At 73.9% G+C, this 57671-nt stretch carries 46 protein-coding genes (1 of these 46 cut by a window edge); 16 read left to right on the forward strand and 30 right to left on the reverse strand.

All coding sequences use genetic code 11. The features are described from left to right. Window positions 1-3184, reverse strand: partial view of a bifunctional proline dehydrogenase/L-glutamate gamma-semialdehyde dehydrogenase gene (locus QRT05_RS10655; protein WP_289447212.1) — the 5' portion only. The gene continues 98 nt to the left of window position 1, outside the view; the window shows 3184 of its 3282 coding nt (coding positions 1-3184); its start codon is at window positions 3182-3184; its stop codon lies beyond the left edge, outside the window. A gap of 229 nt (window positions 3185-3413) precedes the next feature. Between QRT05_RS10655 and QRT05_RS10660 the strand changes: the two genes are divergently transcribed. Continuing rightward, a complete protein-coding gene (locus tag QRT05_RS10660) occupies window positions 3414-4700 on the forward strand; it encodes a Glu/Leu/Phe/Val family dehydrogenase (RefSeq protein ID WP_289447213.1) in 1287 nt (428 codons plus the stop codon). 60 nt (window positions 4701-4760) lie between these two features. Here QRT05_RS10660 and QRT05_RS10665 read toward each other — a convergent pair whose 3' ends face one another. From QRT05_RS10665 to QRT05_RS10700, 8 genes are all read right to left on the reverse strand, one after another. After that, window positions 4761-5204, reverse strand: coding sequence for an META domain-containing protein (locus QRT05_RS10665; RefSeq protein WP_289447406.1), 444 nt, complete (start codon window positions 5202-5204; stop codon window positions 4761-4763). 85 nt (window positions 5205-5289) lie between these two features. After that, entirely contained in the window at window positions 5290-5991 is a 702-nt protein-coding gene (gene hemQ / locus QRT05_RS10670; RefSeq protein ID WP_289447214.1) for a hydrogen peroxide-dependent heme synthase, read from the reverse strand. A gap of 34 nt (window positions 5992-6025) precedes the next feature. Beyond that, window positions 6026-7105: a ferrochelatase gene (locus QRT05_RS10675; protein ID WP_289447407.1), complete on the reverse strand. Its 1080-nt coding sequence runs from the start codon at window positions 7103-7105 to the stop codon at window positions 6026-6028. 192 nt (window positions 7106-7297) lie between these two features. Continuing rightward, window positions 7298-8251, reverse strand: coding sequence for a carbohydrate ABC transporter permease (locus QRT05_RS10680; protein WP_289447408.1), 954 nt, complete (start codon window positions 8249-8251; stop codon window positions 7298-7300). 44 nt (window positions 8252-8295) lie between these two features. Next, window positions 8296-9267 (reverse strand): carbohydrate ABC transporter permease, encoded by a 972-nt coding sequence (locus QRT05_RS10685; protein WP_289447215.1) that lies wholly within the window; start codon window positions 9265-9267, stop codon window positions 8296-8298. A 103-nt stretch (window positions 9268-9370) separates the two neighbouring features. Beyond that, window positions 9371-10792 (reverse strand): ABC transporter substrate-binding protein, encoded by a 1422-nt coding sequence (locus QRT05_RS10690; protein WP_289447216.1) that lies wholly within the window; start codon window positions 10790-10792, stop codon window positions 9371-9373. A 165-nt stretch (window positions 10793-10957) separates the two neighbouring features. Beyond that, window positions 10958-12598 carry a glycoside hydrolase family 13 protein gene (locus tag QRT05_RS10695; protein WP_289447217.1) on the reverse strand — a complete coding sequence of 547 codons (1641 nt, stop codon included), beginning with the start codon at window positions 12596-12598 and terminating at the stop codon, window positions 10958-10960. A gap of 503 nt (window positions 12599-13101) precedes the next feature. Further along, entirely contained in the window at window positions 13102-14127 is a 1026-nt protein-coding gene (locus tag QRT05_RS10700) for a LacI family DNA-binding transcriptional regulator (RefSeq protein ID WP_289447218.1), read from the reverse strand. 262 nt (window positions 14128-14389) lie between these two features. Between QRT05_RS10700 and QRT05_RS10705 the strand changes: the two genes are divergently transcribed. Beyond that, window positions 14390-15199 (forward strand): serine/threonine-protein kinase, encoded by an 810-nt coding sequence (locus QRT05_RS10705; protein ID WP_289447409.1) that lies wholly within the window; start codon window positions 14390-14392, stop codon window positions 15197-15199. 36 nt (window positions 15200-15235) lie between these two features. Here the strand turns inward: QRT05_RS10705 and QRT05_RS10710 are convergent, their stop codons facing one another. Both QRT05_RS10710 and QRT05_RS10715 read right to left on the reverse strand, forming a co-directional pair. Then, complete coding sequence (locus QRT05_RS10710) at window positions 15236-15760, reverse strand: flavodoxin domain-containing protein (protein WP_289447219.1); 525 nt, start codon at window positions 15758-15760, stop codon at window positions 15236-15238. A gap of 82 nt (window positions 15761-15842) precedes the next feature. Continuing rightward, a complete protein-coding gene (locus QRT05_RS10715; protein WP_289447220.1) occupies window positions 15843-16328 on the reverse strand; it encodes a MarR family winged helix-turn-helix transcriptional regulator in 486 nt (161 codons plus the stop codon). Window positions 16329-16409: 81 nt separating this feature from the next. Between QRT05_RS10715 and QRT05_RS10720 the strand changes: the two genes are divergently transcribed. From QRT05_RS10720 to QRT05_RS10730, 3 genes are all read left to right on the forward strand, one after another. Further along, the gene (locus QRT05_RS10720) at window positions 16410-16985 is read left to right on the forward strand and encodes an NYN domain-containing protein (RefSeq protein ID WP_289447221.1); all 576 of its coding nucleotides are present in this window, start codon (window positions 16410-16412) and stop codon (window positions 16983-16985) included. A gap of 252 nt (window positions 16986-17237) precedes the next feature. Further along, the gene (locus QRT05_RS10725; protein WP_289447222.1) at window positions 17238-17939 is read left to right on the forward strand and encodes a hypothetical protein; all 702 of its coding nucleotides are present in this window, start codon (window positions 17238-17240) and stop codon (window positions 17937-17939) included. A gap of 1 nt (window position 17940) precedes the next feature. Next, window positions 17941-20949, forward strand: coding sequence for a hypothetical protein (locus QRT05_RS10730; protein WP_289447223.1), 3009 nt, complete (start codon window positions 17941-17943; stop codon window positions 20947-20949). A 94-nt stretch (window positions 20950-21043) separates the two neighbouring features. Here the strand turns inward: QRT05_RS10730 and QRT05_RS10735 are convergent, their stop codons facing one another. From QRT05_RS10735 to nirB, 6 genes are all read right to left on the reverse strand, one after another. Beyond that, window positions 21044-21790, reverse strand: coding sequence for an alpha/beta hydrolase (locus QRT05_RS10735; protein ID WP_289447224.1), 747 nt, complete (start codon window positions 21788-21790; stop codon window positions 21044-21046). A 69-nt stretch (window positions 21791-21859) separates the two neighbouring features. Further along, on the reverse strand, window positions 21860-22531 hold the full coding sequence (locus tag QRT05_RS10740; RefSeq protein WP_289447225.1) for a sirohydrochlorin chelatase: 672 nt from the start codon (window positions 22529-22531) through the stop codon (window positions 21860-21862). Continuing rightward, window positions 22528-23646 carry a uroporphyrinogen-III synthase gene (locus QRT05_RS10745; RefSeq protein ID WP_289447226.1) on the reverse strand — a complete coding sequence of 373 codons (1119 nt, stop codon included), beginning with the start codon at window positions 23644-23646 and terminating at the stop codon, window positions 22528-22530. The genes QRT05_RS10740 and QRT05_RS10745 overlap by 4 nt, the downstream gene beginning before the upstream one ends. Next, the gene (gene cobA, locus QRT05_RS10750; protein ID WP_289447227.1) at window positions 23643-24914 is read right to left on the reverse strand and encodes a uroporphyrinogen-III C-methyltransferase; all 1272 of its coding nucleotides are present in this window, start codon (window positions 24912-24914) and stop codon (window positions 23643-23645) included. Before cobA ends, QRT05_RS10745 begins: the two co-directional genes overlap by 4 nt. Then, window positions 24911-25297 (reverse strand): nitrite reductase small subunit NirD, encoded by a 387-nt coding sequence (gene nirD, locus QRT05_RS10755; protein WP_289447228.1) that lies wholly within the window; start codon window positions 25295-25297, stop codon window positions 24911-24913. Before nirD ends, cobA begins: the two co-directional genes overlap by 4 nt. After that, window positions 25294-27882: a nitrite reductase large subunit NirB gene (gene nirB / locus QRT05_RS10760; RefSeq protein WP_289447229.1), complete on the reverse strand. Its 2589-nt coding sequence runs from the start codon at window positions 27880-27882 to the stop codon at window positions 25294-25296. Before nirB ends, nirD begins: the two co-directional genes overlap by 4 nt. Before the next feature lie 151 nt (window positions 27883-28033). Here nirB and QRT05_RS10765 point away from each other — a divergent pair, with 151 nt between their 5' ends. The 5 genes from QRT05_RS10765 to QRT05_RS10785 all read left to right on the forward strand — a co-directional run bounded on the left by QRT05_RS10765 (window position 28034) and on the right by QRT05_RS10785 (window position 33024). Next, entirely contained in the window at window positions 28034-28567 is a 534-nt protein-coding gene (locus QRT05_RS10765; RefSeq protein WP_289447230.1) for a DUF1697 domain-containing protein, read from the forward strand. A gap of 39 nt (window positions 28568-28606) precedes the next feature. Continuing rightward, entirely contained in the window at window positions 28607-29563 is a 957-nt protein-coding gene (locus QRT05_RS10770; RefSeq protein WP_289447231.1) for an ABC transporter ATP-binding protein, read from the forward strand. Beyond that, entirely contained in the window at window positions 29560-30765 is a 1206-nt protein-coding gene (locus QRT05_RS10775) for an ABC transporter permease (protein ID WP_289447232.1), read from the forward strand. The genes QRT05_RS10770 and QRT05_RS10775 overlap by 4 nt, the downstream gene beginning before the upstream one ends. 34 nt (window positions 30766-30799) lie before the next feature. Further along, a complete protein-coding gene (locus QRT05_RS10780) occupies window positions 30800-31246 on the forward strand; it encodes an HIT family protein (RefSeq protein WP_289447233.1) in 447 nt (148 codons plus the stop codon). Window positions 31247-31314: 68 nt separating this feature from the next. Beyond that, a complete protein-coding gene (locus QRT05_RS10785) occupies window positions 31315-33024 on the forward strand; it encodes a molybdopterin-dependent oxidoreductase (protein WP_289447234.1) in 1710 nt (569 codons plus the stop codon). 32 nt (window positions 33025-33056) lie between these two features. On the opposite strand, the gene QRT05_RS10790 is transcribed toward QRT05_RS10785, so the two are convergent. The 7 genes from QRT05_RS10790 to QRT05_RS10820 all read right to left on the reverse strand — a co-directional run bounded on the left by QRT05_RS10790 (window position 33057) and on the right by QRT05_RS10820 (window position 42890). Next, entirely contained in the window at window positions 33057-37343 is a 4287-nt protein-coding gene (locus tag QRT05_RS10790; RefSeq protein WP_289447235.1) for a bifunctional nitrate reductase/sulfite reductase flavoprotein subunit alpha, read from the reverse strand. A gap of 17 nt (window positions 37344-37360) precedes the next feature. After that, window positions 37361-38740, reverse strand: a complete 1380-nt coding sequence (locus QRT05_RS10795) for an MFS transporter (protein WP_289447236.1) — start codon at window positions 38738-38740, stop codon at window positions 37361-37363. A gap of 138 nt (window positions 38741-38878) precedes the next feature. Beyond that, a complete protein-coding gene (locus QRT05_RS10800) occupies window positions 38879-39943 on the reverse strand; it encodes a sulfate/molybdate ABC transporter ATP-binding protein (protein ID WP_289447237.1) in 1065 nt (354 codons plus the stop codon). Then, window positions 39940-40779, reverse strand: a complete 840-nt coding sequence (locus tag QRT05_RS10805) for an ABC transporter permease (RefSeq protein ID WP_407650331.1) — start codon at window positions 40777-40779, stop codon at window positions 39940-39942. Before QRT05_RS10805 ends, QRT05_RS10800 begins: the two co-directional genes overlap by 4 nt. Then, on the reverse strand, window positions 40776-41597 hold the full coding sequence (gene modA / locus QRT05_RS10810; RefSeq protein ID WP_289447238.1) for a molybdate ABC transporter substrate-binding protein: 822 nt from the start codon (window positions 41595-41597) through the stop codon (window positions 40776-40778). Before modA ends, QRT05_RS10805 begins: the two co-directional genes overlap by 4 nt. Further along, window positions 41594-41998: a TOBE domain-containing protein gene (locus QRT05_RS10815; RefSeq protein ID WP_289447239.1), complete on the reverse strand. Its 405-nt coding sequence runs from the start codon at window positions 41996-41998 to the stop codon at window positions 41594-41596. The genes modA and QRT05_RS10815 overlap by 4 nt, the downstream gene beginning before the upstream one ends. 76 nt (window positions 41999-42074) lie before the next feature. Beyond that, window positions 42075-42890 carry a hypothetical protein gene (locus tag QRT05_RS10820; protein ID WP_289447240.1) on the reverse strand — a complete coding sequence of 272 codons (816 nt, stop codon included), beginning with the start codon at window positions 42888-42890 and terminating at the stop codon, window positions 42075-42077. A gap of 155 nt (window positions 42891-43045) precedes the next feature. Here QRT05_RS10820 and QRT05_RS10825 point away from each other — a divergent pair, with 155 nt between their 5' ends. From QRT05_RS10825 to nhaA, 3 genes are all read left to right on the forward strand, one after another. Further along, entirely contained in the window at window positions 43046-43456 is a 411-nt protein-coding gene (locus QRT05_RS10825) for an HNH endonuclease signature motif containing protein (protein WP_289447241.1), read from the forward strand. Window positions 43457-43665: 209 nt separating this feature from the next. Then, entirely contained in the window at window positions 43666-44487 is an 822-nt protein-coding gene (gene ppk2 / locus QRT05_RS10830; protein WP_289447242.1) for a polyphosphate kinase 2, read from the forward strand. A gap of 60 nt (window positions 44488-44547) precedes the next feature. Continuing rightward, on the forward strand, window positions 44548-45924 hold the full coding sequence (gene nhaA / locus QRT05_RS10835) for a Na+/H+ antiporter NhaA (RefSeq protein WP_289447243.1): 1377 nt from the start codon (window positions 44548-44550) through the stop codon (window positions 45922-45924). Window positions 45925-46043: 119 nt separating this feature from the next. Here nhaA and QRT05_RS10840 read toward each other — a convergent pair whose 3' ends face one another. From QRT05_RS10840 to QRT05_RS10855, 4 genes are all read right to left on the reverse strand, one after another. Then, window positions 46044-46868: an SDR family NAD(P)-dependent oxidoreductase gene (locus tag QRT05_RS10840; protein ID WP_289447244.1), complete on the reverse strand. Its 825-nt coding sequence runs from the start codon at window positions 46866-46868 to the stop codon at window positions 46044-46046. Between the two features lie 17 nt (window positions 46869-46885). Continuing rightward, window positions 46886-47434 carry a DsbA family protein gene (locus QRT05_RS10845; protein ID WP_289447245.1) on the reverse strand — a complete coding sequence of 183 codons (549 nt, stop codon included), beginning with the start codon at window positions 47432-47434 and terminating at the stop codon, window positions 46886-46888. Window positions 47435-47705: 271 nt separating this feature from the next. Beyond that, on the reverse strand, window positions 47706-48230 hold the full coding sequence (locus tag QRT05_RS10850) for a methylated-DNA--[protein]-cysteine S-methyltransferase (RefSeq protein WP_289447246.1): 525 nt from the start codon (window positions 48228-48230) through the stop codon (window positions 47706-47708). 244 nt (window positions 48231-48474) lie between these two features. Next, a complete protein-coding gene (locus QRT05_RS10855; RefSeq protein WP_289447247.1) occupies window positions 48475-50505 on the reverse strand; it encodes a mechanosensitive ion channel domain-containing protein in 2031 nt (676 codons plus the stop codon). A gap of 47 nt (window positions 50506-50552) precedes the next feature. Here QRT05_RS10855 and QRT05_RS10860 point away from each other — a divergent pair, with 47 nt between their 5' ends. Together QRT05_RS10860 and QRT05_RS10865 are read left to right on the forward strand one after the other, a co-directional pair. Then, on the forward strand, window positions 50553-51389 hold the full coding sequence (locus tag QRT05_RS10860; RefSeq protein ID WP_289447248.1) for a DNA-3-methyladenine glycosylase family protein: 837 nt from the start codon (window positions 50553-50555) through the stop codon (window positions 51387-51389). Between the two features lie 231 nt (window positions 51390-51620). Further along, a complete protein-coding gene (locus tag QRT05_RS10865; RefSeq protein WP_289447249.1) occupies window positions 51621-52643 on the forward strand; it encodes a DUF4349 domain-containing protein in 1023 nt (340 codons plus the stop codon). A gap of 34 nt (window positions 52644-52677) precedes the next feature. Here QRT05_RS10865 and QRT05_RS10870 read toward each other — a convergent pair whose 3' ends face one another. Together QRT05_RS10870 and QRT05_RS10875 are read right to left on the reverse strand one after the other, a co-directional pair. After that, window positions 52678-54759, reverse strand: a complete 2082-nt coding sequence (locus tag QRT05_RS10870; RefSeq protein ID WP_289447250.1) for an acyltransferase family protein — start codon at window positions 54757-54759, stop codon at window positions 52678-52680. 142 nt (window positions 54760-54901) lie between these two features. Beyond that, on the reverse strand, window positions 54902-56770 hold the full coding sequence (locus QRT05_RS10875; protein WP_289447251.1) for a cytochrome c biogenesis protein DipZ: 1869 nt from the start codon (window positions 56768-56770) through the stop codon (window positions 54902-54904). 160 nt (window positions 56771-56930) lie between these two features. Between QRT05_RS10875 and QRT05_RS10880 the strand changes: the two genes are divergently transcribed. Beyond that, window positions 56931-57602, forward strand: a complete 672-nt coding sequence (locus QRT05_RS10880; protein WP_289447252.1) for a fasciclin domain-containing protein — start codon at window positions 56931-56933, stop codon at window positions 57600-57602. The last annotated feature ends 69 nt before the right edge of the window (window positions 57603-57671 follow it).

The raw sequence follows: 57671 nt of genomic DNA on the forward strand, positions 1-57671 counted from the left end.
GACCGTCCAGCACGGTCACCTCGGCCACGCGCGTCGCCGCGGCGGAACGCAGGGCCGGCTCCGCGCCGCCGACCACCCGGATGCGGCCCGAGACGGCGCCGCTCGCGACCCGCGCCGCGAAGGCCGCGTCGTCCTCGTCGGGGGCCGTGCTCTCGACGACCGGCACGCCCGCCGTCACGGCCGCGTGCCGGACGCGCTCGACGTCCCGCTCCCGAGCGCCCGCGCGCACCCGCAGCACCAGGGACGGCAGCGGGCGGTAGCGCAGCACGTTCGACTCGACGCGCAGGCCGCTCGGGTCGTGCTCGACGCCGAACGTCTCGGCCCAGGCGCGCTCGTCGTCGGCGCTCGCCCAGGCGAGCCACGCGTCGTCGTCGCCCGGCACGTCCGGCCCGTCACGCCACGCACCCAGCTGCGCCACGTAGTGCGGTCCGCCCGCCTTCGCACCCGGACCCACCACCGAGGCCTTCCACCCGCCGAACGGCTGACGCTGCACGACGGCACCGGTGATGTGCCGGTTTACGTAGGCGTTGCCCACCTCGACGTGCTCCAGCCAGTGCTCGATCTCCCGCTCGTCGAGCGAGTGCAGGCCGCCGGTCAGCCCGAAGGCCACCGCGTTCTGCCACTCGATGGCCTCGTCGAGCGTGCGCGCCCGCATCACGCCCAGCACCGGGCCGAAGCACTCCGTGGTGTGGAACCACGAGCCCGGCTGCACGCCGTGCCGGACGCCGGGGGTCCAGCAGCGCCCCTCGTCGTCCAGGCGTCGGGGAGCCACGAGCCACTCCTCGCCCTCGTCGAGCGTCGTCAGCGCGCGCCGGAGCTTGCCCGCGGCCGGCTCGACCAGGGGGCCCATCCCGGTGGCCAGGTCGGCGGCGGGACCCACCCGCAACGACGCCACGGCGTCGGCGAGCTGGCGGCGCAGCCGGTCGTCCGTGCACGCCGAGCCGACCAGGATCAGCAGCGATGCGGCGGAGCACTTCTGCCCCGCGTGGCCGAAGGCTGAGCGCACGACGTCGGCGACCGCGAGGTCGACATCGGCCGACGGCGTCACCACGAGCGCGTTCTTGCCGGAGGTCTCCGCCATGACCTGCAGGTCGGGCCGCCACCCGGCGAACAGCTCGGCGGTCTCGATCGAGCCGGTCAGCAGCACGCGCGTCACGTCCTCGTGCGTCACGAGGCGTCGTCCGACCTCGTCCTCGGGGCTGAGCACGACCGTGAGCACCCCCGGGGGCAGGGCGCTCGCGACGGCCGCCATGGCCACCTGCGCGCACCGGGGTGTGGCCGGGGCGGGCTTGATGAGCACCGGGCTCCCGGCTGCGAGGGCGGCCAGCACCGAACCCACCGGGATGGCGACGGGGAAGTTCCACGGCGGCGTCACCACCGTGACCCCCTGCGGCTCGAACACCGCGCCGGGCATGCCGTCGAGCTCGTCCGCCCGGTCGGCGTAATAGCGCGCGAAGTCGACCGCCTCGCTGACCTCGGGGTCGGCCTCGGCCACGGTCTTCGCCGCCTCCTCGACCATCACCGCGACGAGGTCCCCTCGTGCGGCCTCGAGCGCGGCTCCGGCGTGGCGGAGTGCGGCAGCCCGCTCGCGTGCGGGCGTGGCGGACCAGGAGCGCGACGCCGCGACCGCCCGGGCGACGACGCGGTCCACGTCCTCGACGCTCTCGACGCGGAGCGCACCCTCCGGCGGGGCGACGTGCCGCACGACGAGCCCACGAGCCCAGGCGCGCGCGTCCGCGACCGACGGGTCGGTGTCGGCCACGTTGGTGAAGGTGGCCCCCTCGTGCCGACGCTGGTCGTCGCGCCGGGGCACCGCCGACACGGCGTGACGGTGCCGGACGGCGTCCACGAACGCGGCCTCTTGCGTGCCCATCGCGCCGTCGCTCCCGTCGGGTCCGTCCTCGGGCGCGAACAGCGCGTGCAGGAAGTTCTCGCCCGCGGCGTTCTCCTCGAGCCGGCGCACCAGGTAGGCGACCGCGACATCGAAGTCGTCGTGCGCCACCACGGGCGTGTAGAGCAGCACCTCGCCGACGTCGTCGCGCACAGCACGCGCCTGGGCGGGGGCCATCCCCTGCAGCATCTCGACATCCATCGCGTCGCCGACGCCGCGTGCCCCGGCGAGCACGTGCGCGGCCGCGACGTGGAACAGGTTGTGGCTGGCGACCCCCACGCGGAGCACCTCCGTGCGGTCGCGGTCCAGCGCGCGGTCGACGAGGCGCAGGTAGGCGGCGTCGACCTCGGCCTTGGTGCCGTAGGGCGCCTGGGGCCAGCCGTGCAGCTCGGCGTCGACCCGCTCCATCGCCAGGTTCGCGCCCTTGACCAGGCGCACCTTGAGCGCCGCGCCACCTGCGGTCCGCCGCTCGTGCGCGAGGTCGGCGAGCTCGTCGTACGCCGCGAGCGCGTCGGGCAGGTAGGCCTGCAGGACCACGCCCATGGGGGCGTGGAGCAGCTCCCGCTCGGCCGCGAGCCGGCGGAACACCTGCAGCGTCAGGCTGAGGTCGCGGTACTCCTCCATGTCGAGGTTGAGGAACGTGCCGTGCTCCGCGGCGACCCGGTACAGCGGGACCAGGCGATCCGCCACGCGTGCCGCGCTCGCCTCGGTGTCCCACGTGGAGAGCTGGCTGGCGACCGCCGAGACCTTCACCGACACGTAGTCGACATCCGGCCGCTGGACCAGCTCGGTCAGCCGTGCCAGCCGGGCGGCCGCCTCCTGCTCCCCCAGCACGGCCTCGCCGAGCAGGTTGAGGTTGAGCCGGAAGCCCTGCGCGCGCATCCGCGCCAGGTGCGGCCCCAGACCCGGACCCGCGTCCGCGACGAGGTGACCCACCAGCTGCCGCAGCCTGGCACGGGCGGCCGGCACCACGACGCCGGGCGCGACGGGCGCGACCCGCGTCCCGACTGTGAGCAGCGCGCGGTCCACGGGCCCGAGGAACGAGGCGGAACCGGCCGCGCGGCCCAGGGCAGCCAGCTCTCGCGCGGCGACGTGCAGGTCACGCGGCCGGGCCACGCGGTCGACGAAGCGCACTGCGAGCTCCAGCCCGGCGGGATCCGCGACGAGGGCGCCCAGGCGGGCCGCGGTCCGCCGCTCGCGTGCGGGTCCGGCTGCCGTCCCCTCGCTCGTCGCGTCCAGCCACCAGTGGGCGAGCGCGAGCGCGCGGGGTACGAGGTCGTCGAGCTCGGTCATGGTCCTCCTCGGCACGACGAGGGGGTCGCCCGCGCCGTCACGGTGAAAGGGCGCGCTGGGTGCGCACGTCCCGGGCCCAGTCTGGCCCGCCGGCCCTGGCGCGGCGAGTCGCGTCGGCCAGGGCACGGCGAGCGCTCGTCGGTGGCAAGGTGGGGTCGCGGCACGGAGCACCGCGGTCGGCGACGAGGCCGGCCATCCGGGCCGGCACGCTCGCATCGGAAGGACACCCATGCCTGACGAAGTCCGCACGACGCCCGCCACCACCCCCGGCGCGGCTGGCTCTGCCCTCGACACCGCACACGCCCAGCTGGCGTCGGCGGTCCAGATCCTCGGCTATGACGACGGCCTGCACCGCATGCTCGCCACGCCACGCCGCGAGATGAACGTCGCCATCCCCCTGCGCCGCGACGACGGCTCGACCGAGCTGTTCATGGGCTACCGGGTGCAGCACAACATCTCCCGCGGTCCCGGCAAGGGCGGGCTGCGGTACTCCGCGTCGGTCGACGTCGACGAGGTCCGCGCGCTGGCCATGTGGATGACCTGGAAGTGCGCCGTGGTCGACGTGCCCTACGGCGGGGCCAAGGGTGGCGTGACGATCGACCCCTCGCGGTACAGCTCGACCGAGCTCGAGCGGGTCACCCGGCGCTACACGAGCGAGATCATGCCGATCATCGGCCCGGAGCGGGACATCATGGCCCCGGACATCGGCACCAACGAGCAGACCATGGCCTGGGTCATGGACACGTACTCCGTGAACATGGGCTACACGATCGCCGCGGTCACCACCGGCAAGCCCCTGGCCGTGGGCGGCTCGCTGGGGCGGGCCACCGCCACCTCGCAGGGCGTGGTCCACGCCGCCGCGGCCGCCCTCGCGGACGCGGGCGTGCGCCTCGACGAGGTCTCCACCGCCATCCAGGGCTTCGGCAAGGTGGGTTCGCACGCGGCGCGCCTGCTGCACGAGGCCGGCACGCGCGTGGTCGCGGTCAGCGACGAGCACGGCGGTGTGCAGGCGTCCGACGGTCTCGACGTGCCCGCCCTGCTGGCGCACGTGGCGGCGGGCGGCGCGGTCGCCGAGTTCGACGGCGGCACGCCCGTGAGCAACGCCGAGCTGCTGGCGCTCGACGTGGACGTCCTGATCCCCGCCGCCGTCGAGGGCGTCCTGGACGCCGACGCCGCGGGCCGGGTGAAGGCGCGGTGGGTCGTCGAGGCCGCCAACGGACCCACCACGACCGAGGGCGATCGCGTGCTCGCCGAGCGCGGCATCGTGGTGGTGCCCGACATCCTGGCCAACGCCGGTGGCGTCATCGTGTCCTACTTCGAGTGGGTGCAGGCCAACCAGGCGTACTGGTGGACGGAGCAGGAGATCGCCGAGCGCCTCGAGCTGCGGATGGCGGCGTCGTACGCCGCCGTGTCGGCGGTCTCGCGCCGCGAGGGGATCACCCTGCGTGACGCCGCGCTGGTCATCGGCGTGCGCCGCGTCGCCGAGGCCCATCAGATCCGCGGCCTGTACCCCTAGGCCGGCCGCTCGTCGACGTCGCCCGCGCCCGCCCGGAGCGGCGTGGGCGACGTCGGCCGCTCAGCTCCGGGCGGCGGTGCGGGGCAGCGCGATCGACGCGCCGTCGTCCGCGACCAGGTCGACGTGCGTCGGGCGACCCACGCCCGCCGCGGCGGGCTCGAGCGCCGGGTCTGCCTCGAGCGCCGGGTCGGGCTCGAGCGCCGGGTCGGCCGAGCGCGCCGCAGCGCCGTCCGCGGCGCGCAGGGTGAGTGGCCGGGCCAGCAGACGGTGCAGCGCCTGCCCGGCCTCCATCGCCTCGGGCGGGCCCGCCATCAGGGTCGAGACCATCGGCCCGAACGTGAGGGCGTCGCCGTCGACCGCCCACGTGCCGCGGATGCGGTTGACGCCGCCCAGCCCGAACACCTGGCCGTCGCCGTCGAACGTCAGCCACGGGCAGTGCCGCTCGTCGGCCGGCGTCGGGCGCCCGTCGAGCGCAGTCACGATCCAGGTCCCGACGAGTCGCATCACGACCTCGATCCTGGCACCTCGCCGCGCCGCGCGGGAGGGGCCGCCGCCGCGCGGGAGGGGCCGCCGCGCAGGAGGGGAGCCGTCAGCCGCGGGGCTGGCGATCCGCCCACGTGGTGAGCTCCACGCGCGGCCCGGTGTAGAACGGCACCTCCTCGCGGACGTGCAGGCGCGCGTCCGTGGCGCGAAGGTCGCGCATGAGGTCGACGATGCGGTGCAGCTCGGGCGCCTCGAACGCGAGGATCCACTCGTAGTCGCCGAGCGCGAACGCGGAGACCGTGTTGGCGCGGACGTCGGCGTAGTCGCGCGCGGCCTGCCCGTGCTCGACGAGCATGCGTCGGCGGTCGTCGGCCGGGAGCACGTACCAGTCGTACGAGCGGACGAACGGGTAGACGCAGATGTAGTCGCCCGGCTCCTCGCCCGCCAGGAACGCCGGGACGTGCGCCCGGTTGAACTCCGCCGCCCGGTGCAGGCCCACCACCGACCACACGGGCAGCAGATAGCGCCCCAGGGCGCTGGCCCGGAGGCGCTGGTAGGCGCCCTGCACCTCTTCGATCGTCTCCGCGTGCCACCACACCATGAGGTCGGCGTCCGCGCGCAGGCCCGCGACGTCGTACCAGCCGCGCACCACGAGGCCCTCGCGCTCGACGGCGCGCAGGGCCTCCGCGACGAGCTGGCCGCGCTCGTCGTCGTCCTCGGGGAGCACGTCCTCGAGGGAGAAGACCGTCCACATGGTGTAGCGCACGGTCGCGTTCAGGGCGTCGGCGTCGACGGGCGGGTGGGTCACGCGAGGGTCCTCTCGAGAACGGGAAGCAGGAGCGTCAGGACAGCGGGTCGGTGGAGCACGCCGCGGGCACGCCGGACTCGACGCCGTCCTGGCGGCGGCAGCAGCCGGGCGCGCACACGCTGCGGAACGCGGGCAGCGAGCCGACGGTCGCCTGCTGCACGTCCTCGCCACGCGCGAGGGCGGCCCGCTCCAGCACCAGGTCGACGAGCCCGGACACGAACGCGTCCCGGACCCCCACCGTGTCCGCCCGCACCGCGGCGAGGCCGAGCCGCTCGGCGGTCTCCATCGCCTCGGTGTCGAGGTCGAACGCGACCTCCATGTGGTCGGAGATGAACCCGATCGGAGCGATCACCACGGCGGCCGTCCCCGAGGCGGCGAGCGCCTCGAGGTGGTCGTTGACGTCCGGCTCGAGCCAGGGCTGGCTGGGCGGGCCCGAGCGCGAGCAGTACGCGAGGTCCCACTCGACCGGGTGCCCCACGCGCTCGGCGACGGCCTTCGCGACGACCTCCGCCACCGACAGGTGCTGCTCGCTGTAGGTCGCGCCGCTGATGCGCGACGCGGCCTCCATGGTGTCCGGGATGGAGTGCGTGACGAACACGACGCGAGCACCCGCGGGGACGCGGGCGTACGCCTCGGCCACGGCGTCCACGTTCGCGGCGACGAACCCGGGATGGTTGAAGTAGCTGCGCACCTTGTCGACCACGAGCGGGTGCTCGGTGTCGCTCAGCTCCGTGGCCACCGCGTCGAGCGAGGACCAGAAGTCCTCGCGGTACTGGCGGCAGCCGGAGTACGACGAGTACGCGCTGGTGACCAGCGCGAGCACACGGCGCGCGCCGTCGGCGTGCGCCGCGGCCAGCGCGTCGCGCGTGTAGGGCGTCCAGTTGCGGTTGCCCCACACCACCGGCAGGTCGATGCCGCGGCGCGCGAGCTCCTCGACGAGCGCGCGCTGCAGCGCCAGGTTCTGGCCGTTGATCGGGCTCGCGCCGCCGAAGTGGTGGTAGTGCTCAGCGACCTCGGCGAGCCGCTCGTCGGGGATCCCCTTGCCCGCGGTGACGTTGCGCAGGAACGGCAGCACGTCGTCGGGGCCGTCGGGGCCGCCGAACGAGGCGAGCATCAGGGCGTCGTACGGAGCGACATCGGTCGACGGGAGGAGAGTGTGTGGGGGCACGCGTCGATCATCGCATCGAGCACCTGCGCGGCTCGCCCGCAGGGACGTGATCTTGACCCGACACCGCGTCAGCATCCGGGCACACGTCCGCCCGGGACAGGGGTCGCCTGTCCCGGGCGGTCGTGCGGAGGGTGCCGGTCAGCCCTTGACGGCACCACCCAGGCCCGCGCCGCGCAGGAACATGCGCTGGAAGACCAGGAACATCGTGATCGGGATGAGCGTGGAGATGGCCAGAGCCGCCATGAGCGTGCCCTTGTCCACGTTGGCCATCGACTGCAGGTACACGGACAGGGGCTTGACGCTGTCGTCCTTGAGCACCAGGAACGGCCAGAGGAAGTCCTTCCACGAGGCGATCACCGCGAACACGGAGACCACGCCGATGATCGGCTTGCTCATGGGCAGCACGATGTGCCAGAAGAGCCGGAAGGGACCCGCGCCGTCCACGCGCGCGGCCTCGAAGATCTCCCGGGGCAGGGAGTCGAAGAACCGTGCGACGAGGACCACGTTGAACGCGCTCGCGCCCGCCGGCAGCCACACCGCGAAGAAGTTGTTCACCAGGGAGTCGCCGACGGGCGGGTGCACGATGATCTTGTAGAGCGGGATGAGCAGCACCACGGCGGGCACGAAGAGCGTCGCCAGCACCGCCCAGTTGAGCACCTTGGCCCACCGCGGTCGCAGCACCGACAGGACGAACCCGCCGGTGGTGGCCACCAGGATCTGCGTGAACCAGGCGCCCAGGGCGAACCACACGGTGTTCATGAAGAACTGGCCGATGTGGTACCTGTTCCAGGCCTGGTCGACGTTGTGCATCGTCGGCCCGTTCGGGAAGACCGCCATGGGCGCCGTGAGGATGTCCTGCGTCGGCGTGAACGCGAACTTGCCCAGCAGCAGCAGCGGACCCAGGCACCACACCAGCAGCAGCACGAGCAGCAGGAAGTGCATGCTGCGCCACGTGTGCTTGACGCTGGGCCGGCGCCAGTCGGCGGACGACAGCGCCCCGCGGTCGGGGTTGTCCACGGTGGAGCGCCGTCGTCGGCGCACGATCGCCGCGAGCGACGCGCTCGGGGCCGCCGCCGCAGCCGAGCCCGGCATGGCGCCCGGCAGCGCCGGCGGTGGGGTGTCCCGGTCGATGGTGGTCACGATTGGCTCCAGGAACGCGTCAGGCGGAAGTACACGAGCGACATCACGGCGAGGAAGGCCGCGAGCAGGAGGCTCAGGGCCGTGGCCTGCCCGAAGTTGTTGCCGAGGTTGGCGAAGGCCAGGTTGTAGACGTGCAGCATGATCGTCTCGGTCGCGTGGTTGGGACCGCCGTTGGTGAACAGGAACGGTTCCAGGAACACCTGCGCCGTGCCGATGATCTGCAGGATCAGCGTGATGAACAGGACCCCGCGCAGCTGCGGGATCGTCACGTGCCACACCTTGCGCAGGACGGAGGCGCCGTCCACCTCGGCCGCGTCGTAGAGCTCGGCCGGCACGCTGATGAGGGCCGCCAGGTAGATGATCACCGTGCCGCCGGCCGCGGCCCACGTGGCCTCGAGCACGAGCGACGGCATCGCCCACGCGCTGTCCGCCAGCCACGGGTACGGCCCGAGGCCCACCCAGCCGAGCACCGTGTTGAACACGCCCTCGGGGCGCGGGTCGTAGAAGAACTTCCACAGGAGCACGGCGACCACGGGCGGCACCACCACCGGCAGGTAGGCCAGCACCGAGTACAGCCCCTTGCGCCTGCGCAGCTCGCTCATGAGCACCGCCCCGATCAGCGGCACGGGGTAGCCGAAGATCAGCGCGAGCACGGCGAACCACGCCGTGTTCTTGATGACCGTCGGCAGCAGCGGGTCGGCGAAGACCGCACGGAAGTTGTCCAGCCCCACCCACACGGGTGCGTCGGTGAGGTTCGTCTTCTGCAGGCTCATGACGAACGCCGAGACGATCGGCCACCACGAGAAGACGCCGAAGATGAACAGGATCGGGAGCGCGAACAGCAGCGCGGTCAGGCCGCCGCGGCGCACCCAGGTGGCCGGGGTGCCGCGCTGCTTGCTGCGCTCGTGCACCTGGAACCGCGCCGGCTTGGGCCCGGGTGCGACGGTGACGACGTCGTCGGTGGTCATGACATGTGCCTCATCTGTCTGGTGCGAGGGCGAACGGGGGTGCCTGGACAGGGCAAGAGTGCCCTGGCCAGGCACCGTCCGGTCGGATCGGCTGCGTCGTGGCTTACTTCGCAGCGGCGTCGATCGCGGCCTGGCCGGTCGTGTTCGCCTCGTCGAGGAGCTTGTCGACGTCGGCGTTCTTCTCGGAGATCACTGCCTGGACCACCGGGAACAGGGCGTTGTACAGGTCCTGGACCGACGCCGAGGCCTCAGGCACCAGGTTCTGCGTGAACATGACGTCCGTGTAGCCCTTCATGTCGGCGAGCGGGACGTTGATGTAGTCCTGGATCCACGCCTGCGACTGCTGGTAGTTCTCCTCGGAGAAGATCGGCAGCACCGGGGTGCCCACGGCCTGGGGCGGGTCGGCCTCGGCGCGGGTCTTGGCGTCGGCGATGGCCTGGTCCTGGTCCTGCAGCTTCGACAGGTACCACCAGTCGATCCACTTCACCGCGGCCGCCTTCTGGGCGTCCGTGGAGTCCTTCGTCACCGCGGCCAGCGTGCCACCCGTGAGCGCGCCGCCGTTGTTGTCGGTGGGGATGGCCGTCAGGCCGTAGCCCCAGTCCTTGGTGACGCCGTTGCTCTCGACGAGCGCGTTGTAGACGTCCGAGCCGGAGGTGTACATGGCGACCTCGCCACCACCGAACGCGGCGTTGATCTCACCCCACCCGAGGTCCGCGCGCGGCAGCAGCGAGTTGTCCTCCCAGCGCAGGGCCTTGAGCCACTCGAGGTGCGCCTTGACGGCCGGGTCGTTCAGCGTGGCCGTGTACTTGCCGTCGCCGCCCGACGTCTCGATGACGCCGCCACGCGAGTTCGCACCCGCGGCGAGCTGCCAGCCGCCCGAGGCGTCGAGCGCCATCGTCGCGTAGCCCGCGACCTTGGTCTTGTCGTGGATCTGCTTGGCGTAGGCGCGGACCTCGTCCCACGTCGTCGGCGGCTTGTCGGGGTCGAGGCCCGCCTGCGTGAACAGCTTGCGGTTGTAGTGCAGGGCGACCGCGTAGATCGACTTGGCCGGGACGGCGTAGATCTTGCCGTCGGAGCCCTGGCCGTTGGCGAGCAGCTTCGGGTTGAACTGGTTGCCGTACGGGAGCTCCTTGACGTACTGGTCGATGTCGGCCAGCTGGCCGTTCTCGATCAGCGTCTTGCCGTCCGTCAGGGGGATCTCGAACACGTTGGGCAGCGTGCCGCCCGCGAGCTGGGTGGTGAACGTCGAGTTCTTCCACTCGTAGTCCTCGGGCTCGACCGTGATGTTCGGGTACTTGTCCTCGAACGAGGCGACCCGGTCGGCGAGCTGCTGCTTGGCGGCGTCGTCGGCCGTCGGCAGCAGGCCTGCCACCTTGATCGTCACGGGCTCGTCGGTGCCGGCCGGCGCGCTCGCGCTGCCCGACGCCTCGGGCGTCGTGTCGTCGTCACTGTCGCTGCACGCCGCCAGCAAGCCCAAGGACAGGGTCCCGGCCATGACGAGCGCGGTGGTGCGATTGAACCTCATCGTCACTCCTTCGTGAGGTACGTCCTGACCTGTGTCAGGTCCGCGATGTGGAACTTCGGACTGGTGGTGCTGGTGCCGCCCGGGCCGGGGCTACTGCGGGACGCTCCGGATCGGACGGGTGGTGCTGGTCCTGCTCGGTGGTGCGGGGGCACCGGGTCGGGGTGGTCAGGGGGTGATGCGTAGCCACACGGCGGTGTCGCGCGGCAGCTTGCCTGCCACGAGCGGTGCGCTCGCGAGCAGGAGATCGGTGTGCTCCGGCAGCGGCGCCGGCTCGTGGCCGAGGTTGACGACGCACGCGATGTCGCCGCGCGCGAACGCCAGCACGTCGTCGTCGCTCTCGAGCCACGTGATGGGACCGTCGCCCAGCGACGGCTCGGCGCGCCGGTGGGCCAGCACGTCCCGGTACAGGTGCAGCATCGAGGTCGCGTCGGCGGCCTGCGCCTGCACGGTGAGGTCCGCCCAGTCGGCGGGCTGGGGCAACCACGTCGCGGCCGCGCCGGCCGGGCTGAAGCCGAAGGGCGCCTCGGTGCCGGACCACGGCAGCGGCACGCGGCAGCCGTCGCGGCCGGGGTCGACGCCGCCCGACCGGAAGTGCATGGGGTCCTGCAGCAGCTCGCGCGGCAGGTCCTCCACCTCGGGCAGGCCCAGCTCGTCGCCCTGGTAGAGGTACAGGGAACCGGGCAGCGCGGCGGTGAGCAGCGCGGCCGCGCGAGCACGCCGCCGTCCCAGCTCCAGGTCCGTCGGCGTGCCGAACCGCTTCGCCGAGAACGCGAACGAGCTGTCCTCGCGTCCGTAGCGGGTGACCGGCCGGGTCACGTCGTGGTTGGACAGCACCCACGTGGCGGGCGCTCCCACCGGCCCGTGCGCGGCGAGCGTCATGTCGATCGACTCGCGCAGCTGCTTGGCGTCCCACGGCCGGGCCATGAAGTCGAAGTTGAACGCCGTGTGCATCTCGTCGGGACGCAGGTACTGCGCGAAGCGCGCCCGGTCCTGCAGCCACACCTCTCCCACCAGCACGCGCGTGCCCTCGTAGGAGTCGGCCAGCGCCCGCCAGGCGCGGTACACGTCGTGCAGCTCGTCGCGGTCGACGTGCGGGTGCTCGCCGGCCCCCATGTGCTCCGCGTACTCGGGAAGCGTGGCGTCCTTGAGCAGCAGGGCCGCGGAGTCGATGCGGATGCCCGCGACGCCGCGGTCGAACCAGAACCGCAGGACGTCCTCGAACTCGGCGCGCACGTCGGGGTGGTCCCAGTTGAGGTCCGGCTGCTGCGGCGCGAACAGGTGCAGGTACCACTCGCCGGGCGTGCCGTCCGGGTTGGTGGTCCGCGTCCACGTGTTGCCCTGGAAGTCGGACACCCAGTTGGTGGGGATGACCTCGCCGTGCTCGCCCTTGCCGGGGTGGAACCAGAAGCGTGCCCGCTCGGGCGAGCCCGGTCCCGCCGCCAGCGCCGCCTGGAACCAGGCGTGCTGGTCCGAGACGTGGTTCGGGACGATGTCGATGATCGTGCGGATGCCGAGCGAGAGCGCCTCCTGGACCAGGCCCTCCGCCTCCTCGAGCGTGCCGAACGCCGGGTCGATGGCGCGGTAGTCGGCCACGTCGTAGCCGCCGTCGGCGAGCGGAGACACGTACCAGGGCGTCAGCCAGATCGCGTCGACGCCGAGGTCGCGCAGGTAGGGCAGGTGCGCACGGATGCCCGCGAGGTCACCCGTGCCGTCGCCGTTCCCGTCGGCGAAGCTGCGCGGGTAGACCTGGTAGATCACCGCACCGCGCCACCACTGCGGGTCGGTCTCGGGCTGGGCGTGCGCCACGGGAAGCTCGTCTCTCGGTGGGCCGACGACGTCGTCGTGGCCGGTGGGTCGATGTACGCAGCAGATTCGCCACCGCCCGCCGTGCGCCGTACTCAGCGCTCGACCTCGAGGACGTCTCTGTCGTGCCATGACAGTAAAGGACCGAACGAGAACTGCGCAAGAACACGACAGGAGAGTTATCGAAGCGTGACCGAAGACCTGATCGAAGTCGATCGGATCGCGTCGGCCGCTGGCGTGACGCAGGACACGTCGAGCGGCCGCTGCGCGCCGGCGCGTCACCTGCGCGCCGCTCCCCGCGCCGACCTCGTGGTTGTCCACGCTTCCGGCTCGTCGAGCGTGGACAAGGTCAAGCTCGGCGGGGGTTGGGCGGGCGCTCGTGGCCGACGACGGCGGGAGGCCGGGCTGACGAGAGGTCGGCCAGCGCTGACGAGAGGTCGGCCAGCGCTGCTGAGGGGTCGGTCAGGGCCGCCGGCGAGGCGGCACCGGCCCGACGAAGGGCGAGGTCAGGCGCTCGCCGCGGCGCGCACGGGCGCCGGGCCGGTGGAGCCGCGCACCACGAGCTCGGGCTCGAAGAGCAGCTCCTCCTGCGGCACGGACCCTCCGTTGATCTGGTTCACGAGCAGGTCGATCGCGGCGCGGCCCATGGGCTCGATGGGCTGCCGCACCGTGGTCAGCGGCGGCTCGGTGCAGTTCATGAACGCGGAGTCGTCGTAGCCCACGATCGAGATGTCCTCGGGCACACGGAGGCCGGCCCGCCGTGCCGCGCGGATGGCACCCAGGGCGAGCGGGTCGCTGGCGCACACGATGCCCGTGACGCCCTCCTTGATCAGGCGCGTCGCGGCCGCCTGGCCGCTCTCGAGCGAGTAGGCGGACCGCACCACGTGGCGGTCGTCGAGCTCGATGCCCAGGCGCTCGCCGGCGATCCGTGCGGCGTGCAGCTTGCGCTCGGACGGCACGTGGTCGACGGGGCCCAGCACCAGCCCGACGCTCGTGTGCCCCAGCGAGGCGAGGTGACCGAGAGCCTGCTCGATCGCGACCTCGTCGTCGCAGGACACCCGCGGGAACGGCAGGTCCTCGATCGAGGCGTTGATCAGCACCACGGGCAGGTTGCGCCCCGTCAGGCGCTCGTAGTGGGCGTGCACGGCGTCGCGCTGCGCGTAGTTGCCACCGGCGAAGACGATGCCGGAGACCTGCTGGCCCAGCAGGAGCTCGACGTAGTCAGCCTCGGACACGCCGCCCGCCGTCTGGGTGCACAGCACGGGGGTGAACCCCTGCTGCGCGAGCGCCCCACCCACCACCTCGGCGAACGCCGGGAAGATCGGGTTCTGCAGCTCGGGGAGCACGAGCCCGACGAGGCGGGCGCGCTCTCCGCGCAGCTTGGTGGGCCGCTCGTACCCCAGCACGTCGAGCGCCGTCAGGACGGCCTCGCGCGTCTGCTCGGAGACGCCGGGCTTGCCGTTCAGGACGCGGCTGACCGTCGCCTCGGAGACCCCGACCTTGCGTGCAACCTCTGCGAGACGCCGTGACATGGGGGCCACTCTACGGCCCGGGAGCGCAAGATGCTTGCAAGTCGCTGCAAGCGACCGACCACGGCCACCGGACCCGCCGGGACGGACGTGAGCAGAACCACCCGCTCGCCGTGGTGCGACGCCGCCCCGCGTCCCTTAGCGTCAGAGACCGAGGGCGGGACGCCACCGGCGCGCCCCACCACGGACGACAGGACTTGCCACGAAAACGGACAGCGTCGAGCAGCTCGAGCCGTCCGCCACGACGCTCGGGCGCCGGTACCGCATCAGCGCCCGGCTCGGCGCCGGCGGATCGGGCGAGGTCTACCGCGCGACGGACCTCCGCATCGGGCGACCGGTGGCGCTGAAGGTGTTCACCCTCGAGGACGCGACGCCGGCGGACGTCCGGCGGTATGCCGCCGAGGCCCGGGTTCTCGCGGGCCTGTCGCACCCCGGGCTCGTCGCCCTCTACGACGTCGGGGCGGACATCGACCCTCGGCTCGGTCCCGTCGCCTTCCTGGCGATGGAGCTCGTCGAGGGTGCGACGCTGCGCGACACCATCGCGGCCGGTCCCCTGCCGCCGGTCGTGACCGCCGAGGTCGGGCACCAGCTGGCGCAGGCGCTCGCGCACGCGCACGCGGCGGGCGTGGTGCACCGCGACATCAAGCCCTCGAACGTGCTCGTCGCCCAGCTGGACGGCGCCCCGGTGGTCATGGACCAGCCCGTGCTCACCGTCGTCCTCGCGGACTTCGGGATCGCCACGCACTCGCGCCGCGGCGCCGCGGGCGGCGGTGCGACCACGTCGTCGGGAACGGCCTCCTACCACTCGCCCGAGCAGGCGCTCGGCCGCGAGGTGGGTCCGCCGTCGGACGTCTTCTCTTTGGGCCTGGTGCTGCTCGAGTGCCGCACCGGGGCGCGGACCTACCCGGGCGCCCCGCTGGCCAGCTCCCTGGCTCGGCTGCTCGGCCCGGTGCCCGTCCCGCCCGACCTGGGGCCGGAGTGGGTGGAGCTGCTCACCGCGATGACCGCGTCCGAGCCGGAGGAGCGCCCCACGGCGAGCGCAGTGGCAGCCGCGCTCAGCGCGCTGCGCGCCTGATCACCGCCCCGTCGAGCGGCTGACCCGCCGCCGGAGTCAGCTCGCGTACGCGGGCGCGCGCTGCGCCGCCTCGGCGAGCGCGTCTGCGATCTCGTCGGCCCAGCGCGCGATGGCCCCGAAGTCGCGGTGGTCGCCGTCGCGTCCCCTCGCTCCGGCGATGATCGCGCGCTCCGCGAAGGTGAGGGCGGACCGGTCGAGCCGGCCGCGGAAGCTGCGGTGGCCCACCGAGCCGACGCGCTCGCCCAGGGCCGCGATCTCGTGCGGCGAGTTGGCGGCCGCGGCGGGCTGGGTCGCCAGGCCCGAGGAGAAGAGCCACACGCGACGCTCCGCCAGGGCCGCGCGGTGCCGCTCGACGAGCTCACGTGCGGCGGGAAGCCAGTGACCGGTGTACACCGCAGAGCCGACGATCACGACGTCGTAGTCGTCGACCGCGTCCACGTCGGCCACCGCACGCACCTCGACCCGATGTCCCCGGCCCGTCAGCACGGTGCCGATCGCCTCGCCGATCTCCTGGGTCGATCCGTGCCGGGATGCCACGGCCACCAGTACCTGAGCGCCCACGGCGCACCTCCTCGTTGTCGTCCTCCATCATGGGCGCCCGATTCGCCCCGACGATGGGCCGGAGGTCCCCTGCGGGGATCCGTCAGGTTTCCGGGATCTCCGCCTGCGCGGCCCGCAGCTTGTCCGTGAGAGCGCGCAGCGTCGCCAGCTCGTGGGCGTCCAGGGCGCCGCCGACGAAGTGGCGGATGCTGCGGGCGTGACGCCGGCCTACCTCGCGCTGCAGCTCGACCCCCGCGGGAGTGAGCGTCACGGCCACGCCGCGACCGTCTCCCTGGACCGGGCCGCGCGCCACCAGGCCGTCGGCCTCCAGCCGCTCGACGAGGCGCGAGAGGCTGGGCTGGGTGAGGAGGCTGCTCTCCGCGAGGTCGCGCAGCCGGGCCGTGCGCCCCGGGCTCGTCGAGAGCGTGAACAGCACGTCGTACTCCCGGATGGTCAGGGGCCCCCACACGTCGTCCCGCTGGAACCTGCGCATCAGCGCCACCTGCGCGCGGAACAACGACTCCCACGCGAGCGCCGCCTCCCGGGTCCCCGCCTCGCGTCCACGCCTGCCGTCGGCGCCGTCGCCCACGTCCGCCCCTCTCCTCGGTCCATGCATACGCATCTACCAACACCCGCGTCCGGCACGGTGTTCCACCGCTACCCTGGCTCGATGAGCACCGATGCCGCCGCCCGCACCACGTACCTGCTGGTGGACGGCGAGAACATCGACGCCACGCTGGGCTCGAGCATCCTCGGCGGACGGCCGTCGCCGGACCAGCGCCCGCGTTGGGACCGCATCCTCGCCTTCGCGCGCCAGCAGTGGCAGCAGCAGGTCAGGGGCCTGTTCTTCCTCAACGCGTCCAACGGCACGCTGCCCATGCAGTTCATCCAGGCGCTCACCGCCATGGACTTCCAGGTCATCCCGCTGTCCGGCGAGTCGCACGAGAAGGTCGTCGACATCGGCATCCTCAAGACGCTCGCCGCCATCTCCGAGCGGGACGGCGACGTCCTGCTGGCGAGCCACGACGGGGACTTCGCCCACGAGCTCGAGGCACTCGTCGACGCGGGCGGCCGACGCGTGGGCCTGCTCGCCTTCCGCGAGTTCACCAGCGGCGCGCTCGCGTCGCTCACGGCGCGCGGGCTGGAGACGTTCGACCTCGAGTACGACGTCAAGGCGTTCAACGTCCAGCTCCCCCGCCTGCGGATCATCCCGCTCGAGGAGTTCGACCCGCTGCGCTACCTCTGAGGAGCGCCGGCCGGGCGGCGGTCGACGGTGCGCGACGTGGCCCAGATCACAACCGGATAACAGTTACCTGATACTCCGGGCGTTTTACCCAGTACCGCGTGGCTCGGGTGTTTCCGCGCCTGGTAGACAGACCGCGGTCTCGTCCTGGGCGGGTCCGCGTACCGCCGTCAACGACGCCGGCGCCGGCGCCCACCCATGCCCTGGACGAGGCCGACGTCCTTCTTCCCAGCGGTTCACCACATCGAGGTGGTCATGAGGCGGTACATCGTGGCGGGGCTCGTCCTCGCCGTCCTGACGACGTTGCTCGTCGTCCTCTCGGACGCACTCGGGCTCGACACCGAGGGCGTCGCGCTCCTCGGTGGCGCGCTCGGCGGAGCACTGGGGCTCGTGCCCGACCGCTCCCCCGCCCAGCGCGCCGGCGCCTTCATCATCGGCTTCTTCGCCGCGTGGCTCGGCTACGCGCTGCGCGCGGCGGTCCTGCCCGACGCCACGGCGGGCCGGGCGATCGCAGTCCTCATCGTGCTGCTCGTCTGCCTCGCCGTCGGCGCGGCCTCGCGCGGTCGCCTGCCGCTGTGGGCCACCCTGCTGGGGGCCGCCGCGATGGCCGGTGCCTACGAGACGACCTACGCCGCCGACCCCACCGCGTTCATCTCCTCGTCGGCAGCCACCGCCACCTCGATCCTGGTCGCCGCCGGCGCCGGCTTCGTCGCGACCTCGCTCCTCGGCCCCCAGGTGGAGCGCGAGCGGGAGCTGGAGCGCGCGCAGCACGACCACGCCGAGCCCGTCGCAGCCGGCCACGTCGCCGACCAGCAGGTCGCCGACCAGACGCGGTCCGAGCGCGAGGACGCGCACGCCATGGACGCCCAGACGCCTGCGACCGGGACGCCCCGTGTCGAGCGTCGCCGAGAGGGCGTCGCCCCGTACCTGTCCCTGCAGCCCCGCCCGGAGGCCTGACGTGCGCCGCTCCACCCTCACCACCGCCGCCGCCCTCGCCGCCGTCCCCCTCATGGTCGGAGCCTCGAGCGCCAGCGCGCTCGCCGCTGCTGCCGACAGCGGTGACATCTCCGTGACCAACACCGAGACGGTCCAGGCGCACCTCGACGCCACGGGCTCGCTCCAGGACGCCCGCATCTACGAGCAGATCGCGCTCAGCGGGCACGGCAGCACCACCATCACCAACCCGGTCTCCACCCACGGGCTGCGCAACCTCGACGGCTTCGGCGGGTTCCACGTCGTCGACGGCAACGTCGTCGCGCACGTGGACGTCGACGGCGAGCGCCGCCTGCGGTCGGTGAGCGACTACACCAAGGACCTCCCGCTCAAGGTCGAGATCTCCTACACGCTCGACGGCAAGCCCGTGAAGCCGGGTGCCGTGGTCGGCAAGTCCGGCACCCTCGAGGTGCACTTCACGGTCACCAACATGACCAGCAAGCCGCAGGCCGTCACGTACGACGACGGCACGGGCACCATGAAGACGACGACCGAAGAGACGGTCATACCGATGATCGGCCAGCTCGTCACCGTCCTGCCGTCGACGTTCACCGACGTGCAGTCCGCCGAGGCGGGCATGGCGGGTGACGGCCGCGGCGGCACGCAGATGACCTTCCAGATGACGCTGTTCCCGCCCATCGGCAAGCCGACCGCCGAGTTCGGCTACTCCGCGAAGATCACGCACGGCGTGGTCCCCGCGGCCACGCTCAGCTCGATGCCCGTCTCCCCGCTGGACAGCCCGTCCTTCAAGGGCGGCGCGGCGAGCTACAAGGCCGGCGCCGCCTCGGGCGTCGAGCTCACGGCCGGGTCCATCGAGATCGACGAGAACCTGCTGAAGCTGCACGACGGCGCGGCCCAGCTGCTCGGCGGGCTGCTCCAGCTGTCCGACGGCGCCGGGCAGCTGTCCGACGGCCTCACGGGGCAGCTGGCACCGGGCGCGCAGGACCTCGCGGACGGGCTCAACGGCAAGGCGGCACCTGGAGCGAAGGAGCTCGCAGCCGGGCTCAACGACAAGGCTGCGCCCGGCGCGCAGGAGCTTGCCGACGGGCTCAACGACAAGCTCAAGCCTGGCGCGCACGACCTGGCGACCGCGATGAGCTCCAAGCTCGAGCCGGGAGCGGGCGAGCTCGCCTCGGCCCTCGGCACGCAGATCCTGCCGGGCGGCGGGGCGCTCGCCGTCGCGCTCGACGAGCTGCTGCGGCCGGGCGCGAACAGCCTCGCCCAGGCGTTGAACAAGCAGATCGCGCCAGGGGCCAAGGCGCTCAGCGAGGGCCTCGCGACGGCCAAGCCCGGTGCCGCCAGCCTGTCGGCGGGTCTCAACGGCCAGCTCGCGCCCGGCGCCAAGAGCCTCAGCGACGGGCTCGGCACGGCCGCACCCGGAGCGGCGGCGCTCGCCGCGGGGGCCAGCGCGCTCGACGCCGGGCTCGCCAGCGCCGGGTCCAAGGCGCCCCAGCTCATCGGCGGGCTCCAGCAGGTCTCCGACGGCCTGGCACAGGTCGACGCAGGGCTCGCGCAGCTCAGCGGCACCATCGGCGGGGTCCCGGACCGCGCCAAGTCCCTCGTGGACGGCCTCGCGCAGCTGCGCGGCGCGCTGGGTGCCGAGGGGCAGACGGGCACGCTGCGCGACGGCCTGGCCAAGGTCCGGGCCGGCGTGGCGAACGCGGCGGCGAACGCCTCCGGGCTCGGCGGCGGCACCAGCGCCAAGGCGGCGAACATCGCCGCGGAGCTCGACTCGCTCACGGACCTGGCCCAGCAGCTCGACGCTGCCGGCAACGGCGCCGAGGCCGACGCCCTGCGCGCGTCGATCGCGACGCTCGAGGCCGACGCCCAGTCGCTCGCCGGCTACGGCGCGGGCGTGACCCAGGTGGCGGGCGGCCTCTCGGCCGCGGACGCGAGCTTCATCGCCCTGCGCGACGGTCTCACGGGCGTCGCGGGCGGCCTGTCGGACGCGAGCACCGGGCTCGGGACGCTGCTGAGCACCGTCGTCACGAGCGTCCAGGGCGCGGTCGGCGGGGCCGGCGACGTCCCCGCGGACCGGACGCTGCGCGGCGCGGTGCACGGCCTGCAGGCGGGCACGACCACGCTCACGACGAGCGGAGGCGAGCTCATCAACGGGCTCGGCCAGCTGGCCGCCGGCGCGCACGACCTCAACACCGGCGCGGGCGCCCTCTCCAGCGGCATCGCGGGCGCCGCCACGGGCTCGAAGGCGCTCTCGGACGGCCTCGCCAGCGCCGCGGACGGGTCCAAGCGGCTCTCCGCCGGCGTCGCCAGCGCGGCGGACGGCTCGGCGCAGCTGTCGGCCGGCATCGCGAAGGCGGCGGCCGGCGCCACGGACATCTCCGAGGGCGTCGACACCGTGGCCGACGGGTCCCTCACCCTGGCGGACGCGCTGGTCCTCGCGGCCGGCGGTGCGAAGCAGATCGCCGTGGGCGTGGAGACCGCCGCGGCCGGCGCGACCAAGATCTCGGCCGGCGTCGACGACGCCGCAGCGGGCTCGACCAAGCTGTCGAGCGGGATCGACGACGCGGCGGCGGGATCGGCCGAGCTGTCGACCGGCCTCGACGGCGCAGCGGCCGGCTCGAGCCTGCTCGCAGCGGGTGCGGCCGACGCGGCAGCCGGTTCCACCAAGCTCGCGGACGGGCTGGACAAGGCTGCCGGCGGCGCCCCCGCGCTGGTCGACGGCTCGCAGCGGCTGTCCGACGAGGGGACCAAGACCCTCGTCGCGAAGGGTGCCGGGACGGCCCAGTCGTACGGCGCGCAGTACGCGGTGATCACGGCCGGTGCCGAGCGCGCCGCGGCCGAGGGCATGGCGTACGGGGCACCCGAGGGTGCCGTGGGCGCGACGGCCTACTCGATCGAGATCGCCGGCGCGGACGGTGAGGGCGCGAGCTCGCTCGGCCGCCTGATCCTCGCGATCGCGCTCTTCGCGGGTGGCGCCGGCATCGCGACGTTCGTGCGACGCCGCTGGGTCTGACCGATCTGACGACGACGGGGCGCGGCCTGCGGGTCGCGCCCCGTCGTCGTGTCAGCCCGGCTGCCAGGCCGGCGTCGCGGGTTCGCCCCGCGGCTCAGCCTCCGAACGACCGCGCGAGCTGGTCGTCGATCTCGAACGTCACGTGCTCGCGGTGCTCCTCGTCCTGCAGCATCGCCACGCCGTGCGCCGCGAGCGGGATCTCGAGGAACGACGGGCCCTCGCTGGGGCGGGCCACCAGGTACGAGTCGTCGCGGGGCACGTCGGGGTCGTCGCGCGAGGCCATCACCAGCAACGGACCGCGGTACGGCACCACGCTCGAGCGCGCGTCGAGCCCGTCGAACCGGGACGGCGGGCTGAGCGCGACGACGCCGACCGCTGCGAGCTCGTCGGCCATGGCCACCGCGTACGTGCCGCCCTTGGACGCGCCCACCAGGGCCACGTCCTGGGCTCCCGCGGTGCGCAGGGCCTCCGCCGCCGACCGCATCGCCGCCTGCCCGGCCCGCGCGCCGGACCCCGGCCACGTGAAGGTCGCCACCCGGTAACCCTCCTCGACCAGGTGCGCGGCCTCGTCGGCCCACTGGCACCAGTCACCGCCGTTCTGCGGCGCGAGCACCACGCCGTGCGCTCCGCCTCCCGCGACGGCGACCGCGGTGGTGGTGCCTCCGGAGTCGACGGTCACCGCCTGCGTGCCCGACGGAAGGCACCCGGGAGCCTTCGCGGCGGCCATGGTCTGGCCCGCGGACGCGGTGCTCGCGGGCGACCCGGTCCCCGCACAGCCGGCGAGAGCGAGCGCGGCCGCGAGCGCGAGGACCCCGGTCCGCGGCGTGACGTCGATGTGCACGCCTCGTTCTACGGCGCGAGAGCGCTCTCGGCAAGGGCCGTCCGGCAACTGGCCAACCCTGGATCAGCCTCAGAGCTGCGCGTCGTACCGGTCGAGCACGATGGCGGCGAGCCGCTCGTCGGGCGCGAGCGGGTCGCTCACGGCATCGGCACCCGCCTCGAGCACCCGGTCGTGGAAGTAGCCGGGCGCGAGCAGGTAGGACGCGACGACGACGCGCGCGGCGCCCGCCCGGGCCGCGGCGATCGCCTCGGGGACCGTGGGTGCGGAGCCCGCGCCGTAGCCGATGGTCACGGGGTTGGTCAGGGACGCGGCGAGCCCGGCCGCCACGGCTTCGACGGCGACGGCGGCAGCGGGGTCGGTGGACCCGGCCGCAGCGAGCACCACGGCGTCGTCGGGTCGGAGCCCGGCCGCCGCGAGCCGGTCGAGCAGGATCGCCACCAGTCGCGGGTCGGGCCCGAGCGGCGGGGCCGCGCGCGCGCCGTCGCGGTCGACGGCCTCCGCGATGTCCACCTTGACGTGGAATCCCACCGAGAGCAGCAGCGGCACCACGACCGCGCTCCCCCGGTCCGTGAGCGCGTCGGCCACGACGTCGCCGACCTCGGGGGTCTGCACGTCGACGAACGCCTCGCGCACGTCCAGGTCGGGGCGCAGGGCCCGCACGTCGGTGAGGATCGAGCGGATCGCCGCGCGCCCGTCGTGGTTGTCCGTGCCGTGCGAGCAGCCCACCAGGACGGCGCTCACCGGTCGGCCGCCAGCTCGAGGCGGTAGCCCCGCTTGACCACGGTGCGGATCAGCGCGCGGCTGCCGGTCGCCTCCCGGAGGCGGGCGATCGCGACCTCGGCGGCGTGCGGGTCGCGGGAGTCCCCCGGCAGCACGTCGAGCACCCGGTCGCGCAGCACCACCGCACCGTGCGCCGCGGCCAGCAGCCGCAGCACCTCCAGCCCACTGGGACTGAGCGGCAGCACGTGCCCGTCGAGCACGGCGGCGCCGCGGTGCACGCGCAACGGACCCGCGACGGTGTCGAGCGCCTGGAGGCCGCCGTAGTGGCCGATGATCAGGCGCACGAGCGAGCCGAGCCGGCCGCGGTCGGGCACGAGCGGCTCGATGCCCCGCTCGAGCAGCGGCTTGGCGGTCACGGGCCCGACGGCGGCCATGACCACGGTGCCGTCCTGGCACAGCCGCACGATCGCGTCGGTCACGCCGGCCTCGTCGGCCGCGGCGAGCCACGCGGCCGCGCCGGGCGCCGACGTGAAGGCGACCGCGTCGATCTCGCCGGCCGCGACGGAGCACACGGAGGCGACCACCACGGCTGGGTCGGGCGGCGGCCCCCAGCGGTAGACGACGAGGCTGCGCACCCGGGCGCCCGCGGCGACGAACGCCTCGTCGAGCCCGTCGGCGCCCGCGCCGTGGTGCTGCACCGCGATGTCGGTCCCGGCGACGCCCTCGTCGAGCAGCACCTCGGCGATCTCGGCGCTCGTCTCGGACTCGGCGACCCAGTCCGCCGTGAGCCCGGCGGCCTGGATCGCGCCGCGCGCCTTGGGCCCGCGGGCCACGATCCGGGTGCCGCGCAGCATCGCCACGAGCGGCTCGGCCAGCCCCGCGGCGTCGGCCGCCTCGATCCAGCCGCGGAAGCCGATCCCGGTGGTGACCACCACGGTGTCGGGCGGATCAGCAAGCAGCGAGCGCGTGCCCGCCAGCAGCGCTGCGTCGTCGATGTGCGGCACCATGCCCAGGGCCGGAGCGTGCCGGACCGTCGCGCCACGGCGCGTGAGCGCCGCCGACAGCTCCGCCGACCGTCGGTCCGCCGTCACGAGCACGACGGTCCCCGCGAGGGTCTGGTCGATGGGCTCGTTCACGTCGCCATTGTGTCGTGCTCCGCGGTGACCTCGTCCGGCACGTCCAGCGCCCCTTCGGGCGAGACGTCCAGCAGACCTGGCGCGGCGACCGCGCCGAGCACGATGACGGCCGGCGCGCGCACACCGGCCTCGGCCGCCGCGGCCGCGATCTCGTCGAGCCGCGCACGTGTCACGCGCTCGCCGTGCAGCGTGCCGCTCTCCACAACCGCGACAGGCGTGGCGGGGTCCGCGCCGAACTCGAGCGCTCGGTCGGCCAGGTCGGGTAGCGCGGCCACCCCCATGAGCACCACGACCGTGCAGGTGGCGTCGCGCAGGCCCACCAGACCGGCGCTCGACCAGCCGTCGTGCCCGTTCATCACGTGCACCGCACCGACCACGCTGCGGTGCGTCAGCGGGATCCCGGCCGCGGCGGGCACCCCGAAGGCGCTGCTCACACCGGGGACCACGTCGACGGGAACGCCGGCCCGGCGGCACGCCAGCACCTCCTCGCCGCCCCGGCCGTAGACGAACGGGTCGCCGCCCTTGAGCCGCACCACCGTGCGACCGCGCTGCGCCTGCTCCACCAGGATGCGGCCGATCTCGTGCTGCGGGACCGGGTGGTGCCCGGGCGTCTTGCCCACGTCGATGATCTCCACGTCCGGCGCCAGCTCGTCCAGCACGTCGACCGGCCCGAGCCGGTCCACCACCACGACGTCCGCGGTCGCCAGCGCGCGCCGCCCCGCGAGCGTGAGCAGCCCCAGGTCGCCGGGCCCGCCGCCGACGAGCACCACGCGCCCCTCGTCGGCCGAGCGCAGCCGCCGGGCGCGCAGGTCCACGCGGCCGTCGCGCAGGTGCGCCGCGAGCGCGTCGCGCACCTCCGTGGTCCGCCCGGGATCGGACGCGCCCGTCGACAGGACGCCGACGAGCACGTCGCCGCTCTGCGTCGTCGCCGGAGCGCGTGCGGAGCCCGCCGCCCCCGGACTTGCGCCGGTGCAGAAGACGCGCCGCTCGTCGGCCCAGCCGACGACGGCGGCGTCGGTGGCGCGGTCGCCCGTCGCGGCGTGCACGAGCCACGCACCGTCCAGGTCGTCCGCGGTGACCTCGTGCTGCACCCACTCCAGCAGGCCCCAGCGGTGCAGGTCGCGCAGCGGCTCGCAGACGGCGGGCGCGACGACGACCACCCGGGCGGCGTCGGCCAGCAGCGCCTGCACGCCTCGGGCCGCCACGGGCCCGCCGCCCACGACGACCACGCGCCGGCCCGCCAGGTCGAGCCCCAGCATCGTCGTCATGCGGGCACCGCGATCTCGACCACGTCGCCGCGCACGCGCGCCGCCCACGTGCGCAGGTCGGGGGGCAGACCGCGGGCGGGCGCCTTGCCCGCGGGGTCCAGGCACCGGCCCGTGCGCAGGTCGAACACCTGCTTGTGCATCGGGGACGCCACGGTCGGCACCTCCACTCCCTCCACCGCGCGCGAGCCCACGATGCCGCGGGAGAGCACGTACGCGTCGCTGAACGGGTCGTGCTGCTGCACCGCGAGCACCCCGCCGTCGACGAGGCGGAAGATCGCCACCTGCTCCCCGCCGACCAGGGCGGCCGCACCGCGCTCCGGTGCCAGGTCGCCCAGCCGGCACACGGCCGTCCACACGGCCGTCGGCTCGTCGAGGATCGTCATGACCGCACCTCCAGGGTCGTTCCGGCGACGAGCACGGGCTCGCCGCGCAGGGCCGCTGCGCGCTCGTCGGCCGTCGCGGGCCGCGCCTGGCCTCGCTCCGGGACGTAGGCGAGCGACGGGTCCGCGACCTCGGGAGCGTTGACGAACGAGGAGAACCGGCGCAGCTTCTCCGGGTCCTCCAGCGTGGCCTTCCACTCGTCCTCGTAGTCGAGGACGTGCTGCGCCATCTGCTGGTCGAGGTCCGCCGCGATCCCGAGCGAGTCCTCCATGACCACCGCGCGCACGCCGTCGAGGCCGCCCTCGACGTCGCCGATCCACGGCGCGGTGCGCTGGAGGCGGTCGGCGGTGCGCACGTAGTAGAGCAGGAAGCGGTCGATGGTGCGGATCAGGGTCTCGGTGTCCAGGTCCTCGGCGAGCAGCTGCGCGTGCCGTGGCGTGAAGCCGCCGTTGCCGCCCACGTAGACGTTCCAGCCCTTGTCGGTGGCGATGACGCCGACGTCCTTGCCGCGCGCCTCGGCGCACTCCCGCGCGCATCCTGACACGCCCAGCTTGATCTTGTGCGGCGAGCGCAGGCCGCGATAGCGCAGCTCGAGCAGCACCGCGAGCGCCACCGAGTCCTGCACCCCGAACCGGCACCAGGTCGAGCCGACGCACGACTTCACGGTGCGCAGCGACTTGCCGTAGGCGTGCCCGGACTCGAAGCCCGCGTCCACCAGGCGCTGCCAGATGAGCGGGAGCTGGTCGATGCGGGCGCCGAACATGTCGATCCGCTGGCCGCCGGTGATCTTGGTGTAGAGGCCGAAGTCCTGGGCCACGGCGCCGATCGCGATGAGGCCCTCCGGGGTTACCTCCCCGCCGGGGATGCGCGGCACCACGGAGTAGGACCCGTCCTTCTGCAGGTTGGCCATCACGTGGTCGTTGGTGTCCTGCAGCGCCGCCCGCTCCCCGTCGAGCACGTGCGCGGGGGCCGTCGTCGCGAGGATCGAGCCGATCGCGGGCTTGCAGATGTCGCAGCCGCGGGCGTCGGGCCGCGTGCCGAACCGCTGCACGACCTCGGTGAAGGAGCGCACGCCGGACACCCGGACGGCGTCGTAGAGCTGCGCGCGCGACAGGGCGAAGTGCTCGCACAGCGCGGTGGAGACGGCGATGCCTTGCTTCTGCAGCTCGGTGGTGACCAGCTTCTTGACCAGGGGCAGGCACGAGCCGCAGCTGGTGCCCGCCTTGGTGCAGGCCTTGACCGCGCCGAGGTCGGTGCACCGGTGCTCGGTCACGGCGCCGCGGACGGCGCCCGCCGAGACGTTGTTGCACGAGCACACGCCCGCGTCGTCGGGCAGCTCGAGGTCGGGCGGGCCGCCCGTGCCCTCGGGCAGCAGGAAGGCGGCAGGGTCGCCGGGCAGCTCACGCCCGAGCATGGGCCGCAGGCTCGCGTACGCGGAGGCGTCGCCCACCAGCACCCCGCCCAGGAGCGTGCGCGCGTCGTCCGACATGACGAGCTTCTTGTAGACGCCCGCCACGGGATCCGCCCACACGATCTCCAGCGCCCCCGGCGTGGTGCCGAACGCGTCGCCGAAGCTCGCCACGTCGACGCCCGCGAGCTTGAGCTTGGTGGCGGTGTCCGCGCCCGGGAACTCGGCGCGACCCCCGAGCAGGCGGTCGACCGTCACCTCGGCCATCGCGTAGCCGGGGGCGACGAGGCCGATGCAGGCACCCTGGATGCAGGCGACCTCGCCGACCGCGGAGATGTCGGCGTCCGACGTGAGGCAGGAGTCGTCGACGACGACTCCGCCGCGCGGCCCGATCTCGAGCCCGCCGTCGCGTGCCAGCTCGTCGCGGGGACGCACGCCCGCCGCGATGACCACCACGTCGGCGTCGAGCCGGCCGCCGTCGGCCAGGTCGAGCCTGCCCACACCGCCCCGCCGGTGCGGGCGGATGCGCGCGGTGGCCGCGTTGAGCCGCACCCCGACGCCGAGCTGGTTGATGAGCCGCCTCAGCGCCTCGCCGCCGCCCAGGTCGATCTGCGTGGACATCAGGTGCGTGCCCACCTGGAGCACCGTGGCCTGCGCACCGAGCGCCTGCAGCGCCCCCGCCGCCTCGAGCCCGAGCAGGCCACCGCCGATCACGGCGCCACGCACCGTCCGGTGCTGCGACAGCTCCTCGACGTAGCCGCGCAGGGCCGCCACGTCGTCGACCGTGCGGTAGACGAACACCCCCGGAAGGTCGGCGCCCTCGATGGGCGGCACCCATGCCGACGAGCCGGTCGCGAGCACCAGGTGGTCGTAGGCCTCGACGCGGCCGCGGGCGGTGGTCACCGTCCTGGCGGCACGGTCCACGCTCGCCACGCGCTCGTCGCGCACCAGCGTGACCAGCGGGTCGTGCCACAGACCGGGGTCGCCCAGGGCCAGGTCCTCGGCGTCCCGTCCGGAGAAGTAGCTGGTCAGCGCCACCCGGTCGTACGGGCGCCGAGGCTCCTCGGCGAGCACGGTGATCCGCCAGGTGCCCGCGGTGTCCCGGTCGCGGAGCGCCTCGACGAGGCGCTGCGCCACCATGCCGCCGCCGACGACGACCAGGTGCTTGCTCGGGCTCATGGCGGGCGCTCCGTCCGGCTGGGGGTCCTGTCTGCGTCCGACGGTAGGAAGCGCGTGTTTCGGATCCAGGCGCGGCCTCGTTTCCTGGCAGGAACAGTTCGCGCACACCCGCGCGCCCGACCGTGTGAGCACCCGTGGCACGCTGGCGCCCATGGGAGTCGTCATCGCACTGCTGCGGGCCGTGAACGTGGGGGGCCGCAAGGTGACCGCCGCGCCCATGCGCGCGGTCGCCGAGCAGCTGGGCTACGAGCAGGTCGCCAGCTACGTCACGAGCGGCAACCTGGTGCTCGTCACCACGCACGGGACGGCACGCGTCGAGCGCGAGCTGGGTGCGGCGCTGTCGGAGGAGTTCGGCTTCGACGTGCCCGTCGTCGCCCGCACGGTGGCGCAGTGGGATGCCGTGATCGACGGCCTGCCGTTCCCTGACCAGGCGCGCGACGACCCGTCGCACCTGGTCGTCTACGCCTGGGACGGCGCCGTGGGCGGCACGTCGTTCGACCCCGCGCCGTACGGCCGCGAGCAGGTGGTCTGGCACGGGTCCCACGCGTACGCGTACTACCCGGACGGCATCGGGCGCTCGAAGCTGACCCTGCCGGTGCTGTCGAAGGCCGCCGGCCGACGCGGCACGGCCCGCAACTGGAACACGGTGCTGGCCCTGGCGCGGATGGCGCACGACCGCGGCTGACCTCCCACCAATGGCTGCCGGCTTTGGTTGAATCGTCCGGTGACCGCGCTCGAGATCGACGCCCTCGACAAGACCTACGGGACTGTCCGCGCCCTGCGCGACATGACGTTCGACGTCCGAGCCGGCGAGATCTTCGGGTTCGTCGGCTCCAACGGCGCCGGAAAGTCGACCACCATGCGCATCGTGCTGGGCGTGCTGGCCCAGGACAGCGGGGACGTGCGGTGGGACGGCAGGCCCATCGACGCCGACACCCGGCGACGCATCGGCTACATGCCCGAGGAGCGCGGCCTCTACCCGCGCATGAAGGTCGCGGACCAGCTCGTCTACCTCGCGCGCCTGCACGGCCTCGATGCCCGCGCCGCGCACGCGTCGATGGAGCGGTGGACCGAGACGCTCGGGATCGCGGAGCGGCGGGGCGACGAGGTGCTCAAGCTCTCGCTCGGCAACCAGCAGCGCGTGCAGCTCGCGGCCGCCCTGGTGCACGAGCCCGACATCCTGGTGCTCGACGAGCCGTTCTCGGGGCTCGACCCGGTCGCCGTCGACGTCATGAGCGCGGTGCTGCGTGACCAGGCCGCGGCCGGCCGGCCGGTGGTGTTCTCCTCCCACCAGCTCGAGCTCGTCGAGCGGCTGAGCGATCGCGTCGGCATCGTCCGCGCTGGGTCGATGGTCGCCGTGGGGGGGATCGAGGAGCTGCGACGCACCGAGCACCGGCGCTGGTCGGTGCAGGGGCCGCCCGACGCGTCCTGGGCCGCCGACCTGGCAGGCGTGCGCGTCGTCTCGTCGGCGGGGAGCACCACGGTGGTCGAGGAGGACGCGACGGCCGCCGCCGACGTGGACCAGGCGGTCCTGCACGCGGCGCTGGCCGCGGCGCCGGTGCGTGAGTTCGCGCTCGTGCGCCCGTCGCTGAGCGAGCTCTACCGAGACGTCGTGACCGCGGACCTCGGGGCGGACACCGGCTCAGCGGCCGAGGCGACGACCGCGCGGGGTGCGGCATGAGCGGGGCGCGGGCGCTCGGCTCCGGCGCCGTGATCCGCATGGTCGCGGGCCGCGAGATCCGGACGCGCGTGGCGTCCAAGGGGTTCATCTGGATCACGGTCGCGTTCGTCGTGATCGTCGTGCTCGGCGGGCTCGTGCTCAAGCTGGTCGGCACGCCCGACGGCACGCAGCACGTGGCAGTCACGCAGGACGTCGCGGGCACGGCCGCCCTGGTCGAGTCGACCGGCACCGGCGTGGGTGTCCAGGTGCAGACGCAGGAGGTGCCGGACCGCGCCGCGGGCGAGGCGCTGCTGCGCTCCGGTGACGTGGACGCCCTCGTGGTGGCGGTGTCCCCCGAGCTCGAGGTGGTCGTCGAGCAGAGCCTGCCCGACCCCCTCGCCGCGGTGTTCGGCTCGCTCGCGCAGCAGCTGACCCTCGGCACGGCGATCACCGAGCTCGGCGGCGACCCGGCGCAGGTGGCGCGGGAGCTCTCGGCGGCGGCTCCCCAGGTGACGGCGCTCGAACCAGAGCCCCAACGCGACGGCGGCCAGGTGGTGGCCGGCGTGATCGTGGGCATCCTGCTGTTCATCGCGCTCATGAACGCCGGCCAGCTGGTGGCGCAGGGCGTGGTCGAGGAGAAGACGAGCCGCGTGGTCGAGCTGCTGCTGGCGACGGTCCGGCCGTGGCAGCTCATGGCGGGCAAGGTGCTGGGCATCGGCGCCGTGGGGCTGCTGCAGCTCGTGCTCATCGTCGGCGCCGCGGCCGGATCGGCCCTGGGCTTCGGAGTGCTGGACTCGTCGTCGCTCGACGTCGGCTCGGTCGCGCTCTGGTCGCTCGTGTGGTTCGTCGTGGGCTTCGCGATGTTCGCGCTGGTGCTCGCGGCTCTCGCCGCGCTCGTCTCGCGCCAGGAGGACATCGGCTCGGTCACCGGTCCGGTCATCGCGCTGATGATCGTGCCGTACATCATCGGGATCAGCATCGCGCCCTACGACCCCGAGAACTCCCTCGTGGTGGTGCTGTCGTTCGTCCCGTTCGCCGCGCCCTTCGTCATGCCGATCCGGCAGGCCCTCGACACGGCCGCGCCGTGGGAGGTGGCGCTGTCGCTGGGACTCTCGCTCGCGGTGATCCCCGTGCTGGTGTGGCTCGCGGGCCGCGTGTACTCCAACGCGGTGCTGCACGCGGGTGGGCGGGTCAAGCTCAAGGACGCCCTCGCGTCCCGGTGAGCCGCGGCACGGGCACGCTGACTAGGTTGGAGCCATGGCGACCCTGTTCACCCGCATCATCGACGGCGAGATCCCCGGGCGCTTCGTCTGGGCCGACGACGTGGCGGTCGCGTTCACCACGATCGCGCCGATCACGGACGGCCACACGCTGGTGGTCCCCCGCGCCGAGATCGTGCAGCTGACCGACGCGCCCGACGACGTCCTGGCGCACCTGATGACGGTCGCCGCGACGATCGGGCGCGCGCAGCAGGCCGCGTGGGACGCTCCGCGCGCCGCGCTGCTGGTGGCGGGGTTCGAGGTGCCTCACCTGCACCTGCACGTGCTGCCCGCGTGGGACGAGGCCAGCCTGAGCTTCGCGAACGCACGCTCGGACGTGCCGGCCGGCGACCTGGACGCCGCGGCCGAGCGTGTCCGAGCCGCGCTCGGGGACGCCGGACACGGGGCGCACGTGCCCGCCGGTCTGGGTTCGCCCGCCCTTTAGCGGAATCACCCCGGTCGAGTCGCGCAGCGCACGCCTCGGGGGCGCACCATGAGCCGAGCGGAGGTGCGATGAGCGCGCGAGGAGACAGATCCCTGGACGGCCTCGCTGCGCTGGCGGGTCTGGCTGCCGGCGCGGTGAGCGTGGGCGTGGGCAGCCTCGTCGCGCTCCTCACCGGCGCGCCGTCGGACCCGCTCAACGCCCTGGGCTCAGCCTTCGTCGACGCGACCCCGCCGTGGCTCAAGGAGTTCGCCACGACGACGTTCGGGACCGACGACAAGCTGGTGCTGCGCCTGGGTGAGGTGCTCGTGCTGGCCCTGCTCGCGGCGGCAGCGGGCGTGCTCGCACGGCGCTGGTGGGGCTGGGGGGCCACCCTCGTGGTGCTGCTGGCCGCGTTCGGCGGCATCGCCGCGATGACCCGGCCCGACACGGGCGCGCTCGCCGCGTTGCCCAGCGTCGCGGCGGGGGTGGCCGGGCTGGTGACGCTCCGGCTCCTGATCGACCGGCTGCCGACGGCGCCCGCCGGCTCGGCGGTGGTGCGCGGCTCGGCGGTCGCGGGCGCGGGAGCCTCGGGGCTGGCGGACGGCGGGTCGCGGGCCGCGGGCGGCTCGACGGTCGCGGGCGGGTCGGCGGTGGCCGGCAGCTCGGGGGTCGCGGGCGGCTCGACGGTCGCGGGCGGGTCGGGGGACGGCACCCGCCGCAGCCCCGCGCGCGGTCCCGACCGGCGCGTGTTCCTCCAGGCAACGGCGGCGGCGGCGAGCCTCGGGATCGTGGCGGCCTTCGTCGGGCGCGCAGTCGGCGCCCCCGCTCGCGCCGCCCGGGCCGCGCGTGCCGCTCTGCACCTGCCCGCCCCCGCTGTACCGGCCCCCGCGGTGCCGGCCGGGGTCGAGGTGGCCACCCCCGGCATGGAGCCGTGGAAGACCCCCGCCGGGGACTTCTACCGGATCGACACCGCGCTGGTGGTGCCGGAGGTGGACCCGGCGTCCTGGTCGCTGCGCGTGCACGGTCTCGTGGACCGCGAGGTCACGCTCACGTGGGACGAGCTGCTCGCCTCCGAGCTGGTGGAGGCGTGGGTCACGCTGTGCTGCGTGTCGAACCCGGTGGGCGGCGACCTCATCGGCAACCAGCGGTGGCTGGGCCTGCCCGTGCGTGAGCTACTGGCGCGCGCCGGGCCGCACGCCGACGCCGACATGGTGCTGTCGAGGAGCGTGGACGGCTTCACGGCGTCCACCCCGCTCGAGGCGCTCACCGATGACCGCGACGCGCTGCTGGCCATCGGGATGGACGGACAGCCCCTGCCGGTCGAGCACGGCTTCCCCGTGCGCATGGTGGTGCCCGGGCTCTACGGGTACGTGTCCGCCACGAAGTGGGTGGTGGACCTCGAGGTCACCCGGTTCGCCGACGCCACCGCCTACTGGACGGACCGCGGCTGGTCGCCCCGCGGACCGATCAAGACGCAGTCGCGCATCAGCGTGCCGCGCGCGAGCGACCCGCTGCATGCGGGTGAGGTCGTGGTGGCGGGCACCGCGTGGGCGCAGCACCGGGGCGTGACGCGCGTGCAGGTCCGGGTCGACTCGGGCCCCTGGCAGGACGCCACGCTGGCCGCCGACGGCGGCATCGACACGTGGCGGCAGTGGAGCTGGCGCTGGTCCGCCGAGGCGGGCGACCACACGCTGCGGGTGCGCGCGTTCGACCCCGACGGACCGCAGTCGGGCGCCGACGTGGACGTGGTGCCCGACGGCGCCGAGGGGTACGACGAGATCGAGGTGTCGGTCGACTGACGGCGGTGCATCGCGCGAGCTCCGCCCTGAGGTCAGTACACGTCGCGCACGTAGCGTCGCGCGGCTGCGAGCTGCTTGACGTAGGCCGCCGCCGCCTCGGCGCTGAGCCCGCCGTGCCGCACGGCGACCTCGCGCAGCGCGGCGTCGACGTCCTTGGCCATGCGTGACGCGTCGCCGCACACGAAGAAGGACGCACCCTCCTGCAGCCAGTCCCACAGCCGGGCACCGTGCTCGCGCATCCGGTCCTGCACGTACACCTTGCCGCGCTGGTCGCGCGAGAAGGCCGTGGTGAGCCGGTCGAGGGTGCCGTCGGACACCATCCGCGAGAGCTCGTCCCGGTAGTAGAAGTCGGTGGCCTGGTGCTGCTCGCCGAAGAAGAGCCAGTTGCGCCCGGTGTGCCCCGCCGCCGCGCGGTCGGCGAGGAAGCCGACGAACGGCGCGACTCCCGTGCCCGGTCCGACCATGATCGCCGGGACGTCCGACGCCGGCGGGCGGAAGTGGGAGGTCGGCTGGACGTGCACCGGCACGCGGGTGCCGAGCGGCGCGTCGGCGAGGAACGTCGAGCACACGCCGCCGCGCGCCGCACCCGCCGGCGACTCGTACCGGACCACCGACATCGTCAGCGACACGGCCGACGGAGCGACGCGGGGGCTCGACGAGATGGAGTACTGCCGCGGCGTGAGCCGACGCAGCACCGCGACGAGGTCGGGCGCGGGCAGCTCGGGCGCGAGCTCGGCCACCACGTCGACGGCCTGCCGCCGCCACGTCCAGCGCGCCAGTTCGGTGCCGTTGTCGGGCCGCAGCAGGTGCCGCAGCTGCGCGCTTCCCGAGCGCTCCGCGACGAGCCCGAGGAGGTCGGCCGAGACCCGCGTGATGTCGAGGTCCGTGGCCAAGGCCGAGCGCAGCGGCCGCGGCGCACCGTCGACCATGACCTCCTGGTCCGGGTCCCAGCCCGTGACCGCGAACCACTCGTCGACCAACGCGGCGGCGTTCGTGGGGCGCACGGCGAGGGCATCGCCCGCCCGGTACGTGACCTCGCGGTCGCTGTCCTGCACGTCCAGGACGATCTCGCGCACCTCCTTGCCCGAGCCCAGCAGGGACAGGAGGCGGTTGGCCGCGATGCGCGCCTCGCCCGGTTGCTGCCGCGTGGCGACGCGGGGACCGCTCGTGGTGGGCGTGGGTGCTGCGGGCCGTGGTGTGGTCGTAGTCGGCACGGTCGCGGGTGCGGTGGCGGGAAGGGTGACTGGGGCGGGCGGGTCGTCGGCGCCGCCCAGGACGTCGGCGAGCGCGTCGATCCAGGCGCGTGCCCGGTCGTCCTCGCCGGGCTCGCACTCCACCCGCGGCACGAGCCTCGCGGCACCGAGCTCCTCGAGCCGGTGGTCCAGGCGGCGACCGTGGCCGCAGAACCTGTCGTAGCTGGAGTCCCCCAGGGCGAGCACCGCGAAACGGGACCCGTCGAGCCGGCGCGCGTCGGGCGCGGCGACGGCGTCCCAGAACGCCGCGCCGCTGTCGGGCGCGTCCCCGTCGCCGAACGTGCTGGTCACCAGCACCAGGTCGGCTCCCGTCGGCAGCGCGGACGGCAGGCACTCGTCCATCGCGACGACGCGCGGGGCGAGGCCGATCCCCACCAGCCGCTCGGTCACCACGGCGGCCAGGTCCTCGGCGGTGCCGGTCTGGGACGCCCAGAGCACTACCACCTGACGGGCCGCTGCAGCCGCCGAGCCCGGAGCGACGGCCGACCCGGCAGCCTCGGCCGCCCGGGAGCGCGGCTCGGGCGTACGGGAGAACAGCCCGGCGAGCAGGCCGTCGACCCACAGCGCCTGGTCCGCGTCCAGCGGTGCACCGGGCGGGAGCACGGGCGTGCCGGGCTGGCCGCCGCCCAGCCCGGCGAGGAAGCCGGCCAGGTAGCGGCGCTCGCTCTCGCCGAGCGCGGGCGGCTCGTGCGAGTCGAGGCCCAGGGCGGCACCCAGCGCACGGATGGCGAGCGCCCCGGGGGTCAGCCCGCCGCGCGTGGCCTCCGCGTCGGGCGCCCTAGCGTCGGGCGCCTCGGCGGCGGCCCCCTCGTCGGGCGCCTCGGCGGCGGCCCGCTCGTCGGGCGACGCCGCGGGCGCCGTGGCCGCGACGGGCGTCAGGGCCACCGCGCACACCTTGAGCTCGGGCTGGAACGAGATCGGGTCGACGGCGTCGTTCGTGACCGCATTCACCGCGAGATACTCGCCGAACAGGTCGTTCCAGTGGAACGGCGCGAAGACGGAGCCGGGCAGCACGCGGTCCGTCACCGTGGCCGGCAGCAGGGCACGTCCGCGCCGGGAGGCGACCTCGACGAGCGTCCCGTCGACGACCCCGAGCCGCGCGGCGTCGGACGGGTGGAGCTCCACGAACGGCGCCGGCGCGAGCTTGTTGAGCCTGGCGACCTTGCCCGTCTTGGTCATGGTGTGCCACTGGTGCTGGACGCGACCTGTGTTGAGGACGAAGGGGTAGTCGTCGTCGGGGAGCTCGGCCGCGGGAAGGTGGGGGCGGGCATGGAAACGCGCCCGGCCGGACGGGGTCGGGAACCGCAGCCGGGGCCGCACCCCGTCGGGCCGCTCGAGGACCGGCTGGCTCACGCCGTCGTTGAGGTAGCGGATGGGGTTGCGCCGCGGTGCGCCGGGAGGGGCCGGCCACTGCACGGAGCCACCGCGCAGGCGCTCGTAGGTGACCCCGCGCAGGTCGTAGCCGGTGCGCGGGTTGGCGAAGGCGCGCAGCTCGTCGAACACCTCCTGCGAGGACGCGAAGTCGAACCCCTCGTAGCCCATGGCGGCGCCGACGCGGGCGATGAGCTCCCAGTCCGGCACGGCCTCGCCCGGCGGCCGCAGCGCCGCGCGCGCGAGCGTGAGGTTGCGCTCGGAGTTGATCATGACGCCGTCGGCCTCCGACCACAGCGCCCCCGGGAGCACGACGTCGGCGTACGCGGTGGTCTCGGTGTCCGCGAAGGCGTCCTGCGCGACGACGAGCTCGGCGCGCTCGAGGCCCTCGATGACGCTCCGGCGGTTGCCGACCGAGGCGACCGGGTTGGTGCACACGATCCAGCAGGCCTTGATCTCGCCCGCCGCCATGCGCTCGAACATGTCCACCGTGCCGCGGCCCGTGAAGTCGGCTCGCAGCGTCCCCGGTGGCAGGTTCCAGACGTCCTCGACGAACGCGCGGTCCTCGTCGTCCAGGACCGAGCGCTGACCCGGTAGGCCCGGTCCCATGTAGCCCATCTCGCGGCCGCCCATCGCGTTGGGCTGGCCCGTGAGCGAGAACGGACCCGAGCCAGTGCGGCAGATCGCGCCCGTCGCGAGGTGCAGGTTCACCAGGGCGTTGGTGTTCCATGTGCCGTGCGTCGACTGGTTCAGGCCCATGGTCCAGCACGAGACCCAGTCGTCCGCGCCGGCGAGCAGCGCCGCCGCCGCGCGCAGGTCGGGCTCGGGCACCCCGGTGATGCGCGCGACCTCGTCGGGCGGATAGTCCTCGAGCAGCGCCTCGAGCGCCTCCCAGCCCTCGGTGTGCTCGGCGACGAACTGCTCGTCCAGCCCACCGGCCTCGACGACCAGGCGCAGCAGCCCGTTCAGCAGCGCGATGTCGGTGCCGGGCGCGACCTGCAGGAACAGGTCGGCCTTGTCGGCCGTCGCCGTGCGCCGCGGGTCGACGACGATGAGCCTGGCGCCCGCCTTGACGCGGTCCAGCAGCCGCAGGAACAGGACCGGGTGGCAGTCCGCCATGTTCGCGCCGATCACGAGGAACACGTCGGCGTGGTCGAGGTCGTCGTACGCCCCGGGCGGGCCGTCGGCGCCGAGCGAGAGCTTGTAGCCCGTGCCCGCGCTCGCCATGCACAGGCGCGAGTTGGACTCGATCCACTGCGTGCGCAGGTACCCCTTGGCGAGCTTGTTGGCCAGGTACTGCGCCTCCAGGCTCATCTGCCCCGAGACGTAGAAGGCGACCGCGTCCGGGCCGTGCGTCTCGATGGTCTCCCGCAGCCGGCGCGCCACCAGCGCCACGGCCTCGTCGAGGTCGGCCCGGGCGAGCTCGGCGCCACGCTCCGCGCGCACGAGCGCGTGCGTGGCCCGACCCGTCGCCGCGAGCACGTCCGCGCTGGTGGCGCCCTTGGTGCACAGCCGCCCGGCGTTCGCCGGGTGCGACGTGTCGCCGCGCGCCGAGCGCACCACGCGGCGGCCCTCGTCGTCGGAGGCGACGCCGAGGACGATCCCGCAGCCGACCCCGCAGTAGGAGCACACGGTCGCGACCTGCTCGAGCGACGGCGTGCTCCCACCGAGGGCGGGACTGGTGGTGGTCGTCATCGTGCGGGTGCGCCTCGTCAGATGACCGTGGAGCCGAACGACGACCCGCGGCGCTGGTAGACCGCCCAGACGACGCCCGCCATGATCGCGTACGCGCCGACGATGACCCACAGCGCGGCCTGGATGTTGCCCGTGTGGTTCGTCGAGTACGCGAAGCCGCGCGGGATCAGGAAGCCACCGAACGCGCCGACCGCGCCCGCGATGCCGAGGCATCCGGCGGCGGCCTTGGCCCGACGTGCACGGTCGGCCGCGTCGCCTGCGCCGTGCCGGAACACGGCCGGGATCATGCGGTAGACGGACCCGTTGGCGGCCCCCGTCGCCGTGAAGAGCACGAGGAACGAGGCCAGAAAGGGCCCGAACGCGTGCTCGCGCAGGGCGACGATCGCGCTGATGGTGCCGGCCGCCATGACGGCGAACGCGCCGATGGTGACCCGCGCGCCGCCCAGGCGGTCGGCGAGCCAGCCGCCCACCGGGCGGGCGACCGAGCCCACCAGTGCACCCGCGAACGCGATCGAGACGGTGACCTCGGGGAACTGCGCCTTGAGCAGCGTCGGGAACGCGCCCGAGAAGCCGATGAAGGAGCCGAAGGTGCCGATGTAGACGAACGAGATGATCCAGGTGTGCCGCGAGCGCGCGGCCACGCCGTAGGAGCGCGGGTCGGACTTCGCGTGCGAGAGGTTGTCCATGAACCGCCAGGCCAGCAGGGCGGCGACGACGACGAGCGGCACGAACATCCAGCCCGCGCGCTCCAGCTGCACCCCGGCGGAGCCGACGATGATCATCGGCACCGCGAACTGGACGGCGGCCGTGCCGATGTTGCCCCCGGCGGCGTTCAGGCCGAGCGCACGGCCCTTCTCCCGCTCGGGGTAGAAGAACGAGATGTTGGCCATCGACGACGCGAAGTTGCCGCCGCCCACGCCCGCGAGCGCTGCGACGGCCAGCAGGACGCCGAACGACGTGGAGCTGTCCTGGACGACGAGCGCCAGCGCGACCGTCGGGATGAGCAGGAGCAGCGCCGAGACGATGGTCCAGTTGCGGCCGCCGAAGACCGGCACCGCGAACGTGTACGGGATGCGCAGCGTCGCACCCACCAGGCTGGGCACCGCGATGAGCCAGAACATCTGGTCCACGGTGAGCTCGAAGCCGGCCGCGGGCAGCTGCGGCACGACGATGCTCCACAGCGCCCAGACGGCGAACCCGAGGAACTCGGCGAGCACGGACAGCCCGAGGTTGCGTCGGGCCACCCCGCGGCCGACGCTCGCCCACTGCCCGGCGTCCTCGGGGTTCCAGCCGTCGATCCATCGCCCGGGCCGCCGCGTGAGCGCGGCCCCGGTCCCGAGCGCCGGGGCGGGTGCCTCGACCTCGACGTTCTGCGTGTCCACGAGCGGTGTCGCCATGAGTGCCTCCGGAGCGGATGGTGGAGCTCGGACGCGACGACGCTAGAGAGGCGATGTTTCCGCCCCCTGCGCGGGGCTGTTGCGCGTTGCGAACCTTTCGCGCACCGCTCCGCCGCGGTGGTTGTGAGGTTTCGGGCCTCAGGTCGCGACGGGTCCGCTCGTCGGGACGGCCCGCACGCGCACCGACGACGGGTCGACCGCGAGCCGCACCGGCGCGCCCACCTGCAGCGACAGCCCGGCCGCCACGGCGGGCAGCACGTCCACGAGGACGTCGCCCGTGGTGCGCACGCGGATGCCCGTGGCGCCCGGCTCGGTGTCCACAACGTGCGCGTCCCAGCCGGCCTCCTGCGGCGGCACGAAGCGGACCGAGCTGGGTGGGAACGTGGCCTGCGCCCGCGCACCGCTCGCGGGCGCAGGGTCGCCGCACGGCAGGACCACGCCGTCGGTGGTCCGCACGGCACCGTCCCGCATGGTGCCGACCACCAGGTTCACGCCCGCGAGCGCGGCCGTGAACGGATGGACCGGGTCGGTCAGGACCGCGAGCGCGTCGCCCTGCTCGACGACGCGTCCCTCGTGCAGCACCACCACGTGGTCCGCCAGCGTCAGGGCGTCGAGCACGTCGTGGGTGACGAGCACGGCTGCCGTGCCGGTGCGTCGCACCTGCGCGCGGACCAGGTCGCGCAGCTCCGCCGCCGTCCGGACGTCGAGCTGGGCGAACGGCTCGTCGAGCAGCAGCACGGCGGGCTCGGGGGCCAGCGCGCGGGCGAGGGCCACACGCTGACGCTGGCCTCCCGACAGCGCGTCCGGACGCCTGTCGCCGAGACCGGCGAGGCCGACGTCGGCGAGCCACCGGTCCGCGACCGCACGCGACTCGCGAGCGCCCGCTCCGCGGCTGCGCGGGCCGAACGCCACGTTCTCGCGTGCCACCAGGTGCGGGAACACCAGCGGGTCCTGGCCGAGCAGGCCGACGTCGCGGCGTTCGGGCGGGACGTGCACGCCCCGCGCGGTGTCGGTCAGCGTCCGGTCGCCGATGTCGATCCTCGCCTCGTCGGGCACGACGAGGCCCGCGACGGCCGCCAGGAGCGTGGACTTGCCGGCACCGTTGGGGCCGACCACGGCGACGATGCGGCCGGGGCGGGCCTCGACCTGCGCGTCGAGCACGAACCCCGTACGCCGGACGACGACCCGCGCGTGGAGGCTCACGTCGCCCTTCCGGGACGCCACGCGCGCGCCGCCAGGAGCACCGCCACGGCCGCGGCGACCAGCAGCAGCGACAGGGCCACCGCCGTGCCCTGCGGCACGCCCGCCCCGTTGAACGCGGCGTAGATGGCCAGCGGCATGGTCTGGGTGACGCCCGGGGTGTTGCCCGCGAAGAGCGCCGTGGCGCCGAACTCTCCCAGGGCGCGGGCGAAGCACAAGATGGTGCCGCTGATGAGGCCGGGCAGAGCCAGCGGCAGGGTGATGCGGCGCAGGACGGTCCATCGGCCCGCCCCGAGGGTCGCCGCGACCACCTCGAACCGCGTGCCCGCGGTGCGCAGCGCGCCCTCCACGCCGAGCACCAGGAAGGGCATCGCGACGAACGCCTGCGCGATCACGACCGCCGCTGTGGTGAAGGGCAGCCGGATGCCGAACCACGCGTCGAGCGACTCCCCCACGATGCCTCGCCGGCCCAGCAGGTAGAGCAGGGCGATGCCGCCGACCGTGGGGGGCAGCACCAGGGGAAGGGTCACGAGCGCGCGCAGGACGTCGGCCGCCCAGCCGCTCGTGCGCGCCAGGAGCACGGCGAGCGGCACGCCGAGCAGGAGGCAGATCGCGGTCGCGGCCACCGACGTCGTGAGCGAGAGCCGCAGCGCCTCGCGCGCGGCGGGCGACATGACGTCCGCCGCCAGCGTCGACCACCTGGCGCGCACGACGAGGGCGACGATCGGCATGACGAGCAGGCCGACGGCCAGCGCCGCGGGAAGCCAGAGCAGCCGGGGCGCGCCCACGGTGCCGGTGCGACCGGTCGTCGTCGGGCGCGCGACGGCGGTGCTCGTCACCGGGCGCCGAAGCCGGCCTCGGCGAGCACCTTCTGGCCCTCGCCGGAGAGCACCAGCTCGACGAACGCTCTCGCCGTCGCGGCGTCGTGGCCGTCCGGCCGCGCGTCGTCGCCGAGCGCGGCGATGGGGTACGGGTTGATCGCCTCGTCGGCCTCGGGGAAGTCGACGCCCCTGGCCAGGTGGCCCGCGCGCAGCACGTCGGTGCGGTACACCAGCCCCGCGTCCGCCTCGCCCGCGGTGACCTTGGTGAGGACGGCGCTGACGTTCTGCTCCTCGCTCGCGGGCGCGAGCTCGACCCCGGCCGCGTCGAGCACCTTCCGGGCCGCCGACCCGCACGGCACCTCGGGGGCGCACAGCACCACGGTGCCACCGCGCGCCGCGAGGGTGGCGAGGTCGGCGAGGCTCGCCACCTGCTGCGGGTTCCCGGGCGGGACGAGGATCTGGAGCGAGTTCGTCGTGAACGTCGTCGGCGCACCGTCCACCAGCCCGGCGTCGACGACCGGCGCCATGGTCGTCTCGTCGGCGGACGCGAAGACGTCGGCGCGCGCGCCCTGGACCAGCTGGGTGGCCAGCGTCGACGATCCGTCGTAGGTCACCGGGTCGACCGTCACGCCGGGGTGCTCGGCCGCGAAGGCGGCCGTGAGCTCGTCGAACGCGGGTTGCAGCGAGGCCGCGGCGAAGATGGTGAGCTCGCCCGTGAGCCCGTCCGCGCTCGCGCTCGGGGCGCCGCCCGCAGCGTCCTCAGGGACCGGCGCCGACGAGCAGCCCGCCAGGGTCAGGAGGGCGACGAGCGCCGCCGCGGCCGTCGTGCGCGTCATCGCGGGGATCCCGCCGTCTCGACCACGACGGTCGTGGCCTTCACCACCGCCACGGCGCGGGAGCCGACCTCGAGGCCCAGCTCGCGGACGGCCTCGCTCGACATGAGCGAGACCACGCGGAAGGGCCCGCACTGCAGCTCGACCTGCGCCATCACGGTGTCCGCCGTGACGGCCGTGACGAGCCCGACGAAGCGGTTGCGCGCGGACGTGTGCCCCGCCGCGGGGTCCTCCGGCGTGCGTGCCCGGTCGACCGCGAGCGCCGCGAGGTCGGTACCGTCCACGACGGTTCTGCCGCCCTGGTCCTGGACGGCACGCAGCGTGCCCGCATCGATCCACCGGCGCAGGGTGTCGTCGCTGACGCCCAGGAGGGAGGCCGCTTCGCTGATCTTGAACAGCGTCATGCGCGCGAGCCTATCGCCGCAGGTGCGGGTCTACCGTGCGTTCGATGACGCAGGTGCGGTGCCGACTCGGTTGATGTCACACCTCGTTCGTACACTTGTTCGAACGAGGAGGTGGCCGGCCATGGATCGCACGGAGCTGCTCGCGACGATGACGTCGTGCGTGGACGCCTTGAACGAGCTCCCCGTCGCGTCGCTCGACGGTCGGCACGCCGCGCACGAGCTCGTGGAGCTGGACCGGCTCGCGGGGCGCCTGACCGGCCTCGCCGCGCGTCTCGTTCCGGTCGTCGAGGCCGATGGCTGGTGGTCTACGGACGGCAGCCGGTCGATCAGCGCCTGGCTGGCCTCGCGCGGGCGGATGACGTACGTCCGCGCGCGGCAGCTCGTCCGCCTCGGCCGCTCGTTCGCCGGCGAGCTCGGTCGCGCAGGCGAGGCCACCGCCGCCGGCGAGCTTCCGCTTGACCACGCGCTCGCCCTCTCCCGTCACGCCACCACGACGCAGGCGCGGCGCGAGGCGCTGGCCGACGCCGACTCGGAGTGCGGCGAGGCCTACCTCGTCGCGTGCGCGAGCGACTTCGGGGCAGACACGTTCACGCGCCTCGTGAAGGGCTGGGCCGCCGCCGCCGACCCCGAGGCGGACGAGCGGGGCTACGTCGCGGCCACCGAGCGCGAGTTCGTCACGCTCGCCGAGACGACCGGAGGCATGTTCCTGCGCGGTTTCCTCACCACGGACCACGGCGCTGCCCTGCGCAGCGCGCTCGACACCGTCATGACGCCGCCGGCCAAGGACGACAACCGGACGACGCCGCAGCGCCGAGGGCAAGCACTGGCCGACCTGGCGCGACTCGTCCTGGACCGCGGCCTGACAGGCACCGGGACCGAGGCCCGCCCTCACCTCTCCTGCGTCGTGGACTTCGACTCGCTGCGCCGAGCGGTCGACAGCGCCTACGCGGGCCGCCGGAAGAGCCGGGACGTCGGCTCGGGTGGTCCGAGCGACCTCGGGACGGGTGATGCGGACCGCCAATTCCCCCTCGTTCCCGTCGCGCCGACGTGGAACGGTTCGCCGTCGCGCAGATCCTCGGGGCGGGGACGGTCCCCGCGAGCGTCCTGGCACGGCTGGCGTGCGACAGCGAGCTCACGCGCGTGGTGTTTGGTGCGCGATCCCAGGTCATCGACGTCGGACGAGCCGAGCGGACCTTCACCGGCCCACGACGACGAGCCGTCATCGCGCGCGACCAGACGTGCCGGTATCCCACCTGCACCGCACCTCCCGCGCTGGGCGAGGTCCACCACGTCGAACACTGGGCACGGGGCGGGAGCACCGACGCGAACACCGGCATCCTCCTGTGCAGGTACCACCACGACGTGGTCCACCGGTCGAGGATCGAGATCGGCCGGTCACCGACCGGCGGATGGACCTTCACGGCCCGGGACGGCGCCATGCTGCCCCGCGCCGCCTAGTCACCCTCGGGTCCATGGATACCGGGAGCCGAGCGCAGCCTGCCGGTTGCCGGGTGCTGTGCGGGGTGCTTCGTCGGGTGCCCGGTGCCCCACCGCCCGTTGCCCATTGCCCGGAGCCCGGAGCCACGAACGGGTGCGATCGGACGCGCAGACGGACGCACTGGGCGCCAGCGCACGCCGAAGCGGCTCGCACCGGATACATTCCGGACATGTCGAAGAAGACGGCCAAGCTGTCCAAGAAGGCGTACGAGGCCGAGCTGTTCCGCCTCCAGGGCGAGCTGGTCAAGCTCCAGGAGTGGACCAAGGCCACGGGCGCGCGGATCGTCGTCATCTTCGAGGGGCGCGACGCAGCCGGCAAGGGCGGCACGATCAAGCGCCTCACGGAGTACCTCAGCCCTCGGACCGCTCGCGTGGCGGCGCTGCCCGCGCCCACCGAGCGCGAGAAGTCGCAGTGGTACTACCAGCGCTACGTGCAGCACCTCCCCGCAGCCGGGGAGATCGTCATCTTCGACCGCTCCTGGTACAACCGAGCGGGCGTCGAGCGCGTCATGGGGTTCTGCACTCCGCAGGAGTACAGCCAGTTCATGCGCCAGACGCCGATCTTCGAGCAGATGCTCGTCGAGGAGGGCATCCTGCTGCGCAAGTACTGGTTCTCGGTGTCGGACGGCGAGCAGCTCAAGCGCTTCCGCTCGCGCCTCAAGGACCCGCTGCGGCAGTGGAAGCTGTCCCCGATGGACCTCGAGTCCATCTCCCGGTGGGAGGAGTACTCGCGCGCGAAGGACGAGATGCTCGTGCACACCGACGTGCCCGCGAGCCCGTGGTTCATCGTCGAGTCCGACGTGAAGAAGGCCGCCCGCATCAACATGCTGTCCCACCTGCTGTCGACCATCCCGTACACCGACGTGCCGCGCGAGAAGATCCATCTCCCCGCCCGCCCGGCACCCAGCACCGGGTACGAGCGGCCCCCGCGCGAGCTGTCCACCTACGTGCCGGACCGGGCCGCCGAGATCGCGGCCGGGAACGACGGCTGACGCGTTCGCCCTCGGCCGAGCCCGTTGCATCCGGCTCGGCGACCTGCGACGTTGGACCGCATGTCGGCCCCCTCGTCCACACCTGGGCCGGCTCTGCGCGTCCGGGTACCGGCGATCTCGCCGTCGGTGCGCGAGTTCCTGGCCACCGAGGCCGGGTCCGCCATGGTGCTGCTCGCCGCCACCGTGCTGGCCCTCGTCTGGTCGAACTCGCCGTGGTCCGGCGGCTACGAGGCCTTCTGGTCCACGACCGCCGGCATCCACCTGGGTGACTGGTCGCTCGACCTCGACCTGCAGCACTGGGTCAACGACGCCGCGATGGCGGTGTTCTTCGCGGTCGTCGGACTCGAGATCAGCCGAGAGGTCAGCCACGGCGAGCTTCGCGAGCGCCGCACCGTGGCGGTTCCCGCGCTCGGGGCACTCGGGGGGCTGCTGGTCCCCGTCCTGATCTACCTCGCCTTCACGGCGGGCACGGACTCGGCGCACGGCTGGGGCGTCGTGATGTCCACGGACACGGCGTTCCTGGTGGGCATCCTGGCGCTGTTCGGGCCCGCCTGCCCGGATCGGCTGCGCCTGTTCCTGCTCACGCTCGCGATCGTCGACGACATCGGCGCGATCACCGTCATGGCCGTCTTCTACTCGGACGACGTCGACGTGCTCGCCCTCGGGCTGGCCGCGCTCGTGGTGGTCGGCATGCTCGTCATGCGCTGGCTACGGGTATGGCAGCTCTTGCCGTACGTGCTCGCGGGCGCGGCGCTCTGGCTGGCCATCCACGCGTCCGGCGTCCACGCGACCCTCGCGGGCGTGCTCGTCGGCCTGCTCGTGCCGGCCACGCTCCCCCGCCGGGAGCACGTCGAGGCGGTCGCGGGCTACGCCGGGGACCTGGTCGAGGACACCACTGCCGAGCGCGAGCATCTCGCGGAGCTCGCCGCCCGCGCCGCCGTGCCCGCCAGCGACCGCCTGCAGCGCATGCTGCACCCCTGGAGCGCCTACGTCGTGGTCCCGCTCTTCGGTCTCGCGAACGCCGGCATCAAGCTCGACCCCGACACCGTCGCCGACGCCATGAGCTCGCGCCTGACCATCGGCATCGCGGTGGCGCTCGTCCTGGGCAACGCCATCGGCATCACGGGTGCGGCCACCCTCGCCATCCGGCTCGGGCTCGGCGACCTGCCGGGCCGGGTGCGGTACGGGCACCTGCTCGGCGGGGCGGTGCTGGCGGGGATCGGGTTCACCATCTCGCTGTTCATCGCCCAGCTCGCCTTCGACGACGAGGCGCAGCTCGCGCAGGCCAAGATCGGCATCCTCGCGGGCTCGCTCGTCGCCGCCGTGCTCGGCTCGGTGCTGCTGCGCTGGCTGGGCGAGAAGCTGCCGCTGTGCTCGCCGGGAGCGGACGGGCCGCCGCCCACCCTTCCGCCGCTTCCGTGGGGCGTGCAGGTCTAGGTCGGTCCGGTTCCCGCGCACGCGGGGCAGGGACCTGGCGGCCGGGGAAGCCGCGCGCGCAGGCTCCGGGTCCGGCCGGCTGTGGCCGCGACCCACCGGGCCGCCGGCTGCCCGTCTGCTCAGGCGATCGGGTCGTCGGCTCCGTAGGGCACCAGACGCAGGGCCCGGGCGTCCGACGCGACGATCCGTGGGGCCAGCGCCCGGAGGGAGTCGACGGTGTCGGTCCCGACGCGTACGAACCGGCCCGAGAGCTCGTCGAGCTCGCCGCGCGCGAAGGCGACGGCCATGGCGGCCACGTCGTCGAGCGGCGTCCACTGCGACCGACCGTCGTGCAGCGGCATCGCCGTCGTCATGTCGGTCTCGACGTGCCCCGGTGCCATGTCGAGCACCCGCACGCCGCGGTCGCGGTACTGCGCGTCGAGCATCGCGGTGAGGCGCGCCAGCGCACCCTTGCTCACGCTGTACCCGGTGTAGGCGGCACCGGCCCGGTAACCGGAGCCCGAGTTGACGTTGAGGATGCGACCGCCGCCCTGCGCGAGCATGCCGGGCAGGATCGCGTGGCTCACGAGCATCGGCCCGCGGACGTTCGTCTCGACCACGCGCCACGAGTCCTCGACGTCGTCCTCGACGAAGTCCGTCTCGATGCGCTCGATGACGCCGGCGTTGTTCACCAGCAGGCCGATCCCGCCCAGCTCGACCTCCGCCCTCGCGACCGCGTCGGCGACCTCGGTGGCGTCCACGAGGTCGGCAGCGGCGGCGAAGGCGGTGCCTCCCTCGGCCCGCACCTCGTCCGCGACCACGTCCAGGTGCGCGCGGGTGCGGCCGACGAGGGCCACCGCGAACCCCGCGCGCGCGAGCCCGAGAGCGAGCCCCCGGCCGATCCCTCTGCCCGCGCCCGTCACGAGGGCCGTCGACGGGATGGTGCGGTGGATCGGTTCGGTCACGTCCTCATGCTGCCGCATCACCCCTGGCGAGCGCGCGCGAGGGCGACGTCGACGGCGGCGCGCAGCCGGCCGAGCTCGGCGCGCTCACGGAACGGCTGTCCGCCCACGAAGAGCGTCGGCGTGCCCTGAGCCCCGGCGGCGATGCCGGCCAGGTAGTCGACCTCGACGGCCGGCGCGTACCGCTGCGCGCCGACCCCCGCCACCACGTCCGGGTCCAGCCCCAGCGCCAGCGCGTGCCTGCGCAGGTCGACGTCGGCGAGATGCGACTGGTCGGCGAAGCACCGGTCGTGCAGCTCCCAGAACCGGCCGCGCTCCCCCGCGGCCTCGGACGCCAGAGCCGCCGTGAGCGCGTGGGGGTGCACCTCGAAGAGCGGGAAGTGCCGCCAGACCAGCCGCACCTGGCCCTGCGAGGTGTCGACGAGCTCACGGAGCACGGGCGCAGCGGCGCGGCAGTGCGGGCACTCCAGGTCTCCGTACTCGAGCACCGTGACGGGGGCCGACGGCTCGCCGTACGCGTGCCGCTCCGGGTCGACCGACCGTGCTGGCGCGGCTCCTGGGGTGCTCATGCGACGAGCATGGCGTGCCGAGGGCCGGCTCGCCTCATGCATCCATGCGAGCCTTCCGTCGCGCCGCCACCTCGCAGCTCCGCCCGCGCTGCCCGTCGTGTCGCCGCGCACTGCCGTCGTGTCCCGTCGCGGGCTGCCACCGCGTCGCCGCGCGCTGCCACCCGTATCCCCTCGCGCGCGGCCGTCGCATCCCGCGCGGGCTGCCTTCGTGTCCCCTCGCGTGCCGCCGCCGTGTCCCCGCGCACCCTGCCGCCCTGTTGCCGAGCGCGCCTCAGAACAGCCGGGTTCCCTCGAGGTCGAGCAGGAACCGCTTGCGCTCCACGCCTGCCGCGTAGCCCGTGAGCGTCCCGTCCGCGCCGATCACCCGGTGGCACGGGACCACGATCGCGAGCGGGTTGCTCCCGTTGGCGGAGCCCACGGCGCGCGAGGTGGTGCGCGGGTCGAGGCCGAGCTGCGCAGCGAGCTGTCCGTACGTGCGGGTCTCGCCGAACGGGATCGTGACCAGCCCGGCCCACACCCGGAGCTGGAACGGGCTGCCCACCTGGTGCAGCGGGAGGTCGAAGACCGTGCGCTCTCCCGCGAAGTACTCCGCGAGCTGCCGGGCCGCGTCCTGGAGCCCTTCGTCCGTCCGTTCGCCGAACAGCTCCAGCTCGGGTGCCCGGCGGGTGTCGGGCAGCAGCACGCGGCTGAGCATCCCGTCCTCGGCGACGAGCACCACCGGGCCCAGCGGCGAGGACACCACCGTGTGCGTCGTGGTGGTCGCCCCGGCCCGGTCCACGACCAGGCCGGCACGCATGACTGCTCGGCCGCGTCCCGCCAAGCTCGCCGCGCCTGCAGAGCCCAGCCCCGCAGAGCTCGTCGCCCCCAAGCTCAAACTCGCGATCGTCGTCGCGTCCGCAACCAACCCGTCGGTGGTAGGCACCCGCCTCACGCTCCTGTTCAGCTCCGCCACGGGCCGCAGCCCGACCGGGGCGATCGTCAGACGCCGCATTCTCTCGCCGCGTCCCTAGGTAGACGCCAGCGCCCCGCAGGATGTGAGGTCAGCTCTCGTCCGTCTCGGCAGCGTGGCGGTGGCCGCTCATCCGGCGCGGGGCGGGAGGGATCACGTCCTCGACAGGAGGCATGACCTGTGTCACCGGCTCCGCCGGACGGACATCTGCGGCGCCCGCCTCGGACTCACCATCATCCTGGCGCACCGGTCCTCGTCGGGGCCCGGCCTGGGCCGCGGGCCCACGCTCCCTGGCAGCCGAGGCATCCGACATGTCGGACGCGGGTTCGGCCGAACGCACGGCAGTCTCAGGGCCAGCCACGTCTCCGGCCGAATCCCCGTCGCGGGAGCCAGGGACCCGGATCACGGACGCGCGCACGGGAGCGGTCGGAGGGGTGGGGTTCACCTCGCCCGTGCTCGGCGGACCGGAGGCGTCGGGCCCGACGCGCTCGTCGGTCCCGCGTGCGTCCGACGACAGCACCGCCCGTTCGCCCCGTGCGAGCGTCCCCTCACCGCCGCTCCCCGACCCAGCCGCCCCGCCGCGAGCGGGCGACACAGCCGCCTCGCCGCGAGCGGGCGACCCAGCCACCTCACCACGTCCGGGCGACACCACCGCCTCGCCGCGAGCCGACGACTCGCCGCCCTCGGCGTTCTGCTCGCGCTCGTCGATCACGTCCTGGCCGGGCCCCTGGAAGTGTCGCGACCGCTCCAGCGCCTCGAAGCTCCCGGTGAACAGCCGGGACGTGCTGCCCACGGGGCGCATCGTCTGCGTGTCCTCTCCCGACCAGGCGCCGGGCAGGGGCAGCGGCCCCGTCGAGGAGGGCACGGTCGTCCCAGCACCCGGCTGGGGGCCTGCGCTCGGCTCGTCGTCCGACGCGGCCGACCCGTCCGCCCTCGCCGACCCGGCCGGCTCGTCGGCGGGTGCCAGCGAGCCCGCCACGGACGGCCCCTCGGCCGGCACGACGCCACCGACCGGCGCCGCGCCCTGCTCCCATCGGGTGCGCGGGATGGCCTGGGGCGCCTCTCGCTGGGCCCACGCGACGAGCCCCTCGCGCACGTAGCACCGCAGGTCGAACAGGGTGGGCGCATCGGCCGCGCTCGCGAGCGCGCGCACCCGCACCGAGCCGCCGACGGCGTCGACCACCTGCAGGATCCCGACCCGCCGGTCCCACAGGTCGGTCGCCTCGAGAAGCCGGCTCAGCTCATCGCGCATCGCGGGGACGGGCACCTGCCAGTCCACGTCCAGCTCGACCGTCCCGAGCAGCTCGGCCGCCCTCCGGGTCCAGTTCTCGAACGGTGTCGTCGTGAAGTACGTGGACGGAAGGATCAGCCGTCGGTCGTCCCACGCGTGCACCACCACGTAGGTGAGGGTCAGCTCCTCGATGCGCCCCCACTGCCCATCCACCACCACGACGTCGTCGACGCGGATCGCATCCGTGAACGCGAGCTGCATCCCGGCGAAGACGTTGGCGAGCGAGGACTGCGCGGCGAGGCCGGCGACGATGGACAGCAACCCCGCCGACGCGAGGAGGCTCGCACCGAAGGCACGCGCCGACGGGAACGTCAGCGCGATGCCCGCCGCGGCGCACACCACGAGGATCGCGACCGTCACGCGACGCAGCACCTGCACCTGGGTCCGCACCCGACGCGCATGCCGGTTGTCGGCGACGTCGGTGCGGTAGCGCATCAGCGCCGCGTCCTCGAGCACGAAGGCGAGGCTCCCGATGAGCCACGTCACCGCCACGATCAGGGCGATGAGCAGCACGTGCTCGACGGTGTCCTGCCAGTGCGAGTCGTCGGTGCTCAGGCGCAGCGCGATCCACACCGCGACGATCACCAGCACGCAGCGCAGGGGGGTCCGCGAGCGCCGGGTGAGGTCGGCGGCGACCGGCGACCGCCGCCCGATGCGGCTCACGAGCGCCCCGATGAGCGCGGAGAGCGCGATGGCGATCACCGCGGCGACGAGGATCGAGCCGATCGGGATGACGACGTCAGCCGCGTCCGATGCCGCCTCCTCCTTGGTAGGAAGCGCCGTGAGGAGGGTCGGGCGGGCGAGATCGAGGGTCGGGACGAGTCGGATCACGGGCCACAGGTTAGGCACGGAGTCGCCCACACGGCAGACTCGCGGCCGTGGACGTCCCGTTCGAGCCCGGTCCGATGCTGGCGAGCTTCGTCGCGCACGCGGTGCCCGGTGTCGAGGTCGTGGACCGGGAACATGGCTCGATCCGCCGGGTCGTGCGGCTCTCCAGCGGGCCGGTCGTCGTCGAGGCGCGGCTCGCCGACGACTTCGTGAGCCTGCGCTCAGTACACGGGACCGCGTCTGACGACGAGCTCGCCGATCTGGCCACCCGCTGGTTCGGGCTCGCGGACGACCTGGACCAGGTGTCCCGGCACTTCGAGCGCGATCCCCTGATCGGGCCGCTCGTGCGCGCCCGCCCTCGCATGCGGATCCCCGGCCACCCCGACGGGTTCGAGGCGGCGGTCCAGACGGTCTTGGGCCAGCAGGTTTCGCTCGCCGCCGCGCGCACCTTCACCGGGAGGTTCGCGGCAGCCTTCGGCAGCGCCGGACCCGAAGGGCTCACGATGTTCCCGACCCCGCAGCAGGTGGTCGGCCGGGGCGCCGAGGAGGTGCAGGCGACGGTGCGCGTCACGCACGCACGCGCCCGCACGCTCGTGTCCCTCGCCCGCGCGTGCGCCGACGGCCTCGACCTGGCACACGACGTCGACCATGCCGACACGCGTGCTCGACTGCTCGCGCTGCCCGGCATCGGTCCCTGGACGGTGGAGTACCTGGCGCTGAGGGTGCTCGCCGACCGCGACGCGTTCCCTTCCGCCGACCTGGTGCTGCGACAGGCGATCGGCGTGGCGGACGCGAGCGCGGTCACCGCCGCGGGCAGGGCATGGGCGCCGCTGCGCGCCTTCGCCGCCCAGCACCTGTGGGTCGCGAAGGCCTACCTGGTCGCCTGACGATCGAGCGTCGCGGACGGTCCTGCGTCGCGGACGGCCTGCGTCGCGGACGGCCTGCGTCGCGGAGGGCCGTGCGTCGCGGAGGGCCGACCGGTGAGGGCCGACCTACGCACCGGGAACGCGTTCCGTTGACGCCTTCTCGGTCCCGATCCTGTGACGGTCAGGTCACCGTTGCGCGACGATCGACCGATTCGCGTCCTGCCGTAAACTCGCAGGTCCTAGCGTCGGGCCATGACCACGACGCGCACCTCCCGCCGGTCCCGACGACGCCCCCTGCTGGCAGGCGGCCTGGTGCTGACGGTGCTGGCCGCCACCCTGCTCGCGGGGTGCTCCGCCTCGGACGAGGCAGGCGACTCGTCGGTCCCTGACACAGCGGCCGGCAGCGTCGGTGAGCCCGCCGAGGCGCCGGCCGTCGACGGGATCGCCGAGGGCAGCACGCCCGACCCGGCGGACCAGCGCCAGGTGGTCCAGACCGGCGACATCGTGCTCAAGGTCAAGAACACCCTCAAGGCCTCCGACGCCGTCGTGCAGGAGGTCGAGCGCGCGGGCGGCCGGGTCGACGACCGCACCGAGGAGGCCAGCACGGCCGAGTGGGGCGGCCGCGCGACGCTCGTCGTGCGGGTCCCGGCCACCCAAATCACGGCCACCGTGGCGGCCATCCGCACGCTCGGCACCGTGCTGTCGGTCGACCTCAAGGCCACGGACGTGACGGGTGCTGCCCAGGACCTCGACGCACGGATCCGCGCCCTCGAGCTCTCCATCGCCCGCATGCAGGCGCTGCTGGCCAGGGCCACCACGAGCAAGGACATCATCGACGCCGAGAGCGCCCTCACCGAGCGGCAGGCGAACCTCGAGAAGCTCCGCTCCGAGCGCTCGCGACTGGCCGACCAGGTGGCGTTGTCCACCCTCACCGTGACGATCAACGGCCCCGACGTGGCCCCACCCCCGGTCCGCGACGACGGACCCACCTCGTTCTTCGCGGGCATCGCCGTCGGGTGGGACGCGTTCGTGGCGTCGGTCAAGGGCGTGCTCATCGTGCTCGGCGTCCTGCTGCCGTGGCTCGCGTTCGCCGGCGCCGTCGTCGCGGGCGTCGTGGCGCTGAGCCGGTGGCGCCGGCGCCGCGGAGAGGGCGCACCGGGCGTGCCCCCGATCGCCGCCGCCGAGCCCGTGCCCGTCGGCCCGAGCCCCGCTGCGGACGCCGGTCCCGTGCCGCCGACCGCCCCCCGAGCGCCGCGGGTCGACCCCGACGCCTGATCTCGGTCGCCGGGCCGCACGCCCGTCCCCGCGATCAGCCGATGCGAGCGGCGACCGCCGCCTCGACCTCCGGGCGCAGGGTTCGCGCGAACGTCGCCGTGAGGTGCCCCCAGTCGAAGAGCACCACTACGCCGCCCACGACGTCGCGGCACATGCCGTCCACGCAGATCAGGTGGTTGATGTCGAGGACGTCCACCAGGCCGGTCGTGTCCTGCGCGGCCACGTCAGCGAGCGGGTCCGGCTCGATGGCCACGTCGGCCGGGGCCGCGCACTGCGCGTAGCGCGAGCGCTCGCGCGCCACGCAGTCGGGTGCGCTCTCGGCCGCGGCGGGCGTGTCACGCAGGACGAGCACCGCGATCCCCGCGTCCGTGAACCGTGACAGCACGCGCGCGTACGCCTGCGCGGCCGTCGCCACCTTGTCGTCGTCGCTCACGCCGACGAGCGGCTGGAACGTGCGGTCGGACATGATCACCAGGTCGGGCGCGGACGAGATCACCGCGTCGACCGCCCAGGTGTTCCACGCGACGCAGCCGTCGTTCGCCGCGTCGTTGTGGATCTCCACCGGGATGTCCACGGTGTAGCAGACCGACGCCAGGTACGTGGAGAGCTGCCAGCCCTCGCGGTCCAGCTGTCCCTGCAGGGCCGGCAGCCAGTGGCCGGCATGGGAGTTGCCCAGCAGCGCGATGCGCTTGCCGGGCGTCGACGAGCCGAACTCGCACACGTGCCGCGTCGTGAACGGCGCGTTGTTCCAGCACAGGTCGCGGTACACGTCGGGGGTGTCGGTGGCCGCCACGGTCGGGCTCGTGAACAGCCTGTCGCCCACCAGGTCGCAGCTCCGGTCGCGGGCCGCCTCGGCGCCGAAGCAGTCCGGAGCGGTCGCCTGCACCGCGGCGAAGGTCGCCCGCTCACGATCCAGCCGGTCGGAGCCCCATGCGCCCGCTGCGGTGGCCGCGCCGGCGGTCAGCGCCATGCACACGGCACCCACCAGGAACGTGCGCGGGAGCGACCCGGTGAGCCGCCGGTCGGTGCGGAACCGGTCCTCGACCAGCACCTTGGTGACCCAGGCGAGCAGCAGGGAGGCGGCCAGCACGGCGAGCCTCGTCGGCCACGTCAGCACCGCACCCAGGGCGAACGGGAGCAGCACCACGAGCGGCCAGTGCCACAGGTACACCGAGTAGGAGATGTCCCCGAGCGCCACGACGGGCCGACCGCCCAGCAACGAGGTCGGGCCCGCGTACGCATCGTCGGCGTCCGCCCAGATCACCGCGGCCGCTCCGACCGTGGGCAGCAGCGCGGCCCACCCCGGGAACGGCGTGCCGGCGGAGAACCAGAACGCCGCGACGAGGACGGCCATGAGGCCGCCCCAGGCGACCACTGCGCGCAGGGCGGCGGGCTGCCGTCGGCGCACGACGAGCGCAGCCACCAACCCGCCGAGCGCGAGCTCCCACATCCGCGTCCCCGTGACGAAGTACGCGCGGGCGGGGTCGTCGCCGGTCAGGCGGATCCCGTAGACCAGGCTCGTCACGAGCACCGCGGCGACCCCCACCGCGACGACGGCGCGCGACCGGCGCAGCCACAGCCCGACGAGCGCCACGACACCGATCCCGACCGGCCAGACGAGGTAGAACTGCTCCTCGACCGCCAGCGACCAGAAGTGCTGCACCGGTGTGGGCGAGCTGTCCGCCGCCAGGTAGTCGGTCGCCTGGTCCGCGAGCGACCAGTTCTCGACGTAGAACGTCGCGCGCACCGCCTCGTGGGCGGCGCGCATGAGGAGCCCGCTGGGCAGCAGCGCGGCGCTCGCGACGACGGTCACCAGCAGCACCAGGCTCGCCGCCGGCAGGAGGCGGCGCACGCGTCGGGCCCAGAAGTGGGCCAGGTCGCGCGGCCGCGCGGGCGGGTGCTTCAGCAGGTGGGAGGTGATGAGGAAGCCCGAGATGACGAAGAAGACGTCGACCCCGATGTACCCGCCGCGCAGGCTCTGCGGCCACAGGTGGTAGACGACGACGAGCGCGACCGCGAGCGCACGCAGCACCTGGATGTCACGGCGGGGGGCGGGTCTGTCGCCGCGCGCGAGCGGCGTGGGGGCCGGCGCGAGGGCTGTCGGGGAGGTCGTCATGAGGAGTGCCGTGGTCGGGGGTCGGCGCACCGCATCGTAGTTCTGGCCGCGTGAACCCGCGTCCGCAGCGGCGCCTCGCTCGTGACGTCCGGTCCGGCCCCGGGCCGTCCGGTCACCCGGTGCTCGGACCCAGCGGGCCCCGTCATCCGAAGGTGAACGAGAACGCCTGCACCCCCTTCGACGGCGCGATCTCGACGGTGCCCGCGGCGACCCGCGACCCCTCGACCAGCGGGTAGGCCCGGGGCGGCCCCGAGACCTGCACCGTGTCCCGGCCGACTTCCGCGCCACGCGCGTCGCGCCGCACCACGTCGACCGTCCCGGAACCCCCGAGCACCGCCTGAACGACGGCCGCGTGGTACGTCAGCCGCAGGCGGGCGCCGGGACCGGCGGTCGCGCCCTGGTAGTCGCTCGTCCACGTGCCGCCGAAGGCGACCGTGTCCGGCCGCTGGTGTGCCGGCAGCGTCGCGGTGAACCGGCCCTCCCGGTAGTCACCGTCGACGTTGCGGTGCTTACTCACGGACAGGAACGTCTCGGGCGTGATGTCGCCTTGTGGCGTCGCGTCGCCCACCTTGGTCTCGGCCGGCAGGTCGACGGACGGGTTCGCGTCCTCGAGCAGGGTCCGGATGAGCTTCTCGGTCTGCTCGTACCCACCTTCGCCCTGGGAGACCTGGCGCACCTGGCCGGTCGCGTCGACGAGGTAGTGCGCGGGCCAGTAGCGGTTCCGGTAGGCGGTCCAGGTGGCATAGGAGTTGTCCTGCGCCACCGGGTAGGTGATGCCGAGTCGCTTGGCGCCGTCGACGACGTTGCGCGTCTCGCGCTCGAACGCGTACTCGGGTGTGTGCACGCCGATCACGACGAGGCCGTCGTCGGCGTAGGCCTTGTCCCAGGCCGTGACGTGCGGCACCGAGCGCTGGCAGTTGATGCAGCTGTAGGCCCAGAAGTCGATCAGCACCACCTTGCCCCGCAGACCGGCGAGCGTGAGCCCCTCACCGCCGGGCGTGTTGAGCCAGGTGTCGATGCCGCGCAGCTCGGGCGCCGGGCCGCAGTCCTCGAGCGTCGCGGCATTGTTGGAGCACCGCGACAGACCCTCGTTCTCCGCCGTCGTCAGGCCGCCGAGGTTGAGCTGACGCTGGACGGTCTTGTCGGCGGCGATCCTCGACTGCAGCGTGTCCGTGTAGCCGGGCAGCGCGCGCTGGATCGCATCGGTGAGGTTGAGGGACAGGGCGAGGGCGAGGGCGAGCATGAGCGCGCCCCCGATCTTGCGCACGGTGCCCTGGTGGGCGCGGAAGGCCGCCACCCGCTCGGCGACCCTCCGGCCGGCCAGCGCGAGGACGAGCAGCGGGATGGCGGCGCCGATCGCGAAGCTCACGGTCAGCACGACGGTGCCGAGGCCCACCGTTCCCGTCGCGCCGGCGACCGTGATCGCCGCGAGCACCGGACCGGCGCACGGCACGTAGACCGCTCCGAGCCCGAGCCCCAGGACGAAGCCGCCCCGGCCCTGACCGGGCGCGCGCTTGGGGGTGAGCCGCTGGAACGGGCGCTCGATGATCTCCTCGAAGCGCGGCACCAGCAGCCCGAGGCCCAGGATCGCGAGCACCGCGATGCCCGCCCACCGCAGCAGGTCCTGCGGGAGCCCGAGCAGCGAGAGCGCGAGCGTCCCCAGGAGCGTCACGGCCGTGAAGCTCGTGACGAGCCCGGCGATGACCAGGTACGGGCGCGCGGACTCGCCGCGGCTGTGCGCGGTCTCGGTCAGACGCTCGGCGAGGGCGACACCCGCCGCGTCCCCGGCACGCGGCGGGGTGGTCCGCGACAGGAAGGCCGGCTGGGCCATCACGCCCACCCCGCCGGCGGCACCGCTCCCGCGGGCCACCGTGGTCTCCGTCCGCGTGCGGCGGGCGTTCTCGACCCCGCCCGCGAAGAAGACGACGGGAAGCACGGGCAGGATGCACGGCGAGATGCCCGTGACGAGGCCTCCGACGAGGCCGATGAGCGCGAGCGTGAGCAGGTCCATGGCCGAGGTTCGGCCCCGCCGCCCGCCCGGATGGGCCGCCGGACCGTGCGAAAACTCGTCCCACCGTCGACCCATCCGCCGACGCACGGAGCCCGAACCCCCCTCGACAGTGGACACCGGGACGTCCCCGGGGTCTTCGCTCAAGACGAGGAGTTCCACCATGCGCACCACCGCTCGCACCCGTATCGCCGCCGTGCTGCTCGCCGGCGTCACCGGCCTGGCCCTGACGGCGTGCAGCTCGGACAGCGACGCCTCCACCGACGCGGGTGCCTCGTCGCCCGCGATGGAGTCGCCCGCCATGGAGACGCCGGACGCGACGACGCCCGCCATGGATCCCGCCGCGGATCTCGTCGGCCCCGGCTGTGCCGACTACGCCGCCGCCGTCCCCGACGGCCCCGGCTCGGTGACCGGCATGTCGACCGACCCGGTCGCGGTCGCCGCCTCCAACAACCCGCTGCTGACCACCCTGGTGTCCGCGGTCTCCGGCAAGCTCAACCCGGACGTGAACCTCGTCGACACGCTCAACGGCGACGAGTTCACGGTCTTCGCGCCGGTCGACGACGCGTTCAAGAAGATCGATCCCGCCACGATCGACAGCCTCAAGACCGACAGCGACACCCTGACCAAGATCCTCACGTACCACGTGGTCCCGGGGCAGGTCTCGCCCGACAAGATCGTCGGCGAGCACACGACCGTCGAGGGCGGCACCGTGAAGGTCACCGGTTCCGGCGACGACCTCATGGTCAACGACGCCAAGGTCATCTGCGGCGGCGTCCACACCGCCAACGCCACGGTCTACCTGATCGACTCGGTGCTCATGCCGACCATGTGACCCCGCCGACGAAGCCCCCGCGCCCACGAGACGCGGGGGCTTCGTCACGCCCGCCCACCGGGCGCGGGC

Source organism: Cellulomonas edaphi, from assembly GCF_030362815.1.
In the GTDB taxonomy this organism is placed as follows: Bacteria; Actinomycetota; Actinomycetes; order Actinomycetales; family Cellulomonadaceae; genus Cellulomonas; species Cellulomonas edaphi.

Excerpts from the sequence above, each read along its gene's own strand:
- QRT05_RS10660 (WP_289447213.1), top strand. The coding sequence starts at position 3,414 with ATGCCTGACGAAGTCCGCACGACGCCCGCCACCACCCCCGGCGCGGCT.
- QRT05_RS10665 (WP_289447406.1), bottom strand. The coding sequence starts at position 5,204 with ATGCGACTCGTCGGGACCTGGATCGTGACTGCGCTCGACGGGCGCCCG.
- QRT05_RS10675 (WP_289447407.1), bottom strand. The coding sequence starts at position 7,105 with ATGCTCGCCTCGTTCGGCGGCCCCGACGGCCCCGACGACGTGCTGCCG.
- QRT05_RS10680 (WP_289447408.1), bottom strand. The coding sequence starts at position 8,251 with ATGCCGGGCTCGGCTGCGGCGGCGGCCCCGAGCGCGTCGCTCGCGGCG.
- QRT05_RS10685 (WP_289447215.1), bottom strand. The coding sequence starts at position 9,267 with ATGACCACCGACGACGTCGTCACCGTCGCACCCGGGCCCAAGCCGGCG.
- QRT05_RS10690 (WP_289447216.1), bottom strand. The coding sequence starts at position 10,792 with ATGAGGTTCAATCGCACCACCGCGCTCGTCATGGCCGGGACCCTGTCC.
- QRT05_RS10700 (WP_289447218.1), bottom strand. The coding sequence starts at position 14,127 with ATGTCACGGCGTCTCGCAGAGGTTGCACGCAAGGTCGGGGTCTCCGAG.
- QRT05_RS10720 (WP_289447221.1), top strand. The coding sequence starts at position 16,410 with ATGAGCACCGATGCCGCCGCCCGCACCACGTACCTGCTGGTGGACGGC.
- QRT05_RS10725 (WP_289447222.1), top strand. The coding sequence starts at position 17,238 with ATGAGGCGGTACATCGTGGCGGGGCTCGTCCTCGCCGTCCTGACGACG.
- cobA (WP_289447227.1), bottom strand. The coding sequence starts at position 24,914 with ATGACGACGATGCTGGGGCTCGACCTGGCGGGCCGGCGCGTGGTCGTC.
- nirD (WP_289447228.1), bottom strand. The coding sequence starts at position 25,297 with ATGACGATCCTCGACGAGCCGACGGCCGTGTGGACGGCCGTGTGCCGG.
- nirB (WP_289447229.1), bottom strand. The coding sequence starts at position 27,882 with ATGAGCCCGAGCAAGCACCTGGTCGTCGTCGGCGGCGGCATGGTGGCG.
- QRT05_RS10765 (WP_289447230.1), top strand. The coding sequence starts at position 28,034 with ATGGGAGTCGTCATCGCACTGCTGCGGGCCGTGAACGTGGGGGGCCGC.
- QRT05_RS10775 (WP_289447232.1), top strand. The coding sequence starts at position 29,560 with ATGAGCGGGGCGCGGGCGCTCGGCTCCGGCGCCGTGATCCGCATGGTC.
- QRT05_RS10780 (WP_289447233.1), top strand. The coding sequence starts at position 30,800 with ATGGCGACCCTGTTCACCCGCATCATCGACGGCGAGATCCCCGGGCGC.
- QRT05_RS10785 (WP_289447234.1), top strand. The coding sequence starts at position 31,315 with ATGAGCGCGCGAGGAGACAGATCCCTGGACGGCCTCGCTGCGCTGGCG.
- QRT05_RS10790 (WP_289447235.1), bottom strand. The coding sequence starts at position 37,343 with ATGACGACCACCACCAGTCCCGCCCTCGGTGGGAGCACGCCGTCGCTC.
- QRT05_RS10795 (WP_289447236.1), bottom strand. The coding sequence starts at position 38,740 with ATGGCGACACCGCTCGTGGACACGCAGAACGTCGAGGTCGAGGCACCC.
- modA (WP_289447238.1), bottom strand. The coding sequence starts at position 41,597 with ATGACGCGCACGACGGCCGCGGCGGCGCTCGTCGCCCTCCTGACCCTG.
- QRT05_RS10815 (WP_289447239.1), bottom strand. The coding sequence starts at position 41,998 with ATGACGCTGTTCAAGATCAGCGAAGCGGCCTCCCTCCTGGGCGTCAGC.
- ppk2 (WP_289447242.1), top strand. The coding sequence starts at position 43,666 with ATGTCGAAGAAGACGGCCAAGCTGTCCAAGAAGGCGTACGAGGCCGAG.
- nhaA (WP_289447243.1), top strand. The coding sequence starts at position 44,548 with ATGTCGGCCCCCTCGTCCACACCTGGGCCGGCTCTGCGCGTCCGGGTA.
- QRT05_RS10845 (WP_289447245.1), bottom strand. The coding sequence starts at position 47,434 with ATGAGCACCCCAGGAGCCGCGCCAGCACGGTCGGTCGACCCGGAGCGG.
- QRT05_RS10850 (WP_289447246.1), bottom strand. The coding sequence starts at position 48,230 with ATGCGTGCCGGCCTGGTCGTGGACCGGGCCGGGGCGACCACCACGACG.
- QRT05_RS10865 (WP_289447249.1), top strand. The coding sequence starts at position 51,621 with ATGACCACGACGCGCACCTCCCGCCGGTCCCGACGACGCCCCCTGCTG.
- QRT05_RS10870 (WP_289447250.1), bottom strand. The coding sequence starts at position 54,759 with ATGACGACCTCCCCGACAGCCCTCGCGCCGGCCCCCACGCCGCTCGCG.
- QRT05_RS10875 (WP_289447251.1), bottom strand. The coding sequence starts at position 56,770 with ATGGACCTGCTCACGCTCGCGCTCATCGGCCTCGTCGGAGGCCTCGTC.
- QRT05_RS10880 (WP_289447252.1), top strand. The coding sequence starts at position 56,931 with ATGCGCACCACCGCTCGCACCCGTATCGCCGCCGTGCTGCTCGCCGGC.